This is a genomic window from Pseudomonas sp. AAC (assembly GCF_000725445.1).
GTDB classification, from domain to species: domain Bacteria; phylum Pseudomonadota; class Gammaproteobacteria; order Pseudomonadales; family Pseudomonadaceae; genus Pseudomonas; species Pseudomonas citronellolis.
In genome coordinates this window covers 343,258-399,372 of sequence record NZ_KL647097.1, presented here as the reverse complement: position 1 = coordinate 399,372, position 56,115 = coordinate 343,258, and the positions used below count along the sequence as shown (strand labels likewise).

General features: G+C 68.2%; 47 protein-coding genes (1 of these 47 only partly in view). 22 read left to right on the top strand and 25 right to left on the bottom strand.

The features are described 5' to 3' along the window. Nucleotides 1-354, top strand: partial view of a beta-ketoacyl-ACP synthase II gene (fabF, locus tag FG99_RS15565; RefSeq protein ID WP_043270902.1) — the 3' end only. The gene continues 924 nt to the left of window position 1, outside the view; the window shows 354 of its 1,278 coding nt (coding positions 925-1,278); its start codon lies beyond the left edge, outside the window; the stop codon is at nt 352-354. A gap of 85 nt (nt 355-439) precedes the next feature. Further along, nucleotides 440-2,362, top strand: coding sequence for a DEAD/DEAH box helicase (locus tag FG99_RS15560; protein WP_043270900.1), 1,923 nt, complete (start codon nt 440-442; stop codon nt 2,360-2,362). 216 nt (nt 2,363-2,578) lie between these two features. Here the strand turns inward: FG99_RS15560 and FG99_RS15555 are convergent, their stop codons facing one another. Continuing rightward, nucleotides 2,579-4,990, bottom strand: coding sequence for a DUF3772 domain-containing protein (locus FG99_RS15555; protein WP_043270898.1), 2,412 nt, complete (start codon nt 4,988-4,990; stop codon nt 2,579-2,581). Between the two features lie 223 nt (nt 4,991-5,213). Between FG99_RS15555 and FG99_RS15550 the strand changes: the two genes are divergently transcribed. The 4 genes from FG99_RS15550 to FG99_RS32865 all read left to right on the top strand — a co-directional run bounded on the left by FG99_RS15550 (nt 5,214) and on the right by FG99_RS32865 (nt 8,790). After that, nucleotides 5,214-6,254 (top strand): histone deacetylase family protein, encoded by a 1,041-nt coding sequence (locus tag FG99_RS15550; protein WP_043270896.1) that lies wholly within the window; start codon nt 5,214-5,216, stop codon nt 6,252-6,254. Between the two features lie 26 nt (nt 6,255-6,280). Beyond that, on the top strand, nt 6,281-7,381 hold the full coding sequence (locus FG99_RS15545) for an extracellular solute-binding protein (protein WP_043270894.1): 1,101 nt from the start codon (nt 6,281-6,283) through the stop codon (nt 7,379-7,381). A 189-nt stretch (nt 7,382-7,570) separates the two neighbouring features. Further along, the gene (locus FG99_RS15540) at nt 7,571-8,503 is read left to right on the top strand and encodes a DMT family transporter (RefSeq protein ID WP_043270892.1); all 933 of its coding nucleotides are present in this window, start codon (nt 7,571-7,573) and stop codon (nt 8,501-8,503) included. Nucleotides 8,504-8,658: 155 nt separating this feature from the next. Further along, the gene (locus FG99_RS32865) at nt 8,659-8,790 is read left to right on the top strand and encodes a PA1414 family protein (protein ID WP_009623528.1); all 132 of its coding nucleotides are present in this window, start codon (nt 8,659-8,661) and stop codon (nt 8,788-8,790) included. Between the two features lie 69 nt (nt 8,791-8,859). Here the strand turns inward: FG99_RS32865 and FG99_RS15535 are convergent, their stop codons facing one another. The 6 genes from FG99_RS15535 to speB all read right to left on the bottom strand — a co-directional run bounded on the left by FG99_RS15535 (nt 8,860) and on the right by speB (nt 16,004). Next, a complete protein-coding gene (locus tag FG99_RS15535; protein ID WP_043270890.1) occupies nt 8,860-9,585 on the bottom strand; it encodes an MBL fold metallo-hydrolase in 726 nt (241 codons plus the stop codon). Nucleotides 9,586-9,896: 311 nt separating this feature from the next. After that, nucleotides 9,897-11,498, bottom strand: coding sequence for a 5-guanidino-2-oxopentanoate decarboxylase (locus FG99_RS15530; RefSeq protein ID WP_043270888.1), 1,602 nt, complete (start codon nt 11,496-11,498; stop codon nt 9,897-9,899). Between the two features lie 93 nt (nt 11,499-11,591). Then, the gene (locus FG99_RS15525; RefSeq protein ID WP_043270886.1) at nt 11,592-12,971 is read right to left on the bottom strand and encodes a sodium:solute symporter family protein; all 1,380 of its coding nucleotides are present in this window, start codon (nt 12,969-12,971) and stop codon (nt 11,592-11,594) included. A 118-nt stretch (nt 12,972-13,089) separates the two neighbouring features. Then, complete coding sequence (locus FG99_RS15520; RefSeq protein ID WP_043270884.1) at nt 13,090-14,604, bottom strand: purine-cytosine permease family protein; 1,515 nt, start codon at nt 14,602-14,604, stop codon at nt 13,090-13,092. 25 nt (nt 14,605-14,629) lie between these two features. After that, entirely contained in the window at nt 14,630-15,034 is a 405-nt protein-coding gene (locus FG99_RS15515) for a YybH family protein (protein WP_009623523.1), read from the bottom strand. Nucleotides 15,035-15,044: 10 nt separating this feature from the next. Next, the gene (speB, locus tag FG99_RS15510; protein ID WP_043270882.1) at nt 15,045-16,004 is read right to left on the bottom strand and encodes an agmatinase; all 960 of its coding nucleotides are present in this window, start codon (nt 16,002-16,004) and stop codon (nt 15,045-15,047) included. Nucleotides 16,005-16,290: 286 nt separating this feature from the next. Here speB and FG99_RS15505 point away from each other — a divergent pair, with 286 nt between their 5' ends. After that, nucleotides 16,291-17,187 carry a LysR family transcriptional regulator gene (locus FG99_RS15505; RefSeq protein WP_009623521.1) on the top strand — a complete coding sequence of 299 codons (897 nt, stop codon included), beginning with the start codon at nt 16,291-16,293 and terminating at the stop codon, nt 17,185-17,187. After that, nucleotides 17,184-17,771 (top strand): tRNA-uridine aminocarboxypropyltransferase, encoded by a 588-nt coding sequence (locus tag FG99_RS15500; protein ID WP_043270880.1) that lies wholly within the window; start codon nt 17,184-17,186, stop codon nt 17,769-17,771. The genes FG99_RS15505 and FG99_RS15500 overlap by 4 nt, the downstream gene beginning before the upstream one ends. A 9-nt stretch (nt 17,772-17,780) precedes the next feature. On the opposite strand, the gene FG99_RS15495 is transcribed toward FG99_RS15500, so the two are convergent. From FG99_RS15495 to FG99_RS15465, 6 genes are all read right to left on the bottom strand, one after another. After that, on the bottom strand, nt 17,781-18,701 hold the full coding sequence (locus tag FG99_RS15495; protein ID WP_043270878.1) for a hypothetical protein: 921 nt from the start codon (nt 18,699-18,701) through the stop codon (nt 17,781-17,783). Then, nucleotides 18,698-19,660, bottom strand: coding sequence for a hypothetical protein (locus tag FG99_RS15490; RefSeq protein WP_043270876.1), 963 nt, complete (start codon nt 19,658-19,660; stop codon nt 18,698-18,700). Before FG99_RS15490 ends, FG99_RS15495 begins: the two co-directional genes overlap by 4 nt. Beyond that, nucleotides 19,657-22,878, bottom strand: a complete 3,222-nt coding sequence (locus FG99_RS15480; protein ID WP_051878948.1) for a toxin VasX — start codon at nt 22,876-22,878, stop codon at nt 19,657-19,659. Before FG99_RS15480 ends, FG99_RS15490 begins: the two co-directional genes overlap by 4 nt. Continuing rightward, complete coding sequence (locus FG99_RS15475) at nt 22,875-23,768, bottom strand: DUF4123 domain-containing protein (RefSeq protein ID WP_043270874.1); 894 nt, start codon at nt 23,766-23,768, stop codon at nt 22,875-22,877. Before FG99_RS15475 ends, FG99_RS15480 begins: the two co-directional genes overlap by 4 nt. Continuing rightward, nucleotides 23,765-25,801 (bottom strand): type VI secretion system Vgr family protein, encoded by a 2,037-nt coding sequence (gene tssI, locus FG99_RS15470; RefSeq protein WP_043270871.1) that lies wholly within the window; start codon nt 25,799-25,801, stop codon nt 23,765-23,767. Before tssI ends, FG99_RS15475 begins: the two co-directional genes overlap by 4 nt. Before the next feature lie 408 nt (nt 25,802-26,209). Beyond that, entirely contained in the window at nt 26,210-26,578 is a 369-nt protein-coding gene (locus FG99_RS15465; RefSeq protein ID WP_043270869.1) for an antibiotic biosynthesis monooxygenase family protein, read from the bottom strand. Between the two features lie 73 nt (nt 26,579-26,651). Between FG99_RS15465 and soxR the strand changes: the two genes are divergently transcribed. Beyond that, nucleotides 26,652-27,134, top strand: coding sequence for a redox-sensitive transcriptional activator SoxR (gene soxR / locus FG99_RS15460; RefSeq protein ID WP_009623517.1), 483 nt, complete (start codon nt 26,652-26,654; stop codon nt 27,132-27,134). On the opposite strand, the gene FG99_RS15455 is transcribed toward soxR, so the two are convergent. Continuing rightward, entirely contained in the window at nt 27,107-28,066 is a 960-nt protein-coding gene (locus tag FG99_RS15455; RefSeq protein WP_043270868.1) for a threonine dehydratase, read from the bottom strand. The two genes, soxR and FG99_RS15455, sit on opposite strands and share 28 nt — an antisense overlap. Nucleotides 28,067-28,286: 220 nt before the next feature. Here FG99_RS15455 and FG99_RS15450 point away from each other — a divergent pair, with 220 nt between their 5' ends. Then, nucleotides 28,287-29,249 carry a DMT family transporter gene (locus FG99_RS15450; protein WP_043270866.1) on the top strand — a complete coding sequence of 321 codons (963 nt, stop codon included), beginning with the start codon at nt 28,287-28,289 and terminating at the stop codon, nt 29,247-29,249. A gap of 889 nt (nt 29,250-30,138) precedes the next feature. On the opposite strand, the gene aqpZ is transcribed toward FG99_RS15450, so the two are convergent. The 4 genes from aqpZ to FG99_RS15430 all read right to left on the bottom strand — a co-directional run bounded on the left by aqpZ (nt 30,139) and on the right by FG99_RS15430 (nt 34,096). Next, nucleotides 30,139-30,825 (bottom strand): aquaporin Z, encoded by a 687-nt coding sequence (aqpZ, locus tag FG99_RS15445; RefSeq protein ID WP_009621566.1) that lies wholly within the window; start codon nt 30,823-30,825, stop codon nt 30,139-30,141. Nucleotides 30,826-30,974: 149 nt separating this feature from the next. Further along, entirely contained in the window at nt 30,975-31,598 is a 624-nt protein-coding gene (locus tag FG99_RS15440) for an NAD(P)H-dependent oxidoreductase (RefSeq protein ID WP_009621568.1), read from the bottom strand. Beyond that, on the bottom strand, nt 31,591-32,985 hold the full coding sequence (locus tag FG99_RS15435) for a class II fumarate hydratase (RefSeq protein WP_043270863.1): 1,395 nt from the start codon (nt 32,983-32,985) through the stop codon (nt 31,591-31,593). Before FG99_RS15435 ends, FG99_RS15440 begins: the two co-directional genes overlap by 8 nt. A 97-nt stretch (nt 32,986-33,082) precedes the next feature. Further along, nucleotides 33,083-34,096: a DUF2804 domain-containing protein gene (locus tag FG99_RS15430; RefSeq protein WP_043270862.1), complete on the bottom strand. Its 1,014-nt coding sequence runs from the start codon at nt 34,094-34,096 to the stop codon at nt 33,083-33,085. Nucleotides 34,097-34,248: 152 nt separating this feature from the next. On the opposite strand from FG99_RS15430, the gene FG99_RS15425 reads away from it, so the two are divergent. From FG99_RS15425 to FG99_RS15390, 8 genes are all read left to right on the top strand, one after another. Then, nucleotides 34,249-34,794, top strand: coding sequence for a DUF2059 domain-containing protein (locus FG99_RS15425; RefSeq protein ID WP_141766172.1), 546 nt, complete (start codon nt 34,249-34,251; stop codon nt 34,792-34,794). 13 nt (nt 34,795-34,807) lie between these two features. Next, complete coding sequence (locus tag FG99_RS15420; RefSeq protein ID WP_009621576.1) at nt 34,808-35,116, top strand: BolA family protein; 309 nt, start codon at nt 34,808-34,810, stop codon at nt 35,114-35,116. 110 nt (nt 35,117-35,226) lie between these two features. Then, nucleotides 35,227-36,168 carry an oxygen-dependent tRNA uridine(34) hydroxylase TrhO gene (locus tag FG99_RS15415; protein WP_043270858.1) on the top strand — a complete coding sequence of 314 codons (942 nt, stop codon included), beginning with the start codon at nt 35,227-35,229 and terminating at the stop codon, nt 36,166-36,168. 39 nt (nt 36,169-36,207) lie between these two features. Then, a complete protein-coding gene (locus tag FG99_RS15410; protein WP_168187682.1) occupies nt 36,208-36,810 on the top strand; it encodes a DsbA family protein in 603 nt (200 codons plus the stop codon). A 593-nt stretch (nt 36,811-37,403) separates the two neighbouring features. Then, a complete protein-coding gene (locus FG99_RS15405) occupies nt 37,404-39,860 on the top strand; it encodes an EAL domain-containing protein (RefSeq protein ID WP_051878946.1) in 2,457 nt (818 codons plus the stop codon). Between the two features lie 62 nt (nt 39,861-39,922). Then, the gene (locus tag FG99_RS15400) at nt 39,923-40,708 is read left to right on the top strand and encodes an iron-containing redox enzyme family protein (protein WP_043270856.1); all 786 of its coding nucleotides are present in this window, start codon (nt 39,923-39,925) and stop codon (nt 40,706-40,708) included. A 1,103-nt stretch (nt 40,709-41,811) separates the two neighbouring features. After that, complete coding sequence (locus FG99_RS15395; protein WP_043270854.1) at nt 41,812-43,221, top strand: amino acid permease; 1,410 nt, start codon at nt 41,812-41,814, stop codon at nt 43,219-43,221. Nucleotides 43,222-43,323: 102 nt separating this feature from the next. Further along, the gene (locus FG99_RS15390; protein WP_009621587.1) at nt 43,324-43,701 is read left to right on the top strand and encodes an MliC family protein; all 378 of its coding nucleotides are present in this window, start codon (nt 43,324-43,326) and stop codon (nt 43,699-43,701) included. Between the two features lie 190 nt (nt 43,702-43,891). Here FG99_RS15390 and FG99_RS15385 read toward each other — a convergent pair whose 3' ends face one another. After that, the gene (locus FG99_RS15385; protein ID WP_043270853.1) at nt 43,892-44,815 is read right to left on the bottom strand and encodes a hypothetical protein; all 924 of its coding nucleotides are present in this window, start codon (nt 44,813-44,815) and stop codon (nt 43,892-43,894) included. A 236-nt stretch (nt 44,816-45,051) separates the two neighbouring features. Here FG99_RS15385 and arfB point away from each other — a divergent pair, with 236 nt between their 5' ends. Further along, the gene (gene arfB / locus FG99_RS15380) at nt 45,052-45,465 is read left to right on the top strand and encodes an alternative ribosome rescue aminoacyl-tRNA hydrolase ArfB (protein WP_043270851.1); all 414 of its coding nucleotides are present in this window, start codon (nt 45,052-45,054) and stop codon (nt 45,463-45,465) included. A gap of 78 nt (nt 45,466-45,543) precedes the next feature. Here arfB and FG99_RS15375 read toward each other — a convergent pair whose 3' ends face one another. After that, nucleotides 45,544-46,785 carry a flavin monoamine oxidase family protein gene (locus FG99_RS15375; protein WP_043270849.1) on the bottom strand — a complete coding sequence of 414 codons (1,242 nt, stop codon included), beginning with the start codon at nt 46,783-46,785 and terminating at the stop codon, nt 45,544-45,546. A gap of 74 nt (nt 46,786-46,859) precedes the next feature. Continuing rightward, complete coding sequence (locus tag FG99_RS15370; protein ID WP_009621593.1) at nt 46,860-47,930, bottom strand: AbrB family transcriptional regulator; 1,071 nt, start codon at nt 47,928-47,930, stop codon at nt 46,860-46,862. 108 nt (nt 47,931-48,038) lie between these two features. On the opposite strand from FG99_RS15370, the gene FG99_RS15365 reads away from it, so the two are divergent. Then, nucleotides 48,039-48,941, top strand: coding sequence for a LysR family transcriptional regulator (locus FG99_RS15365; RefSeq protein ID WP_043271538.1), 903 nt, complete (start codon nt 48,039-48,041; stop codon nt 48,939-48,941). 328 nt (nt 48,942-49,269) lie between these two features. On the opposite strand, the gene FG99_RS15360 is transcribed toward FG99_RS15365, so the two are convergent. Next, complete coding sequence (locus FG99_RS15360) at nt 49,270-50,163, bottom strand: TauD/TfdA dioxygenase family protein (protein ID WP_043270847.1); 894 nt, start codon at nt 50,161-50,163, stop codon at nt 49,270-49,272. A gap of 114 nt (nt 50,164-50,277) precedes the next feature. Here FG99_RS15360 and FG99_RS15355 point away from each other — a divergent pair, with 114 nt between their 5' ends. Continuing rightward, complete coding sequence (locus FG99_RS15355; RefSeq protein WP_043270845.1) at nt 50,278-51,309, top strand: AraC family transcriptional regulator; 1,032 nt, start codon at nt 50,278-50,280, stop codon at nt 51,307-51,309. A gap of 55 nt (nt 51,310-51,364) precedes the next feature. Here the strand turns inward: FG99_RS15355 and FG99_RS15350 are convergent, their stop codons facing one another. The 3 genes from FG99_RS15350 to phhA all read right to left on the bottom strand — a co-directional run bounded on the left by FG99_RS15350 (nt 51,365) and on the right by phhA (nt 53,843). Continuing rightward, nucleotides 51,365-52,561, bottom strand: coding sequence for an amino acid aminotransferase (locus FG99_RS15350; RefSeq protein WP_043270844.1), 1,197 nt, complete (start codon nt 52,559-52,561; stop codon nt 51,365-51,367). Next, nucleotides 52,558-52,914, bottom strand: a complete 357-nt coding sequence (locus tag FG99_RS15345) for a 4a-hydroxytetrahydrobiopterin dehydratase (protein ID WP_043270842.1) — start codon at nt 52,912-52,914, stop codon at nt 52,558-52,560. The genes FG99_RS15350 and FG99_RS15345 overlap by 4 nt, the downstream gene beginning before the upstream one ends. 140 nt (nt 52,915-53,054) lie before the next feature. Then, nucleotides 53,055-53,843 carry a phenylalanine 4-monooxygenase gene (phhA, locus tag FG99_RS15340; RefSeq protein ID WP_043270840.1) on the bottom strand — a complete coding sequence of 263 codons (789 nt, stop codon included), beginning with the start codon at nt 53,841-53,843 and terminating at the stop codon, nt 53,055-53,057. 260 nt (nt 53,844-54,103) lie between these two features. On the opposite strand from phhA, the gene FG99_RS15335 reads away from it, so the two are divergent. Next, nucleotides 54,104-55,666, top strand: coding sequence for a sigma-54-dependent phenylalanine hydroxylase transcriptional regulator PhhR (locus tag FG99_RS15335; protein WP_009621602.1), 1,563 nt, complete (start codon nt 54,104-54,106; stop codon nt 55,664-55,666). Nucleotides 55,667-56,115: the final 449 nt, after the last annotated feature.

The window sequence follows — 56,115 nt, the reverse complement described above, 5'->3', positions numbered from 1 at the left end:
GGCCACCTGAACGCCCACGCCACTTCCACGCCGGTGGGCGACAAGGGCGAGCTGGCGGCCATCCGCGCGGTGTTCGGCGACACCGGCTCGGTGGCGGTGAGCGCCACCAAGTCCGCCACCGGCCACCTGCTGGGCGCGGCCGGCGGGCTGGAGGCGATCTTCACCCTGCTGGCCCTGCGCGACCAGTTGGCCCCGGCGACCCTCAACCTCGACGAGCCGGACGAAGCCGCCGCCGGCATTGACCTTGTGCGGGGCGCGCCGCGGGCGCTGCAGACGGAATACGCGCTGTCCAACGGTTTCGGCTTCGGCGGCGTCAACGCCAGCGTGCTGTTGCGCCGCTGGACCGGCGCCTGAGGCGAACGCAAGGCGCCCGGCGCTGTCGGATCGTCACTGAAACCCCTTATCATTCAGCGACATCCTCCAGGGCCGGAGCCTTCCGATGCTGTCTGCCGTAAGGCGCTACAAACTGCTGCTGTCCGAATCCCTGGCGCGGTATTTCCCGCGCACCACCGCCTACCTGCGCGAGCAGAACGAGGCCGCCCAGGCGCCAACGGCGAAGAAACCGCGCGCCACGGCGCGGAAGCAGGACGGCGCCGCGGCCAAGCCCCGCGCGCCGCGCAAACCCAAGGCCGAGGCGGGCGAGAAGCCTGCGGCGGAAGGCTCCGCCGGCATCTATCCGGCGCGCGCCCTGGCGGTGCGCCCGGAACAGGTCGAGGCGATGCGCGAGCGGGTGCGCCAGGCGGTCAGCGCCGGCGTGGTCAGCCCGCCGTCGGACGAGCAGTGGGCGATGATCCTCTGCCGCCAGCCGCTGGCGCGCATCTTCGCCGGCGCCGGCTCGGGCAAGTCCACCACCCTGGTGCTGCGCCTGGTGTTCATGCTCTGCCACCTGGGGATCGAGGCCGACAAGGTCACGGTGATCTCCTTCACCAACGCCTCCTGCGCGCAGCTGCGCGAACAACTGGTGCGCGTGCTCGCCTTCTGGCAGTACCCCTTCGACATGGCCCGCGCCCGCGAATGCGTGCGCACCTTCCACTCGGCCATGGGCGTGCAGGCCCGCGAGCTGCTGGGCAAGCAGCGCTGGTTCGAGCAACTGGAGGAGCGCAACCCCGACGAGCCGGACAACCCCCTCACCGGCGGCCGCCTGCGCCCGGCGCAGCAGCGCCTGCTGCTGGAGGCCTACGAGGAATGCTACGCGGTCAACGGCGCCTTCCGCGCCAAGGTCCACCGCCTGCTGGGCCTGGAGAAGCCGGAGGAAGTGCCGGGCCCGGCGCCGGTCCAGCCGTTCCGCCTGCCCGGCGAGTTCGTCGAGGCGCCGCTGGTGGAAGTCTTCCACACCCAGGCCGGCTTCATGGAAAGCCTCGGCCTGCGCCCGCAGGACCTGAAGGTGGCCGAGCTGGACTGCTCGACCCGCGAGAAGATCTTCCTCGAGGCCCTGGCCATCTACTGGAGCTTCTTCCTGGCCCTGCTCAACCGCCAGCGCCTGACCACCTTCAACGCCGCCTTCCAGCAACTGACCAAGCGCTTTGCCGAGGGCGAGGCGAAGCTCGAAGCGGCCGAGCCGATGACGCACCTGCTGATCGACGAGTTCCAGGACATCTCGCCGCAGATCGTCCTCTGGCTGCAGGCCCTGCACCGTTTCCTGGCCCGCAGCGGCAAGGCGCCGAGCCTGATGGCCATCGGCGACGACTGGCAGTCGATCTACGGCTGGCGCGGCAGCTCGCCGGAGCTGTTCATGGACTTCGACAAGCACTTCCCCAGCAAGGGCCGCAGCCGCCAGAGCACGGTGCTGCTGCTGGAGACCAACTACCGCAGCATCGAGCCGGTGATCCGCGACGCCGAGTCGGTGCTGGCCGAGGTGAACTTCAAGCAGGCCAAGACCTGCCGCGCCTTCAAGCCGATGCAGCCGGGCGACCATGGCGTGCGCGTGGAAACCCGCTTCGACCTGGCTCGCGACCTGCCCAGGCTGGTGGCCGACATCCGCGCCCAGTGCGAGCACGTGGCCCAGCGCGGCAGCCGCGAGAGCACCGCGGTGATGCTGCTGAGCCGGCGCAACGAGCCGCTGCAGCAGATCCAGGCGCAACTCGACGCCAAGCTGCCGGTGAAGGCCATGAGCATCCACCGCGCCAAGGGCCTGCAGGCGGAGGTGGCGATCATCATCGACGACTGCGCGCCGCCGGAGCGCCATCCGTTGCGCAACGTGCTGTATGCGCACAGCGGGTTCTTCCGCAACAGCTATGACCAGGCGATGCAGGATGAGAGCTTGCGCCTGGCCTATGTGGCCGTGACGCGGGGGGTGAGCCGGGTGTTCTGGTACTCGCGCAAGGCGCAGGGGGCGGCGGCGTTGTTGGCGAGGAAGGGCTGAGAGGGTTCTGGCTTTTCGTAGGAGCGAGCTTGCTCGCGAATGGATGTTCGCCGGAGGTTCCGCTGCGTCGTTTGGGTCCGCTCCCTCTCCCTAACCCTCTCCCTGAAGGGAGAGGGGACTGGTTCTGAGCGGCTATATGTCCCGCGTCATCCTGATAGCCAGGTGTTGCCGGCGAGCGCCATCGCTTCACTTCACACCGAACGGCTCCCTCTCCCTTCAGGGAGAGGGCTGGGGAGAGGGGCTCTCAGGCTTTGGCTTTTCACCCGAAGCAGAATCCTCCACCAACCGCAAACTCCTTGGCGCCACCAGGCTGATGCCTTCCTCGCGCAACCTGCCGAAGATGGTGAACAGCAGATCGCTCCGGGTGCCGGACACCCCGCGCGGGCTGCTGACGCTGCCGCTGGCCGTCAGCGTCAGGCCCTGGTCGGTGAGCTGGGTGAAGCTCACCGAGGGCCTGGGGGTTTCCAGGATGGCCGGGTGTTCGGCGTAGGCCGCCAGCAGCAGTTCGCGGACCTTGTACACGTCGGTGTCCAGCGGCAGCGTGAGGCTGATGCCTACGCTGCCTAGGGCGCCGCCCATGGTCACGTTGCGCACGTTCTGGGTGATCAGTTGCGAGTTGGGCACTATCACCGTGGAGTTGTCCGACTGCTGGATTTCCGTGGCGCGCACGTTGATCCGGCGGATGTCGCCCTCCACGCCGCCGAGGCTGACCCAGTCGCCGACCTTCACCGGGCGCTCGGTGAGCAGGATCAGGCCGCTGATGAAGTTCTGCACGATGGCCTGCAGGCCGAAGCCGATGCCCACCGACAGGGCGCTGACCACCCAGGTCAGGCTGGTCAGGTTGATGCGCAGGGCCGAGAGTGTCAGCAGGCCGAGCAGGACGAAGCCGAGGTAGCCGACCAGGGTCACCAGCGAGGCGCGCATGCCGGCGTCCATGCTGGTTTCCGGCAGCAGCCGCTCGGCCAGCCAGCGCTTGAGCAGGCGCAGGGCGAACAGCCCGCCGAGCAGGGTGAGCAGGGCCAGCAGGATGTCCTGCGGGACGATGTTCAGGTTGCCCAGGGCCTGGCCGCCCTGGGCCAGGCGCTCGACGCCGGCGAGCAGTTCGTCGGGGGTGCTGGCGGTGGGCGAGAGCATCACCATCAGCGTCATCAGCACCAGCAGGGTGCGGCCCACCCCGGACAGCAGGGTGGCGGCCTGGGCCTGGTGCTGCGACGACAGGCCGAGGGCGCGGGCGAGGGTCTTGCCGCTGGCCTGGCGCGGTGACAGCAGGGTGTCGCAGAGGTCGCCGAAGAAGGCCGTGATCAGGTAGCCGGTCGCCGCCACGGCGCTGATCCACAGCAGCTTGGTGGCCAGGTAGAAGGCCAGCGACAGGTAGCCGCTGAGCAGCGCCAGGACGATCAGCAGCACCACCAGCAGGGCGATGAGGTGGATCACCCCGGCCAGCGCCGGGCGCGGGTGTTCCTCGTCCTCCTCGTCGCTGCGGCGCAGGCGCAGCAGGGCGATGCCGAAGAGCACGGCGATCAGCAGCGCGGTGAGGCCGTTGACCGCTACGGTCAGCGCCAGGCTGGCGCCGATGGCGCTGTTGATGCGGTCCTGGGCGCCGAGCAGCATGGCCACTAGCGCCAGCAGCCCGGGGAAGTGGGCCACCGCCCTGGCGGCAGTGTCCGGGATCGGCAGCAGGCGCCAGGAGGGCCGGCTGACCATCAGCAGGGCGCGGCCCAGGCCGGTGATGAAGGCGCTGAACACCGCCAGGGTGACCATCTGCCCGGCCAGGCTGGCCAGGCCGTTGTCGAGGCCCTCGTTCCAGTCCAGGCCCTGGTGGACCAGCGCGGCGGCGCCGCCGAAGGTGACCACGCTGGCCAGGGCGATGGCCAGGGCCAGGCTGCTGCGGCGCAGGCGGCCCTCGGGGATGAAGTGGCTGGCCAGGTAGCCGGCGAACCTTTCCAGCAGGCGCCGGCCCGGTATCCACAGCAGCGCGGCGGCGACCAGGCAGGCCAGCAGCGGCAGGCGCGCACCATGCCAGGTGTCTTCCAGGCTGGCGGTGAGCTTGTCGCCCAGGTTGCGCAGGCGCGCCAGGTCGTCCTCGGTGGGACGCGTCAGGGTGGACCAGAAGACGGGGCTGAAGGGCGGCGCGGAGCGGGTGGCGATCTGCGAGTTGAACAGGCTGCGGCGCAGGTTGACGATCTGCGCGGCCAGGTCCTGGGCCGAGCGCAGGATCTGCGCGGCCTGGGTGGCCTGGGCCTGCAGTTCGGCCTTCTGCTGGTTCAGCTCGGTGCGCTGCAGTGCCAGGGCGGCGGCCTCGCCCGCGACCGGCGGGCCGAGCACGTTGAGCTGGTCGGACAGGCGGTCGAGGCGGGCCTGCAGCTCGTCGCCGCGCTCACCCGCCATCCTCTGCACCTCCAGGGTGGCCAGGCGCAGGCGCGCCAGCTCGTCGTCGCCGACCTGCTCGGAGACGCCCTGGCGGATGCTTTCCAGGCGCTCGGCCAGGGTTGGCAGGCCGGCGTCGTCGGCCAGCGTCGGCAACTCGTCGGCGGGCAGGCCCGGGGCCGGCGCGGCCAGGGCCCAGCCGGCGCAGAACAGGTTCAGGATCAACAGGCAACGGAGCAGGATCTTGCGGTCCCCCGACATCTCTTCTTCCTTCCTTCGCCAGGTGCATGCTGTTCGACCGATGGGGCCGGCAGCCATTCCCCAGAGCATAGCGAGCCGGCGTGGATACGCAGGTTCGCTGTAGTAAAGGGCCATAAATGTTGGCCATATCTATCCCCTTTTGGCCGCCGCCACCGTTCAGCCGAGGCCGCCCGAATGGGCAGAATCCCCCCACCAAGAACAACAAAGCCGAGAGGTTTTACTCATGCTGACCGTCTACAGCGACGATCACCGCCTGCATTTCGGCCAGTCCGAACTGGTCGATGGCAAGCTCCAGCCCTGCTTCGAAATGCCCAGCCGCGCCGACACCGTGTTGGCCCGGGTGAAGTCGCAGCAGCTCGGCGAGATCATCGCGCCGAAGGATTTCGGCCTGGATGCCATCCACCGCGTGCACGATCCGAAGTACGTCGCCTTCCTCAAGGACGCCTGGGCCCGCTGGGCCGCCGAGGGCCACAGCGGCGACCTGGTCTCCACCACCTTCCCGGGCCGCCGCCTGCGCCGCGACGGCCCCATCCCCACCGCCCTGATGGGCGAGCTGGGTCACTACAGCTTCGACACCGAGGCGCCGATCACCGCCGGCACCTGGCAGGCCGTGTACAGCTCGGCCCAGGTCGCGCTGACCGCCCAGGATCACATGCGCCAGGGCGCGCGCACCGCCTTCGGCCTGTGCCGCCCGCCGGGCCATCACGCCGGCAGCGACTTCATGGGCGGCTACTGCTTCATCAACAACGCCTCCGTCGTCGCCCAGGCCTTCCTCGACCAGGGCGCCCAGCGCGTGGCCATCCTCGACGTCGACTACCACCACGGCAACGGCACCCAGGAGCTGTTCTACGACCGTGGCGACGTGCTGTTCGCCTCGATCCACGGCGACCCGCTGGTGGAGTACCCGTACTTCCTCGGCCATGCCGACGAGCGCGGCGAAGGGGCGGGCGAGGGCTTCAACCACAACTACCCGCTGGCCCACGGCACCGGCTGGGACGGCTGGTCCGCCGCCCTGGAGGACGCCTGCCGGAAGATCGCCGCCTACGCGCCGGACGCGGTGGTGGTGTCCCTGGGCGTGGACACCTACAAGGACGACCCCATCTCCCAGTTCAAGCTGGACTCCCCGGACTACCTGCGCATGGGCGAACGCATCGCCGCCCTCGGCCTGCCGACACTGTTCATCATGGAAGGCGGCTACGCGGTCGAGGCCATCGGCGTCAATGCGGTCAACGTCCTGCAGGGTTACGAGGGCGCCGCTCTCTAAGGGCGCGCCGTTTCGAGGAGCGAGTCATGCGCGAGAACAACAAGATCATCCGCGGCCTGCTCGGCGCCGCGCTGCTGGCCGCCGCCGGCATCGCCAGCGCCGAACCGGTGGTGCGCATCTACAACTGGTTCGACTACATCGGCCCGGACACCCTCAAGGGCTTCCAGAAGGACAGCGGCATCGCGCCCAAGTACGACGTCTACGACAGCAACGAGGTGCTGGAGGCCAAGCTGCTCTCCGGGCATTCGGGCTACGACCTGGTGGTGCCCAGCGACAGCTTCCTGCCCAACTACCTCAAGGCCGGCGTGTTCCAGAAGCTGGACAAGAGCAAGCTGCCGAACTGGAAGAACCTCAACCCGGCGCTGCTCAAGGTGCTGGAGAGCAAGGACCCGGGCAACCAGTACGCCATGCCGTACATGTGGGGCACCAACGGCGTCGCCTACAACCTCGACAAGGTGAAGGCCATCCTCGGCGCCGACGCGCCGGTGGATTCCTGGGACCTGATCTTCAAGCCGGAGAACCTCGCCAAGCTCAAGCAGTGCGGCGTGGCCTTCCTCGACTCGCCCACCGAGGTGATCCCCGAGGCCCTGCATTACCTGGGGCTGTCGCCGAACAGCCACGACCCCGCGGACTATGCCAAGGCCGAGGCGCTGCTGAGCAGCCTGCGCCCGTACATCACCTACTTCAGCTCCTCGAAGTTCGTCACCGACCTGGCCAATGGCGACGTCTGCGTGGCCATGGCCTGGTCCGGCGGCGCCATGCAGGCGGCCAACCGCGCCAAGGAAGCGAACAACGGCATCCACATCGAATACCGCATTCCCAAGGAAGGCACCGCGGCCTGGTTCGACGTGCTGACCATCCCCAGGGACGCGCAGAACGTCGAGCAGGCCCACGCCTTCCTCAACTACCTGCTGCGCCCGGAGGTGGTGGCGCCGATCTCCGACTACGTGGCCTACGCCAACCCCAACCAGGCGGCGGACAAGCTGATTTCCGCCGACCTGCGCGACAACCCCAACGTCTACCCGCCGGCCGAGGTGCAGGCCAAGCTGTACTCGGTGGAGATGCTGCCGCCGAAGCTGGAGCGCATCCGCACCCGCACCTGGAGCAAGGTCAAGACCGGGCAGTGAGTTGACGCCCTGGCGGCCGGCGGTGTCGGATTTGCGCTGGTGCCGTTCGTCGCTTAACTGGAATAATCGGCGGTATACCCTTGGGGTACCGCCGTTTCCTCGTCTTGGTGCCCGCTCACTGCCGAGCCTTGCCATGAAACTGCCTTGCTGCCGTTGCTCCCTTCCTTCGCCCGGACTGCGGAGGTGCATATGACGCCGCTGCCCCCGCGCAAGGGCGCCGATACCTTCGCCCTGCAGGCGATGTTGCTGCTGTGCCTGATCTGGGGCGTGCAGCAGGTGGCGGTGAAGCTCGCCGCCGGCGACATAGCGCCGATCATGCAGGCCTTCGCCCGCAACCTGCTGGCCGCCACGCTGGTGGGCCTGCTGGTGCTCTGGCGCGGCGACTGGAAGGCCGCGGGCGGCACCCTGGCCGGCGGCGCGCTGGCCGGGCTGCTGTTCGCCATGGAGTTCCTGTTCATCGCCCAGGGCCTGGTGTACACCAGCGCCTCGCACATGGCGGTGTTCATCTACACGGCGCCGATCTTCTCCGCCCTGGGCCTGCACTTCCTGCTGCCCAGCGAGCGCCTGCGGCCGCTGCAGTGGCTGGGCATCGCGGTGTGCTTCGGCGGCATCGCCCTGTGCTTCGGCGGCGGCTTCGACCTGCGGCACATGGACAGCCGCATGCTGCTGGGGGATTTCTTCGGCGTGCTCGCCGGGGCCTCCTGGGGTGCCACCACGGTGGTGGTGCGCAGCACGCGGCTGTCGGAGGCGCCGACCAGCCTGACGCTGTTCTACCAGCTGTTCGCCGCCGCGCTGCTGCTGCCCTTCATCGCCCTGGCCCTGGGCGAGTTCGGCAACGTGCGCTTCACCGCGCTGGGCGTGGGCAGCGTGCTGTTCCAGGGCGTGGTGGTGTCCTTCTTCAGCTATTTCGCCTGGTTCTGGCTGCTGCGCCGCTACCTGGCGTCGAACCTGGCGGTGTTCTCCTTCATGACGCCGCTGTTCGGCATCGCTTTCGGCGTGCTGCTGTTGCACGAGCCGCTGGCCTGGAACTTCGTCGCCGGGGCGGCGCTGGTGCTGGCGGGGATTTCCCTGGTCAGTTGCGAGGCGTGGGTGCGCCGGGCATTGCGCGGCAAGCGTGCCTGAACTTGATCCAGGTCAGCGGATCGCGGCCGGCCGACGCGTAGTCTTTGTTGCAAGGAGTGAGTAGCACGGGCGGAGAGTGGGACGCCGGGCTACTCTACTCTTAGGGCGGCCCGGAAGCGGGCCGCCCGACCCTTCCGCCGCAAAGGAGGCATCCCATGAAACTCTGGCTGCAAACCCTGGCATGGAAACTGGGTGTCACGCTCGGCCTCATCGAGCCTCCGCGCCTGCAACCCATTCCCATTCCAAGCGATGAGCAACGGCGCTACGCACAGCAACGCCGACGCTGACTCCTGAAGCATCTGCTGGACACACCTTCTGCCCGCTCACGCGGGCAGATCGCGTTGGGCCGCGGTATTTCAGCCGTGGGCCGCGAACCACTCGTCGATGATCTGCCGCAGGCGTTCCCCGGAAAAGCTCGGGAAGTGCCCGCCGTGCACGGTGCGCACCGGTAGCTGGCGCAGACGCTCCAGGCTGCGGGCGTAGTCGTCCAGGTTGGAGTGGTAGGCATCCTCGCTCAGCGGGCCGTCGTAGACGATGTCGCCGGAGAACAGCGTCTGCGTCCGCGCTTCCCACAGGCTGATGCCGCCCGGTGAATGGCCGGGGGTATGCAGCACCTCCAGCACGCGGTCGCCCAGGTCGAGCACGTCGCCTTCGTCGATGGTGCGCGTGGCCGGCGCGGCCTTCACCCGGTACTCGGCGTAGCACAGCGGGCAGTCCGGGTGCGCTTCGAACATCTCGTCGCCGACGAAGGCCGTGGCCAGGGTGCGCTCGCCGTCGGGGCTGGCGAGGATGTCGGCCTCGGCCGGGTGGCACAGGCGTTCGGGGAATTCGTGGTGGCCGGCGATGTGGTCGAAGTGGGTATGGCTGGCCACCGCCAGCAGCGGCCGCTCGGTGAGCCAGGGCAATTGCTCGCGCAGGCTGACCAGGCCGGAGCCGCTGTCCACCAGCAGGTCGCGCTCGTGGCCCTGGATGTGCCACATGTTGCAGCGGTAGAAGGGCCGCACCCAGGGCTCGTGGATCAGGCTGACGCCGTCGTAGCAGTGGCGGACTTCGAACCAGCGGTCGCGGGTGACGATTTTCATGGTGGGGCCTGGTGTCTTTGTGTTTTGTGTAGGAGCGCGCCCTGCGCGCGATTTCGCGGGCAGGGCCCGCCTACAGGGTGGCATACCTGTGAGGGTGGTGCTGGGTGGGAGGCCTTTCCCTCTCCCTAACCCTCTCCCTGAAGGGAGAGGGGACCGTTCGGCGTGTGCTGGGGTTTCTGTGTTCGCCGGATGCCTTGGCATGAGTTGGAGCACATGACTTTCAGCGGGCACGGACAGGCTCCCTCTCCCTTCAGGGCGGGGCGCGCAGCCGAGGGCGGGGGGAGAGGGCTGCCGCGCCTCACTCCATCGCCTCAAGGCGCGAACGGCGCCGCCTCCATCACTTCCACGATCAACGGCCGATCGCTCGGCGCGTTACGCAGCAACGCCTGCAGGTGCTCGTAATCCCGCGCCCGCTCCGCTTCGCAGCCGAAGCCGCGGGCGATGGCGAGGAAGTCCGGCGTATAGATATCCACACCCAGCGGAGTGATGTCGCGGCGCTCCATGTAGCGCTTGATCTCGCCGTAGCCATGGTTGTTCCACAGCAGCACGATGATGCCCACCCTGGCCTCCACGGCGCTGGCCAGCTCCGGCAGGGTGAACTGCAGGCCGCCGTCGCCCATCAGGCTGATCACCGGGCGGCCCGGTTCGCCGAGCTTGGCGCCGATGGCCGCCGGCAGGCCGTAGCCGAGGGTGCCGTAGCCGCTGGCGGAGTTGAACCAGCGGCGGCCGCCGTCCAGTTCCACCAGGTGGTTGCCGCTGTACACGGTCTGGGTGGAGTCGCCGACGAAGCGGGCGTCCGGCAGCGCTTCGAGGATCTTGCCGAACAGCGTGCGGTAGTGCGCCCAGCCGCTGAAGTCCTCGGCCAGCTGCGCGCGCACCTTGGCCGCGCGCTGGGCGCCGGGGCTGTCGGCGCTGGCCTCGCGGGCCGGCAGCAGTTCCAGCAGGGCGCGCATGGCGGTGCGGGCGTCGGCCTGGATGGCGATGCTCGGGACCTGGTTGCGCATCAGCTGCTGCGGGTCGATGTCGATGCGGATCAGCTCGCCGCCGATGCGGAAGTTGCTGTCGAACACCACGTCGTAGTCGGTCTCGCCCAGCTCGGTGCCGATGGCCAGGACCACGTCGGCCTCCAGTGCCAGTTCACGCACCGGCACCAGCGACTGGTTGCTGCCGACCAGCAGCGGGTGTTCCGGCTGCAGCAGGCCCTTGGCGTTGACGGTCAGCGCGGTGGGGGCGTCCAGCGCGGTGGCCAGGGCGCGGGCTTCGGCTTGCGCCGCGACGCAACCGCCGCCGAGCAACAGCAGCGGCTTCTGCGCCTTGGCCAGCTTGGCCGCCGCTTCGTGCAGCGGCGAGCGCGCCGGGGCCGGGCGCGCCAGTTGCACGCGCGGGCGCACCTGCATGTGCTCGGCGGGGGCGGTGATGATGTCCAGCGGCAGCTCGATGTGCACCGGGCGCGGGCGCTCGCTGTCGAACACGGCGAAGGCGCGGGCCAGCACCGCCGGCAGTTCCTCGACGCTCATCAGGGTGTGGCTGAAGGCGCTGACGCCGGCGGTCATGGCGCGCTGGTCGGGCAGCTCGTGCAGATAGCCGTTGCCGTGGGCCAGGCGCGAGCGCTCGTTGACGCTGCTGATCACCAGCATCGGGATGGAGTCGGCGTAGGCCTGGCCCATGGCGGTGAGGATGTTGGTCATGCCCGGGCCGGTGATGATGAAGCACACGCCCGGCTTGCCGGTGACGCGCGCGTAGCCGTCGGCCATGAAGCCGGCGCCCTGCTCGTGGCGCGGGGTGACGTGGCGGATGGCGCTGCCCGGCAGGCCGCGGTAGAGCTCGACGGTGTGCACGCCGGGGATGCCGAAGACGGTATCCACGCCCCAGGCTTCGAGTTGCTTGACGAGGAATTCGCCGCAGGTGGTCATGGCAGTTCCTTTTGTTCGTGGGTGAGGAAGTTTCTCAAACGAAGAGGGCGCGGAGATCGACTCGCCGCGCCCTTGTTCATCGCAGCGTACGCGTCAGGCGACGCTGGCGGCCGCCTGCGGGCGGCGCGACAGCAGGCTGACCACGACGAAGCTGACCAGGCCGACGGCCAGGCTGTAGTAGATCGGCGTGTTGGCGTCGAAGCCATCCTTGAGCATGAACGCCAGGGCGGTGACGAAGCCCAGGGTCATGCTGGTGATGGCGCCGGCGGTGGTGGCGCGCTTCCAGTAGATGGCGCCGATCAGCGGGATCAGCATGCCGCCCACCAGCAGGTTGTAGGCCAGGGTCAGGGCGCTGATCACGTCGTTCACCACCAGGGCGATGGCCAGCACCACCAGGCCGGTCAGCGCGGTGAACAGGCGGTTGATGCCCAGGCTGGAGGTCTTGCCGCCGCGCAGCTTCGGCAGCAGGTCCTCGGTCAGGGTGGTGGAGGCGGCCAGCAGGCCGGCGCTGGCGGTGGACATCATCGCGGCCAGGGCGGCGGCGATCACCAGGCCGCGGATGCCGTACGGCAGCGAGGCCTGGACGATGGCGGCGAAGGCGTTGTTGACGTTGTCCAGGTTGGGCAGCAGGACCTTGGCGCACATGCCGATCAGCGCGCCGACCAGGCCGTAGATCACGCAGTACACGCCGGCGGCGGTGCCGGCGTACTTGGCCACGCCCTCGCTGCGCGCGGTGAACACGCGCTGCCAGATGTCCTGGCCGATGAGGATGCCGAAGAAGTAGATCAGGAAGTAGGTGATGATGGTGTCGTAGCCGATGGTGTGGAAGCTGAAGGCGCTGGCCGGCAGCTTGGCCACCAGCTCGTCCCAGCCGCCCACGCGGTACAGGCAGATCGGCAGCAGCAGGAACATCAGGCCGACGGTCTTGATGATGAACTGGACGATGTCGGTGAGGGTCAGCGACCACATGCCGCCGATGGTCGAGTAGACCACCACCACGCCGCCGCCGAGCAGGATCGAGACCCAGAACGGCAGGCCGAACAGCACCTGCATCACGGTGCCGATGGCCAGGGTGGAGACGGTGCCGATCATCAGCGCGTAGGCGAACATGATCACCGCGCTGGCCTGGCGCGCCATGGGGTTGTAGCGGCGCTCCAGGACCTGGGTGACGGTGAAGATGCGCAGCTTCAGCAGCGGCTTGGCCAGGAACAGGTTCAGCGCGATGATGCCGGCGCCCAGCGCGGCGCACAGCCAGAAGCCGGAGATGCCGTGGACGTAGCCAAGGCGCACGGTGCCGACGGTGGAGGCGCCGCCGAGCACGGTGGCGGCCATGGTGCCCATGTAGAACGACGGGCCCAGGTTGCGTCCCGCTACCAGGAAGTCCTCGTGGGTCTTCGCCCGGCGCATGCCGTACCAGCCCAGTACCAGCATGCCGGCGGCATAGATCAGAACGACGATTATATCCAAGGCCATGATCGGCTCCTCACACTCGAATTGTCATTGTTGCCGCCCGCGGCTGGCGGGCGGTAGGCCGGCGGACCGGTGGCAACCGGCCCGTCGGCGTCTCACGGGTACTGCGGGTGTCGCGGGTTCAGGCCGCCGGCTCGTTGATGCCGAGCACCGGGCGGTCGTGGCTGCCGACCCAGCGCGGGCCTTGCGGGCCGTACACCCCGGCGGATTCCGGGAAGGTGCGCAGCAGCGTCAGGTAGAGCAGGGCGGCGAGACCGAGGGTCACCGGCAGGCTGATGTCGATGCCGCCGGCCAGCTCGCCCAGCGGGCCGACGAACTGGCCCGGCAGGTTGACGAAGCACAGGCCGGCCAGCGCGCTGGGGATCCAGGCGCCCATGCCGCGCCAGTTCCAGCCGCGGTGGAACCAGTAGGCGCCGCCTTGCTGGCCACGGGTGAACACCTGCAGGTCGTCGGCGTGGTAGAAGCCGCGGCGCACGATCAGGCCGAGGATCATGATCACCATCCAGGGGCTGGTGCAGGTGATGATCAGCACGGCGAAGGTGGACACGCTCTGCACCAGGTTGGCGGCGAAGCGGCCGATGAAGATGAAGGCGATCGACAGCAGGCCGATGAACAGGGTGGCCTGCACGCGGTTGAGCAGGCGCGGGAACACGCTGGACATGTCCAGGCCGGTGCCGTACAGCGAGGTGGTGCCGGTGGACATGCCGCCGATGGTGGCGATCAGGCACACCGGCAGGAAGAACCAGCTCGGCGAGATGGCCAGCAGGCCGCCGACGTAGTTGTTCGCGGCGATGTAGTCCGGCGCTTTCACGGCGACGATGGTGGCGGTGGCCAGGCCGAAGAAGAACGGGATCAGCGTAGCCAGCTGCGACAGCAGCACCGCCAGCATGATGCGTTTTTTCGAGGTTTCGCGCGGGATGTAGCGGGCCCAGTCGCCGAGGAAGGCGCCGAACGACACCGGGTTGCTCATGGCCAGCAGGGTGGCGCCGATGAAGGCGGCCCAGAAGCCCGCGCCGCCCAGCTGCACGCTGCCGGCGTAGCCGGCGTCGAAGGGGCCGGCGAAGGCGAACACGCCCAGCAGGAACAGCAGGCTGGCGGCCCACACGGCGATCTTGTTGACCAGCAGCATGAAGCGGAAGCCATAGATGCACACCACCAGCACCAGCACCGCGAACAGGCCGTAGGCCAGGCCCAGGGTGAGGTCGGTTTCCGGCAGGCCGAACAGGCGCTTGGCGCCGCCGACCAGGGCGTCGCCCGAGCTCCACACCGACAGCGAGAAGAAGGCGATGGCGGTCAGCAGCGACAGGAAGGAGCCGACGATCCGCCCGTGCACGCCGAAGTGCGCGCCGGAGGAGACCGCGTTGTTGGTGCCGTTGATCGGGCCGAACAGGCCCATGGGCGCGAGGATCAGCGCGCCGACCAGCACGCCCAGGACGATGGCCCAGGCGCCGGCCTGGAACGACAGCCCGAAGAGCACCGGGAAGCTGCCGAGCACGGCGGTGGCGAAGGTGTTTGCGCCGCCGAAGATCATGCGGAACAGGTCGGTGGGCGTGGCGTTGCGCTCGGCGTCGGGAATCTGCTCGACGCCGAATGTCTCGATGGTGGTGATTGCATGTTGGTTGTTCTTGTTATCCATGACTTCCTCCCGGGAAAGTCCCGCCTCATGGCGTAGGCGACAGGTGCTCGTGGACGGCCAGCCAGCGGCCTTGTTGTTGTTCACGGCGGAAGACGATGGTCTCCCGCTCGTGGTTCAGGCTCTCCGTTCCCTGGATGCGCAGCCGCGTGGCGACGTCGTGGCTGAAGATCGCCACGTCCTCGCCCTGCAGGCTGACGAAGGTGTTGCTGGACTGGCAGTCGAGGACCTCGAAGCCGTCGTCACGCAACCAGCTCTCCCACACCTCGCGGTAGGCCGCGCGGGTGCGCAGCGGCTGCGGCCAGTTGTGGAAGATGAAGCTGGCGTCTTCGCTGAAGGCCGCGAAATAGGCCTCGGTGTCGGTGCGCGCGAAGGCTGCCACGAGCGCGCGGGCAGCCTCCAGCACCTGTGCTACGCAGGCGTCGTTATGCATTTATGGTCACTCAGCGGCGCTGTACGCCCGGGAGGATGCAGAGCATTTCGTACAGCAGGTTGGCGCCGAGCAACGAGGTGTTGCCGGTGGTGTCGTAGGGCGGGGAGACCTCGACCAGGTCGCAGCCGATGATGTCCAGGCCCTGGCAGCCGCGCACGATCTCCATCGCCTGGATGGTGGTCAGGCCGCCGATTTCCGGGGTGCCGGTGCCCGGCGCCCAGGCCGGGTCGATGCCGTCGATGTCGAACGACAGGTACACCGGGCCGCCGCCGACCTTCTCGCGCACTTCGGCCATCAGCGGCGCCAGCGACTGGTGCCAGCATTCCTCGGCCTGGACCACGCGGAAGCCCTGCTTGCGGCTCCAGTTGAAGTCCTCGGCGGTGTAGCCCTGGGCGCGCAGGCCGATCTGCACCACCCGGTCGCAATCCAGCAGGCCTTCTTCCACGGCGCGGCGGAAGGTGGTGCCGTGGGCGATCTTCTCGCCGAACATGTGGTCGTTGACGTCGGCGTGGGCGTCGATGTGCACCAGGCCGACCTTGCCGTGCTTCTTGTGGATGGCGCGCAGGATCGGCAGGGTGATGGTGTGGTCGCCGCCGAGGGTCAGCGGGACGATGCCGTGGTCGAGGATCTTGTCGTAGGCCTCCTCGATGATGCGCACGGCCTCCAGCAGGTTGAAGGTGTTGATCGCCACGTCACCGATGTCGGCGATGTTCAGCGAATCGAACGGGGCGGCGCCGGTAGCCATGTTGTACGGGCGGATCATCACCGACTCGGCGCGGATCTCGCGGGGCCCGAAACGGGTGCCGGAGCGCAGGGAGGTGCCGATGTCCAGGGGCACGCCGACGAAAGCGGCATCGAGCTCGTCGAGCTGTTCGGGGGCCTGGATATGCGGCAGGCGCATCATGGTGGCGATGCCGCCGAAGCGCGGCATTTCGTTTCCGCCCAGGGGCTGGTGGAGTTTCTTGTCCATGGGTAGGCCTCACGGGATTCGCTGTTTTCGTGGAAACAGGCTTGTTGATACTGAGGCCGGATTCTGGTCATGCCCGGTAGTGGGAAGAATCGCTGGCTACAAATAATCAGTTCAGAGTTTTCTAAACTTATTTCCACGGCTAGACTGCGTTGCCCTGTCGCAGCCCCCGCGGCGCCGGCCCCGCCGTATGTGCCTTGCAGGCCGGGCGGCGACGGACGATCTGGCCGATTGCCAGTCCAGTGACTGCTGAACTGGAGCCCCTCCACCCCGAATTGCGGAGCCCTTCATGAGCGCCAGCGCCCTGCCCGACGTCAAGCTTCTGCGGATTTTCGCCTGCGTGGTGCGCAACCAGGGCTTCGCCTCGGCGCAGCAGGAGCTGAACCTGTCGACCTCGGCCATCAGCACCTACATGAGCCAGCTGGAGAACCAACTGGGCATCGTGCTCTGCCACCGCGGCCGCGGCGGCTTCGGCCTGACCAGCAAGGGCGAGCTGTTCCACCAGGAAACCCTGCGCATCCTCGGCGAACTGGAAGGCTTCGAGCGCTACGCGGCGACCCTGAAGGGCGAGCTGCGCGGCACCCTCAACCTCGGCGTGCTCGACTCCACGGTGAGCGACCCGGCGCTGCCGCTGGCCGACGTCATCGGCTCGTTCAGCAGCCTGCACCCGGCGGTGCACCTGCACCTGCAGGTACAGAGCCCCTACGAACTGCAACTGGCGGTGCTGGACAACCGCCTGGACCTGGCCATCGGCTCCTTCTTCAGCCGCATGAACGGCCTGGTCTACCAGCCGCTGTACCGCGAGCAGCACTGGCTGTACTGCAGCGACCGCCACCCGCTGTTCGACGGCCGGCGCATCCCCGCCGAGCTGATCACCCAGCAGCGCATGGTCGGCCGCGGCTACTGGAGCCAGGCGGAACTGGCGCGCCACGGCTTCAAGCACAGCGCGGCGACGGTGGAAAGCATGGAGGCGCAGCTGATCCTCATCCTCTCCGGCGGCTACATCGGCTACCTGCCCGAGCACTACGCACATTCCTGGGTGGAGCAGGGCAGGCTGCGCGCGCTGTCGCCGGCCACCTTCGGCTACCAGGCGCCGTTCTCGCTGATCCTGCGCCGCGGCCGCTCCCGCGAGCCGCTGATCCAGAACTTCCGCGACCTGCTGCGCACGCAGCCGGGCAAGCCATGAGCCGCGCCCGCTGCGAACGCTGCCTGCGCCCGGCCGGCCATTGCCTGTGCGCGCTGATCCCGCGCCTGGACAACCGCACCCGGGTGCTCCTGCTGCAACACCCCAGCGAAACCGGCCACGCCCTGAACACCGCGCGCCTGGCGGCCCTCGGCCTGGCCAACGCCGAACTGCGGGTGGGCGAGGACTTCAGCGACCTCGACCTGTCCGCCGAGGACGCCTGGCTGCTGTTCCCCGGCGAAAACGCCATCCCCCTCGCCGAACTGGCCGCCCGCCCGGCCACCCGGCCGCGCCTGCTGGTGGTCCCCGACGGCACCTGGCGCAAGGCGCGCAAGCTGCTGCACCTCAACCCCAACCTGGCGACTCTGCCGCGGGTGGTGCTGCCCGAAGGCCTGACCTCGCGCTACCGCCTGCGCAAGGCACCGGCCGAGGGCGCGCTGTCGACCATCGAGGCGGTGGTGCATGCGTTGAACGCGCTGGATGCACCGCAGTCCTTCGACGCGCTGCTGAGACCGTTCGAGGCGCTGATCGACGGGCAGATCGCAGCGATGGGGGAGGATGTCTTCGTGCGGAACCATCGGAGGTAAGCGACAAGATCAGGTCGCAGCCTCTCCCGCCAGCTCCACCTCACGTTGGAGAATGGCTTCGTCCCACTCGGGAGAGCGCTTGGCCCATTGTTCGGGTGGTATAGGCTTGGACCATTCGACGATATTGGGATCGGTCAAATCGGGAGGAGGCGCCAGCTTCAGGTTCTGGAGTTTCTCGGAAAAATAGGTTCCAAGGCAGATAACGAAGAACAAACCGTGCAGTACATCAAGAATGTCTCCTTTGCGCAGGCTGGTAATAATGGAGCCGATTTGGGTTTCCTCATAAGGCCGATAGCCCAGGCGTGTATCTGGCACCGCCTTGGGACCGATCTCCATATAACTGCGAATGCACTCCCATAGGCACATCGCCGTAGTACCGCCACCACAACTGAACCCCATGCTGCAGTCCCGTTCGCCTTCCTTCGCATTCGGGTCCGGGTTCTTGAAACCCACCACCAGCATGCCTTGGGTGGTCTTGCCATGGCGTCCCACCGAGTCCATGGCAATGGCCTGCGCCACCACGGTTTCCCAGGGCACTATCCAGTAACTACCGTCCTTCTGCGGTACGCAGACTTCGCGGCGTTGGCGGTTGAAGCGGGTGGGAAGTGATACAGGCTTGGCCAGACTGTAGAGGAGCATCAACAGAGGAATACCAATAACGAAAGAGAACAATATGCTGAACATCGAGAAGAGTTCGCCGTCATCTCGTACATTGATGAGTAACCAGATGGCTATTAGTAGCTGCGGCCATAGCATTATTACAAACGAGCCAATGCTGTACTGGCCGATATCGAGAAATACCTCGTTCTTGCGCCAGATGGTATTAAGCACATCCCTTGGGGGCTGGCCGGTGGGAATGGCCGGTGGCGCCAGGTAGTCCTCGCGGGAGAACAGGCCCTGCTTCTGGCTGCCGGCGGGTGGCAAGGTCACGTCGCAGCCTTCCCTGCCAACTCCGCCTCACGTTGTCGAATGGCTTCGTCCCACTCAGGGGAGCGCTTGGCCCATTGCTCGGGTGGCAGGGGGGCGGACCATTCGACTATGGCGGGGTCGGTCAAATCGGGAGGCGGCGCCAGCTTCCAGGTTTGCAGCATAGCTGCCAAGGGGGTCCCGAAGGCGACAATCGTAAATATCAGCCATAGTGCTTTACCGAACTCCTTGGCGAGCAAGTGCTTTTTTATGCCGGCATAGAACATCCAGATACTTCCCCAGATGGCTCCCCGCCCTCCCAATAGTTTTCGTGTGCCTTCCAGGTCATTTTCCAGCGGCACCGCTTCCGGCCCTATTTCCATATAGCTGCGCATGCACTCCCACAGGCGCATTGCTGTTGTGCCGCCGCCACAACTGAACCCCATACTGCAGTCCCGTTCGCCTTCCTTCGCATTCGGGTCCGGGGTCTTGAAACCCACCACCAGCATGCCTTGGGTGGTCTTGCCATGGCGCCCCACCGAGTCCATGGCAATGGCCTGCGCCACCACGGTCTCCCAGGGCACTATCCAGTAACTGCCATCTTTCTGAGGCACACAGACTTCGCGGCGTTGGCGGTTGAAGCGGGTGGGCGGTGGGACCGGCTTAGTTAGGCTGTAGAGCAGCATCAATAGGGGAACTCCCACTACCAAGAAGATTAATAGTGCCGAGCCCCCAAAATAATCTATTGCACCCTCTGTCCAGGAGAAATAGAGATATAAGACGGATATCAGTACTAGTGGCCATAGAATCATCACAAACGAGCCAATGCTGTACTGGCCGATATCGAGAAACACCTCGTTCTTGCGCCAGATGGTATTAAGCACATCCCTTGGGGGCTGGCCGGTGGGGATGGCCGGAGGTGCCAGGTAGTCCTCGCGGGAGAACAGGCCCTGCTTCTGGCTGCCGGCGGGGGGAAGTGTCATCGAGTTTCCTTGGGATGCAGGTGGTTCTCGCCAGTCAGGCGGTAGGTTTGCGCACGGTCCAGTTCCGGGGTGGGTTCGCCAGGGCGTAGGACAATCGGTGCACTTTCCGCCGTCAGGACATAGGCCAGGCCCTGTTCTCCTCCAATGGTCGTGATACCGGCCAGATCCGCCAGCGGGTTGTGGTAGCGCAGGCGTAGCGAGAGGCGCACCTGGGCCTGGCGGAAAGCGCCGCTCAGGCGCAGGCCCTGGCCTTGGTCCGCCGGTATCCAGGTGCATTGGCTGCGCTCCAGCCAGAGATCGCCAATATCCAGGTTGGGCTGGTCGTTGCTGCGGAACATGCGGAAGTGGTCGGGTACGGGACTGCCGATCAGGCCCAACTCCAGTTCGACACTGGACGGCTCGGCACCCGGCAAGTCGATGGTCAGGCGCTGGATGGCTTCCAGGCTGACGGTGTCGCCCAGGGAGCCGGGCACTCGCTGGGACTTGCTGTCCACGCTGACGCGCGGTTGGTAGAGCAATGTCAGCAACTGGTCGAACTCCCGTTGCTGCTGCTCGGCGGGAATGGGATCGGTATTGCCGGCACGAGCCTTGGACCAGCAGCAGTTGGCCAGGTACTGCTGCAGCGGTGTGGATTGTCGCCACCAGGCGTACAGGTACACGCCTCCCAACGCGAGCAGCAGCAGATTGATCGGCCCCATGCCCAGGCGGAAGCGGCGGATGGCTGTCGGGGTATCGATACGGTTGAACAGGCGCATACCGGTCAGCCCCAGCCCCAGCGCAGCCTGAGCAGCATAGGTGCCAATCTGGCCAGCCACCGCCAGCCGGCGGATTTCCACCCAGGGATCCATGCTGCTTTGTGCAGCCTCAATTTGCATGCCTAAGGCTACCGACTCTTCTCGGGCAGCCAGCATGGATAGTAAACCTACTACTCCACCAAACAGCGTCAGAGCTGGAGCAATGAAGGAAGTATTTCCGTAGGGTGTTGCCCTGATTTCCCCGATTCCCTTCCCTACGATCACCCAATTCTGCACCACCGCCACCAATGCCGCTCCCGCATAGAGCGTGGCCGAAATGCTCTCGGCCCGGCGCTGGGTATCCATCCGCTCCAGGGCATGGGCTTGCGCCAGGTAACTCTCGGCATTGAGCGCGTTGACCAGCAGCGCCGCCAGCGGCAGCAAGCCGCCGCTGTTCTGCACCGCGGGGCTTTGCAGGATGCCGGCGGCGCGGCCCTGGCCGATGGCCTGGGCGGTGTTGTTGACCCACTGGCCGAGCTGTTGCGCCTGCTGGCCGAGCAGGCGCCAGGTGGTCACGCCGTTGTTCAGGGTGCGGACCAGCGGGGCGCCGGCGCTCAGGCGGGTGACCAGCAGGGTGCCCAGCCATTGCCCCGGCAGGACGCCCTTCTGCTGCAGCGCCAGCAGCACGGCGCCCAGGCGGGCCACGGTGAGGCTCCAGTAGCCGTCGATGTCGCTGGCCAGGCGCTGCAGCGCCTGCACGGTCGCGGCGCCGAGCAGGTGGGTCAGGGCCTCGTGGGTGGCGCTCAGGTTGTCCTGGGCGAGCGCCGCCTGCAGCTCGCCCAGGCGCGCGGTGTTGTTCACCGCCGCTTCCAGCGATGGGCTCCAGCCCAGGAACAGCAAGCGGAAGACGCCGCCGTCCTTGGCGCGCAGGAAGTCGCTGAACTGCTCGACGCCCTGGCGGCGATGGCACTGGGCGCTGAGGCAGGCGTCGGCCAGTTCGTCCAGCCAGCACTGGTGCTGCGGGTTGTCGTGCTCGACGAACCAACTGCCCAGGTCGTGGCGCGGCAGGAAGGCCTGGCGGTCGGCATAGAGGCTGGCATGGCGGGCCTCGACCTGGCGGAAATGCGCCGGGGCCTGCTCGTCCAGCCAGCGATCCATGCGTTCCAGGTCGATGTATTCGGCGACCTTGGCGCTGGCCCGGCCGCCGGCGAGCTGGCTGGCCTTGTCCTGGCGGTAGTCGCGCACGATGTCCTGTACCTGCTGCTGCAACTCGGCGGGGATGAAGGCGCGCAGCGGCGCCAGGCGTTGTTCGCGACGGCGGGCGATATCCGCGATGCGCTCGTCGGCGGCGGCGTGACCGATGCGCTGGCGCTCGTGGACGTTGACCTGGATCTCTTCGTCCAGCAGGGCCTTGAGGGGCGCCTGGGCGGCGAGCAACTGCTCGCCCTGCTCGGGGGTGAGCTGGATACCGTGTTCGCGGTAACGGTAATTGAGCAGGCTGGCCAGCTCGCCACCGTCCTCGCGGACCAGGCTGCGGATGAAGCCGCCGACGTTCTGGCGCAGGTTGTTGTCGGCCATCCAGGCTTCGTGGCGGGCCTCCAGCTGTTCCTGCTCGTGGTTGAGGTCGCGCAGCACGCCCAGGTCGTCGTCGAGCACGGCGAGCACCGCATGCAGTTCCCCGGCCTCGCTGCGTGCGCTGTCCAGCCACGCCGAGGTGGCGGGCACTTCCCACACCTGGGCGCTCCAGGCGCCCGGCGCCTCCTCCTGCTCGGCCTGGGGGTGGCGCATGACGGCTTGCGAGCCGGCGTTGTACCACTCCATGGCGTGGATATAGGCGCGCACGTTTTCCTGGGTGGGGGCAGCGTTCATCCGCTCGGCCAGTTCCCGGGTCCGTCGTTTGTCCGCCTCGTGGTTCTGCGCATGTTCCTTGGCCAGAACACGTTCACGAACCTCCGGCATCAGTTCGGCCAGCAGCGTTTCACTTGCGTCGAGCGGAGGGCAGTGCGGTGCCTGCAGGCGCAGGGCGACCTCGCCCAGGCCGACGTGGCGCATGCGCCGCTGGCGGATGCCGGCCTCCGCCAGTTGGGCGCAGGCATCTGCGCCGAGGGGGATTTCGCTGTACAGGAGCCAGGCATCGTGGCGCTTGTCCAGGGCGAAGCCGGCCTGGCTGCCGTGCAGCAGGACGCTCTCGTCGGCCGTCAGCGGTTGTGACTGCAGCAGCCCGTCGGCGGCCACGGCATAGCGTTGCAGCGGCCCCTGCCCATGCCAGAGGTAGAGGAAGCCACCGCGCAGGCGACGCAGGGCCATGGGGTGGCTGCTGGCGCGCACGGCCGGTTGCAGGCTGGCGTGGCGGGCGGGGTGCTCGGCCAGGGCGTAGCGCGCCGGGACGACGTACAGCTCGTTCTGGCGCGCCGGGCAACTGGCGATCGGGTTGCGGGCGTCGTCATGGCTCATGCCGTGCAGGCGGTTGGGGTTGCTGATCATGAAGCGCTCCTTGCTTGCAGGACGATGGCGTAGGCGAGGTCCGCGGCAGCCTCCAGGCGCCGGGACGGCGTTTGGCTGGACGTCGCGTCGAGCAGTGCGGCTATCTCCGGGTAGTCCTGCAGCGCTTGCTCCCCCAGCAGACCGAAGAGGTTGGCGTAGCGGGCAATGTCGACTTCGCTATATAGGCCTCTGGCGTGGGCCTGCTCGGCCAACCCGCGCAAATGGGCGCGGCGCGCCGATCTGTCGCAATCCGCGGCGTAGTGCGGGAAGGCCTGCCGCAGGTGCGCATCCAGTTGCTCCACGACGCGCTGCCAGCGCACTTCGCCCAGGCGTTCCAGTTCTTCGTCGTCAAGTCGGTACGGGCCGTCCTGTCGAGCCGGCACAGGCCCCGCGGGGCGACGGTGACATAGCCAGGAGTGGGTTTCGCCATCGAAGGCGAGGATGCTTTCGAATGGGCCGAACAGGCAGGTATCGCCATTGGCCACGGCCCGCCCCAGCAGCGCATTGGCTACCGCCGGATCGGCCAGGCGCAGGAGCATTTCTTCGCCCTGGGGATGACGTGCGTTGAGCAGCCAGCGCAGATGGGCGAGCCGTTCATGCCAGGGGGCCTGGCCGAACAGCAGGTAGCCCCAATCCCCCTGGCCCTGAGCCAGAAAGGCGTCGAGCAACGCATCGTCCGGCCCGTTCAGTTGGACGAGGCAGGGGGAGATATCGACCAGCTCGTCCCATCGCGTCTGGGCGTAGAGGGGCTGGAAGGTCGCAGTCCCGCTCCATTGCCGTAGCCATTGGGGGAGCTCTGCGAGGCTGGCGCCATCCAGCAGCAAGCTGGCCCCTTCGGTCCATGGCAAGCCGGCTGGCAGCGGCGGCAGGTAGCGAACCTCGGCGTTCATGCTTGCGCTCCCGCTGCCTGGGCGCAGATGGCGCACACCGGCGACTTGCGCAGCAGGGCCTGGCGCTGCGCGGCGATCAGCAAGGCTCCGGGCTTGTCCTGGTCCGCCTGTTGCAACGGCCCGGGCAGCAGGGGCGCGGCCGCCGTGCCGACACCGGGGCTGCCGCCACTGTTGAGCTTGACGTCGGCGCCGCTGAGGGTGACGCCGCCGGGGTCGAGCTTGACGAAGCTGCCGCCGGCCTTGAGCGTCAGTTCCTGGCCCGCGTCGATCGTCACCTTCTCGCCGGCGTAGTAGTGGATTTCGTTGCCGGCCTCGATGAACTGGCCACTGCCGAGCTTCAGGTGCTGGTCGTTGCCCACCGTCAGGTGGTCGTCGGCGCGTACCTCGACCTTGCGGTCGCCATGGGTGGTGCGGTGTTCCTCGGCCTTGAACTCGCTGTAGGCGTTGGCTTCCACGGTGTCGTGGCGTTCGTGGCCGACGCGGATCTTCTGGTCGTGCTCGATGTTCTCGTCCCAGTCGCGCTGGGCATGCAGGTAGATCTGTTCCTGGCCCTTGCGGTCCTCGATGCGCAGTTCGTTGTAGCCACCGCCGCCGGGGCTGGAGAGCGTCTTGAACAGGCTGCGGGTCTTGTTCGCCGGCAGCTCGTAGGCCGGCAGGTGCTCGGCGTGGTACAGGCAGCCGCTGATCAGCGGCTGGTCCGGGTCGCCTTCGAGGAAGGTCACCAGCACTTCCATGCCGATGCGCGGGATGGCGATAGCGCCGTACTGCTTGCCGGCCCAGCTGGAGGCCACGCGCAGCCAGCAGCTGGTCTTGTCGTCGGCCTGGCCCTCGCGGTCCCAGTGGAACTGCACCTTGACCCTGCCGTAGCGGTCGCAGTGGATTTCCTCGCCCTTTGGCCCCGTCACCACGGCGGTCTGGCTGCCCAGCACGCGCGGCTTGGGATGCGCCAGCGGCGGGCGGTAGGGCACGTCCCAGGGCGTGGCGAGGAAGCGGTTGCGGTAGCCCTGCTGGAAGTCGTCCTTGCCGTCGCGGGCGTCGCTGGTGACCGACTCTTCCAGCACCTGCGGCTGCTTGCCTTCGTGCCGTACTTCGGTGAGCAGCCAGAGGTCGTTCCACTCGCCGCGCGGGTGCTCGCGCAGGGGCAGGAAATGGCCGCTGCGCAGGCTCGGCTGGTCGCTGCGGCCTTCGGCCTGGCGGTAGTCGGCGCGGTGCCTTTCCAGGCTGCGCTGGCTCAGCAGCTTGCCGCGCTCGCGGTCGGTGAAGCGACCGGGGTAATCGTAGTCCTCGAGGTCCGGGCGGCTGTCGCTGCGCGCCGTGCTTTCCAGTTGCAGCCTGGGCTTCTCGAAGTCGTAGTCGCGGCGGCTGACGCGGGCGGTACGGGTATCCAGACGCTGGCCGAAGCGCTTGATCACCGGCAGGTCGGCGACCAGGCCGGAGTCCTGCTGGTAGGCCACCGGCGCCAGCTTGGGGAAGGCGGTCTGGTCGTCGCCGAACACCAGCAGGTGCCCGTCGGGGCTGTGCTCGAAGTGGTAGTGGAGACCTTCCTCTTCGCACAGGCGCTGGACGAAGTGCAGGTCGCTCTCGTCGTACTGGGTGCAGTAGTCGCGCGGCGGGTAGACGGTGGGGCCGAGCTGGAAGCGGTAGGCGTCGGCGAGGATGCCGTGTTCCTCCAGCACCCGGGTGATGATCTGCGGCACCGTCAGCTGCTGGAAAATGCGCTGGTTATGCCGATGCGCGAGGTAGGCCAGGCGCGGCACCAGGCTCACCTGGTAGCGGGTCAGGCGCTTGCCGGATTCGCCCTGGGCCACCCGGTGCAACTGGCCATGGATGCCATGGCCCTGCCCCAGGTCCAGGTAGGCGCCCTTGTGCAGCAGGCTTTCCAGGTCCAGGTCGGGACGTTCGCTGACCAGTTCGATGTCGAAGCGGTAGGGCTGGTTCAGGGCTTCGCGGCCATGGAATTCGAGCACCTGCAGGTCGCTGTCGAGGCCGTCGATATTCAGGCTGAACTGCGTTTGGTTGGCTGGGGCGAACATGACGTGGCTCCAATTCTTTGCGAGCCACGCATCAGAACAACCAAGGAGCGTGGAGAAATATCGGCTGCTTCCTCAATGGATGAAGGAATTCCCCTCTCAAGTCTCAGTCATGATGTAGAGCTCTTGTCATCGATGACGAGGAACGGCCGCACCGAGACTGACGAACAAGGCCGGCTGTTCCCGCTGCTGCACATGAGCCTGTAGAGAGAAGCCAGCCTGGCGGCCGGATCGCGGACGGAGTCCACCTCCGCTCCCACCTGTAGGAGCGCGCCCTGCGCGCGATTCGTGGTCATGGGCCGCGGAAATTCCAGCGTAGGATGTGTTGAGCGAAGCGATACCCATCACCGCAACCGCATGGGTTTCGCCAAGGCTCAACCCATCCTACGAAGAGCGCCTCGACGACGGCCCTCAGGCCAGCCGCTCCGCCACCAGGAAACTGTCGAAATGAATGCTCCTGGCCCCCAGCCGCAGCAGGCTGTCGCTGAACAGCTCGCTGCGCGTGGCGCCGCAGTCCCAGGTGGTTTCCCAGTCCTCGCGGCTGCGCCAGTGCACGCAGCCGAGCAGGTGGCGGCCGTCTTCGCTGGCGCGCAGTTCCGCGCCCAGGTAGCCCGGGGCCTGGTGGAACAGCTCGCGCAGTTGTTCCAGGTAGCGGCCCAGGCGCTCGGCGATGTCGGGCTGTTGCGCCGGCGCCACCTCGATATCGATCAGCAGGGCGAAATGCGTCGGGGTCTCGGGCTGGTCGGCGTCGGTGCTGCAGTAGGCGCTGGGAATGATCATGGGTGGGCTCCTGGGCTTGAAGGCAGACGCTGGCGAGGGTAAAACCTCAACTTAACTTGAGGTCAAGCCCGCCATGCCGAAAAAACACCAGGCCCTGCACGTACCCCATGAACTGAGCGTCGGCGAACTCGCCAGGCGCGCCGGCGTGGCTGTGTCCGCGCTGCATTTCTACGAGGCCAAGGGGCTGATCCACAGCACCCGCAATGCCGGCAACCAGCGCCGTTACCCGCGCGACGTGCTGCGCCGGGTGGCGGTGATCAAGGTGGCGCAGCGCGTCGGTATTCCGCTGAACGAGATCGCCGAGGCCCTGGCCAGCCTGCCCAGCGGGCGCTCGCCCATGGCCGCCGACTGGGCGCGGCTGTCAGCGCGCTGGCGTGACGATCTGGACGAGCGCATCGCCAAGCTGGTGCTGCTGCGCGACCAGCTCAACGGCTGCATCGGCTGCGGCTGCCTGTCGCTGGAGACCTGCCCGCTACGCAACCCCGGCGACAGGCTGGCGGAGCAGGGGCCGGGCGCGCACTGGGACGGTCAGCCGCCGGACAGCTCGCGGGCGTAGACCTCGCGGTCGACGTTGCCGCCGCTGAGCACCAGGCCCACCTTCAGCCCGCGCAGCGCCTCGCGCTCCTGCAGGGCGGCGGCCAGCGCCGCGGCGCCGGCGCCCTCGGCGACGTTGTGGGTGGCGGTGAACAGCAGGCGCATGGCCGCGCCGATTTCCGCATCGCTGACCTGGACGAAATGGTCGGCGCCGGCGCGGATCATCGCCACCGCATTCGGCTCCGGGGTGGTGCAGGCCATGCCGTCGGCCAGTTGCGTGCTGGTGGCATGGAACACCGGCTCGCCGGCGGCGAAGGACAGCGCATAGGCCGGCGCATGGCTGGAGACCACGCCGACGATACGCGTCTTCAGGCCCAGGGCGTCGCGCGCGGCGATCATCCCGCAGATGCCCGAGCCCATGCCCACCGGCACGTAGCACACGTCCAGGCCGGGCAGGGCGCGCAGCAGCTCCAGGCTGTAGCTGGCCACGCCGGCCACCAGCCAGGGGTGGAAGGAGGGAATCAGGTGCAGGCCGTCGCGCTCGGCCAGTGCGGTGGCGTATTCGCGGGAGGCCTGGAAGTCTTCGCCGTGCTCGATCAGGTTGGCGCCCAGGGCGCGCATGGCGGCGTTCTTCTCGCGGCTGTTGCCGTGGGGCACGACTATGGTCGCCGGCATGCCCAGGCGCGCCGCGGCGAAGGCGATGGACTGGCCGTGGTTGCCGCGGGTGGCGCTGATCACCCCGGCCGGGCAGGGCGCCTGGGCCGCCAGGTGGTGGAAGTAGACCAGCCCGCCGCGCAGCTTGAAGGCGCCCACCGACGAGTGGTTCTCGTGCTTGACCCAGGTTTCGCAGCCCAGGGCCTCCACCAGCAGGGGCCAGCGGATCTGCGGGGTGGGCGGCAGGCTGCGGTGGACGATGGCGGCAGCGGCTTCGAGGGCGGGCAGGCTGAGCGGCATGGAGGTTCTCCTATGGGGAACGGGCAGTCTAGGACGCTGCGCCGGGAATGCGACAGGTACAGCTGGGAAGAGGATTTTCGTAGGTCTCCAGTAGCGCTTCCGGCCGCCTGCGCCCGAGTGTGCCGCCGGACCGGTACAGTTGTATCGCCGAACTGTTCCTGTCGAGCGCCACCGACGCTGGCTTAGCATGGCTGACCGCACACGCGAAGGGCTGTCCTCCATGCACGTTTCCTCCGGCCGCTGGCAATTCGGCCTGTTCCTCTCCCTGGTCACCGCCGTGCTCTGGGGCATCCTGCCGATCAAGCTGAAGGAGGTCCTGAAGGTGATGGACCCGGTGACCGTCACTTGGTTTCGCCTGGTGGTGGCCGGTGGCGTGCTGTTCGTCTGGCTGGCGCTGCGCGGCCAGCTGCCGCGCTTCCGCCCGCTGGGCCGGCGCGGCGGCGGCCTGGTGCTGCTGGCGGTGCTGGGGCTGACCGGCAACTACGTGTTCTACCTGGTCGGCCTGCGCATGCTCACCCCGGGCACCACCCAGCTGGTGATCCAGATCGCGCCCATCCTGCTGCTGCTCGGCAGCCTGTTCGTCTTCAAGGAGAGCTTCAGCCTTGGCCAGGGGCTGGGCCTGCTGGTGCTGCTGGGCGGCTTCGCGCTGTTCTTCAACCAGCGTCTCGGGGAACTGTTCGGCTCGCTGGGCGACTACACCCTGGGCGTGCTCATCGTCCTGCTGGCGGCTTTCGTCTGGACCTTCTACGGCCTGGCGCAGAAGCAGTTGCTCACGCAGTGGAACTCGCTGCAGGTGATGATGGTGATCTATCTGGGCTGCGCGCTGCTGCTCAGCCCCTGGGCGCATCCGCAGCAGGTGCTGCTGCTCGATGGCGTGCAGGCCTGGCTGCTGCTGGCCTGCTGCCTGAACACCCTGGTGGCCTACGGCGCCTTCGCCGAGGCCCTGGCCCACTGGGAAGCCTCGCGGGTCAGCGCGACCCTGGCGCTGACGCCCCTGGTGACCATCGCCTCGGTGGCCGTGGCGGCCAGCCTGTGGCCCGGGCACCTGCAGCCGGAAAGCCTCGATGGCCTGGCCTACCTGGGGGCGCTGCTGGTGGTGTGCGGTTCGGCGCTGACCGCGCTGGCGCCGTCGCTGCTGCGCAGCTACCGGGCGCGGCGGGCGAGGGCGGCGCTGTCGTCCTGAACCGTCCCTTTAATTTCGCGAATGATAGGCGCGGATGAAGCCGGTGCGGGGACGTTATCGTGAATGCGGGAAGGGCGATCGGCGGGGCCGTGGATCAGGGCACCCTCCTCTCCCTGAAGGGAGAGGGGACCGTTCGGTGTGCGCGGGTGTTTCGGCGTTAGCCGGCAACTGCGGGATCCCCAACTGACTCCATCTCCCTTCTCGGCACGGGCTAGCCCCCTCTCCCTCCGGGAGAGGGCTGGGGTGAGGGGAAAGCCCGAGCACCGATGTCATTCCCTGTAGGAGCGCGCCCTGCGCGCGAATCGCGGGCAGGGCCCGCTCCTACAAGTGCATGGCTTCATGGAGCGTGTGGGGAAACGGAATCGAGCGAGCAGGCCTGCGGCCCCCTCACCCTAACCCTCTCCCGGAGGGAGAGGGGACCGTTCGGAGTGCGTTGGTGCTTCGGCGTTAGCCGGCTGGCACAGGGATCGCCGGCTGAAGCCAGGCCTTCTCTCGGCACGGGCCAGCCCCCTCTCCCTCCGGGAGAGGGCTGGGGTGAGGGGAAAGCCCGAGCGCCGATGTCATTCCCTGTAGGAGCGCGCCCTGCGCGCGAATCGCGGGCAGGGCCCGCTCCTACAAGTGCATGGCTTCATGGCGCGTGTGGGGGAGCGGAATCGAGCGAGCAGGCCTGCGGCCCCCTCACCCTAACCCTCTCCCGGAGGGAGAGAGGACCGTTCGGAGTGCGTTGGTGTTTCGGCATTAGCCGGCTAGCACAGGGATTGCCGGCTGAAACCAGGCCTCCTCTCGGCACGGACTAGCTCCCTCTCCCTCCGGGAGAGGGCTGGGGTGAGGGGAAAGCCCGCGCGCCGACGTCATTCCCCTGAACGAGCGGACCCCATCCGCGAATCACTCAACGCCCGCGAATCACCCGCCAGGCCAGGGCACCGAGCACCCCGCCGGCCAGCGGCGCGACCCAGAATGCCCACAGCTGCTGCAGCGCCCAGGGATCGGTGAAGGGCGCTACGCCCAGGCTGCGCGCCGGGTTCACCGAGGTGTTGCTGACCGGGATGCTGACCAGGTGGATCAGCGCCAGGGCCAGGCCGATGGCCAGCGGCGCGAAGCCGGCGGGGGCGTCGCGGTCGGTGGCGCCCATGATGATGAACAGGAAGACCGCGCTCATCAGTACTTCGCACAGCAGCACCGCCTGCAGGCTGTAGCCGCCCGGCGAGTGCTCGGCGTAGCCGTTGGCGGCGAAGCCCTTCGACGGGTCGAAGCCGGCGGCGCCGCTGGCGATGCAGTAGAGCGCGGCGCCGGCGAGCAGGCCGCCGGCCACCTGGGCCAGCACGTAGGGCAGCAAGTGCTGGGCGGGGAAGCGCCCGCCGACGCACAGGCCCAGGCTCACCGCCGGGTTGAAGTGGCCGCCGGAGATCGGCCCCACGGCGTAGGCCATGGTCACCACGGTCAGGCCGAAGGCCAGCGACACGCCGAGCAGGCCGATGCCGACATTGCCGAATTGCGCGGCCAGCACGGCGCTGCCGCAGCCGCCGAAGACCAGCCAGAAGGTGCCGACGAGTTCGGCACCGAGTTTGCGAAACATGTTTCCCTCCCAGGAACCCAAGGGCCGCCGGAATGGCGGCAAGGGCCGGGATGCTAGGCGAGGAGGGCGGGAGGGGGCTTTAGGGAACGTCTGGAAAGCCCCGGTTCCCGGAGATGGGATGCTGGGCGGGCCGTCGGCCCGCCCGGTGCTCACACCTGCGTGCCCAACTGCTCGGCGCGCTTGAGCCAGGCCTGGCGCTGTTCCTCGCTGGCGCCGCGCATGGGGCTGAACTCCTCCAGGTGGCGGGTGGCGATGCCGCACGGGCCGAGGATGCATCGCACCATCTGGCGGTGCGCCGGGGCGCCCTGGCGCAGGCGGTAGCGCCAGTGCGTCTGGTCGTGGGTCACCAGCAGGTCGGCGCTGCGCCCGCCCAGCAGCGGTTCCCACTCGCGGTCCTGCGGGGTGCGGTAGCGGAAGGCGAAGCCGGGCAGGAACACCCGGTCGAAGAAGCCCTGCAGCAGCGCCGGCAGGCCGCCCCACCAGATCGGGTAGACAAACGCCAGGTGCTGCGCCCAGTGCACCTGGCGCTGGGCTTCGAGCAGGTCCGGCTCCAGGTCCTGGCTGCGTTCGTAGCCGCCGCGCAGCACCGGGTCGAAGCGCAGTTCGCCGAGCTTCAGGGTGCGCACCACGTGGTCCCGGCTGCGCGCGCCGTGCTGGTAGGCGTCGGCCAGGGCGTGGCAGAAGCCGTCGGCCTTGGGTGTGCCGAGGATCACCAGGATGCGCTTGCCGTCGCCCTCCAGGGGCGTGGCGCCGGATTTGCCGGATTCAACCATGCTGCCCGGCCTCCAGCATGTCTTGCGGGCGGACCCATTCGTCGAACTGCGCATCGGTCAGGTAGCCCAGCTCCAGCGCCGCCTCGCGCAGCGAGGTGCCTTCCTTGTAGGCCTTCTTGGCGATTTCCGCGGCCTTGTCGTAGCCGATGTGGGTGTTCAGCGCGGTGACCAGCATCAGGCCGCGCTCCAGGTGCTCGGCCATGCGCTCGGCGTCCGGCTGCAGGCCGGCGATGCAGTGGCTGTTGAAGTTGCGGCAGCCGTCGGCCAGCAGGCGGATGGATTCCAGCAGGTTGTGGATGATCACCGGCTTGAACACGTTCAACTGCAGGTGGCCCTGGCTTGCGGCGAAGCTCAGGGCGGCGTCGTTGCCCATGACCTGGCAGGCCAGCATCGACAGCGCTTCGCACTGCGTCGGGTTGACCTTGCCGGGCATGATCGAGCTGCCCGGCTCGTTGGCCGGCAGGCGCACCTCGGCGATGCCGGCGCGGGGGCCGGAGCCGAGCAGGCGCAGGTCGTTGGCGATCTTCATCAGCGCCACGGCGAGGGTCTTCAGGGCGCCGGAGAGCGTCACCAGCGGCTCGTGGCCGGCGAGGGCGGCGAACTTGTTCGGCGCCGAGACGAAAGGCAGGCCGGTGAGGCCGGCCAGCTCGGCGGCGATGTCCTCGGCGAAGCCCGCCGGGGCGTTCAGCCCGGTGCCCACCGCGGTGCCGCCCTGGGCCAGCTCGTAGACCGCCGGCAGCGCGGCGCGGATGGCGCGCTCGGCGTAGTCGAGCTGGGCGACGAAGGCCGACAGTTCCTGGCCGAAGGTGATGGGCGTGGCGTCCATCAGGTGGGTGCGCCCGGTCTTCACCAGGTCGGCGTGGCGCGCCGACTGCGCGGCTATGCCGCCGACCAGCTCGGCGATGGCCGGCAGCAGCTCCTGGTGCACGGCCCGGGCGGCGGCCAGGTGCATGGCGGTGGGGAAGCTGTCGTTGGAACTCTGCGCGCGGTTGACGTGGTCGTTGGGGTGCACCGGCGCCTTGCCGCCGCGGGCGTTGCCGGCCAGTTCGTTGGCGCGGCCGGCGATCACCTCGTTGACGTTCATGTTGCTCTGGGTGCCGCTGCCGGTCTGCCAGACCACCAGCGGGAACTGGTCGTCGTGCTGGCCGGCGAGGATTTCGTCGGCGGCCTGCTCGATCAGCTGGCCGATCTCCGCCGGCAGTTCGCCCAGGCGCACGTTGATGCGCGCGGCGGCCTTCTTGACCAGCGTCAGGCCGTAGACCACGGCCAGCGGCATGCGCTGCCCGCCGATGGCGAAGTTCTCCAGCGAGCGCTGCGTCTGCGCGCCCCAGTAGGCCTGCTCGTCGACCTCGATGGGCCCCAGGCTGTCGGTTTCGGTCCGTTTCATGAAGGCGTCCTCCCGGAATGATCTGAGGGAGTTTAGGCCTTGTGCCGGCTTTCGGGTTCCGCGCTGCGTCAATGGCGCCTATGGCTTGCCGGCGGGCCTACCAGCGGGCGTGGGTGGCGCCTATCCAGCCCAGGGCGCGCTTGACCGGCACCTGCTCGCCGGCGGCGCTGCGCAGGAAGCCGTCGTAGTGGCCGAACCACTGGCTGGTGTGGGCGTAGAGCAGGCCCAGGCGCGGCGAGGCCTCGTGCAGCTTGAGCGGGGTGAAGGCGAGGTCGACGCGCTGGTCGGCGGTGCTCAGGCGCCAGGGGGCGAGCGGGTCGTTGGGCTCCTGGCGGATGTCCACCTCGCCGCGCAGGCGCTGCAGTTCGCCGCCGAACCACAGGGCGTTTTCCTTGTGTTCGCTGTGGTCGGTCCAGCCCGAGCCGAAGTTGCCGGCGATGCCGCCGGGCGCGGCGAAGGCGGCGCGCGTCCAGAAGCTGCGGAAGGGCCACACGCCACGGCCGAAGTCCAGCGCGGCGAAGCTCTGCCCGGCCTGGGCCTGGTAGGTTTCCTCGCCCAGTTGCAGGACGCCGGTGAAGGGCAGGCCCATCTGCCGGCTGCAGGCGTGGAAATGGTTGCCGCCCATGGGCACCACCAGGTTGACCGAGTCCAGGTGCGCCGGGCGCTGCACGTCCAGCGCCAGGGACAGCGGCAGGCCGCCCAGGTCGCCGGCGTCGGCGTGGATGCGCAGGCGCGTGGCCTGGTCGTCGAAGCCCAGGTTGAGGCGCTCGTGGCGGAAGGCGTGGCTCTGGTTGGGGTGGTCGGGCAACTCGCAGCGCAGGCCCAGCGGGCAGATCTGGGTGCGGGAATAGGCCTTGCCGGTGTTCAGGTCGAGGAAGTAGAGGGCGCCGTAGCCGAGGTAGTCGAGGTCGGCGATGGTCAGCGAGAGCATCCAGCCCGGGCTGATCAGGCACCAGTGGTTCCAGCGCTTGCGCCGGCCGCGCTGGCCGGGCAGGGCGCAATCCAGCAGCGGCCGCGACGACCAGCCGATGGCGCCCGGGTCCAGGTGGCCTCGTGCATCGCACAACATCGGTAGGGCAGGAGGCAGCGAGAGGCGGGCCTGGGAGGTCATCGAACACATCCATGTGACAATCTGACCCAGCATGCCGATTCGCCGCTGGCAGAACAAGGGTAGGCAGCAACTTTCAGTCATTTCTGCCACTGGGCTGGCATAAACGCCGTTGCTCGGCTCCCGCTTGAGGGCTTTCAGAACTTAGGCGCAGAATGGCGGGTCCCAAGGGACACACCAGACAGACTCAAGGACTGCCCATGACCGCCCTTCGCAAGATTTGCACCGTTGCACTCCTCGTTGGTTTCAGCTCCATGGCCCTGGCCGATTCCGCCGCCGAGGCCGAGAAATTCCTCAAGCAGGTCCACGCCGACAAGCTCACGGTGCCGGTCTACGCCCAGGTGCAGCAGATGTTCGCCCAGCACTTCGCCCAGGCGAAGGCGCCGGACAGCAAGAAGGCGGTGCTCGACCGCTACCAGGCCAAGGCCAACGCCGAGCTGGACCGCGCGGTAGGCTGGGAGAAGATCAAGCCAGAGCTGGTCAAGCTCTATTCGGACAACTTCACCGAGTCCGAGCTCAAGCAGCTGAACGACTTCTACGCCTCGCCCCTGGGCCAGAAAGTGCTGCAGAAGATGCCGCGCCTGACCGCGCAGTCCGCCCAGCTGACCCAGGCCAAGCTGCAGACCGCGGTCGACCCGGTGAACAAGCTGCTGGCCGACATGGACAAGGAACTGGGCGTGAAGGCCCCGGCGAAGAAGTGACGGAAACAGCGACATGAGCATGCAGGAACGTATCCAGTCCGCCCTGGCAGCCGGCCTCGAACCGCAGCACCTGCAGGTGCTGGACGAGAGCCACATGCACAGCCGCGGCCAGGAAACGCACTACAAGGCCGTGATCGTCAGCCCGGTGTTCGCCGGGCTGAATTCGGTCAAGCGGCACCAGAAGGTCTACGCCACCCTCGGCGAGCTGATGGGCCAGTTCCACGCCCTCGCGCTGCACACCTACACCCCCGAGGAGTGGGCCGGGCAGGGCGCCGCGCCCGACTCGCCGACCTGCCGCGGCGGCAGCAAGCACGACCACTGACGCTGCCCGGTCGTTGCGGTAGAATGCGCCAACGCCGGCAACCGATGCCGGCGTTGTCTTTTCTGACCCGGTCCGCCCTTTACGCGGGCGACCACTGGAGGATGTACCCCATGACCCGCTCCATCGTCGTGGCGGCGCTGTACAAGTTCGTTTCCCTGCCGGACTACGTCGCGCTGCGCGAACCCCTGCTGCAGACCCTGCTGGACAACGGCATCAAGGGCACCCTGCTGCTTGCCGAGGAAGGCATCAACGGCACCGTGTCCGGCACCCGCGAGAGCATCGACGCGTTGCTCGCCTGGCTGCGCCGGGACCCGCGCCTGGCCGACGTCGACCACAAGGAATCCTACTGCGACGAGCAGCCGTTCTACCGCACCAAGGTCAAGCTGAAGAAAGAGATCGTCACCCTGGGCGTGCCCGGCGTCGATCCCAACCGCCGCGTCGGCACCTACGTCGAGCCGCAGGACTGGAACGCGCTGATCAGCGACCCCGAGGTGCTGCTGATCGACACCCGCAACGATTACGAAGTGGCCATCGGCACCTTCGAAGGCGCCGTCGATCCCAGGACCAAGTCGTTCCGCGAGTTCCCCGAATACGTCAAGGCCCACTACGACCCGGCCAAACACAAGAAGGTCGCCATGTTCTGCACCGGCGGCATCCGCTGCGAGAAGGCCTCCAGCTACATGCTCGGCGAGGGCTTCGAAGAGGTCTTCCACCTCAAGGGCGGCATCCTCAAGTACCTGGAGGAAGTGCCCGAGGAACAGAGCCTGTGGCGCGGCGACTGCTTCGTGTTCGACAACCGGGTGACGGTGCGCCATGACCTCTCCGAGGGCGACTACGACCAGTGCCACGCCTGCCGCAACCCGATCTCCGTCGAGGACCGCGCCAGCGAGCACTACGCCCCGGGCATCAGCTGCCCGCACTGCTGGGACACGCTGAGCGAGAAGACCCGCGCCAGCGCCCGCGAGCGGCAGAAGCAGATCGAACTGGCGAAGCTGCGCAACCAGCCCCACCCCATCGGCCGCGACCCGCGGCAGGCCGTCCTGGAGGACTGATCCTTGGCCAACGCCCGCCTGCTCTACGTGATGGACCCCATGTGCTCCTGGTGCTGGGGTTTCGCCCCGGTGGCCCAGGCGCTGATCGAGCAGGCGGGCGCCGCCGGCGTACCGCTGGCGCTGGTCATGGGCGGGCTGCGCACCGGCCACGGCGCGGCGCTGGAGCCGACCACCCGGCGCTACATCCTCGAACACTGGCAGGCGGTGCAGCAGGCCACCGGCCAGCCGTTTCGCTTCGAGGGCGCGCTGCCCGAAGGCTTCGTCTACGACACCGAGCCGGCCTGCCGCTCGGTGGTCGCCGCCCGGCGCCTGGACGAGGAGGCCGCCTGGGCGCTGGTCAAGGCCATCCAGCAGGCCTTCTACGTCGAGGGACGCGACGTCACCGAGGCCGCGACCCTGGCGCAGCTGGCCGAAAGCGTCGGCCTGCCGCGCATCGAGTTCGCCGAGCTGTTCGACAGCCAGGAAAACCACCTGGCGACCCAGGCCGACTTCTCCTGGGCCCGCGACCTGGGCATCGCCGGCTTCCCCACCCTGCTGGCCGAGCGCAATGGCCAGCTGGCCCTGCTGACCAATGGCTACCAGCCGCTGGAAGAGCTGGCGCCGATGCTTGAACGCTGGCTGGAGCGCGGCCGCCAGGGCTGATTCCTGTTGCGTTGTTGGTGGTGGTGATGGGTATCGCTTCGCTCAACACCATCCTACGTCGGTGTTCCTCCTGTCATGCCGACGCCACTGTCTTGCCGCCCGCGCCGAGGCGCTTTTCGTAGGATGGGTTGAGCTTGCGAAACCCATCGCCATGGCGATGGGTATCGCTTCGTGTCAACCCACCCTACGGGCATGGTGTTTGCCGGCGGATGTAGGAGCGAGCTTGCTCGCGAACGGCGCTCCCCGGCGGCCGGCGTGGCCTGATCGCTCGACGTCATCCTGAATCCGCATCGCTGCGCTTCGCGTTCGCGAACGGAATTGCCCTGCGGCACCGACACGTCCACCACCGACGAAGTGCGCCACTGTCGCCCATCGGCTGACCGGAGGCCCTGGCGCAGGGGTTGGCAGCGGCGCAGGCGACGGCCGGCGGCATATTGTCGGACAATTTTGAGATTTTCCTCGGCTCAGGCCCTGTACCCCCGCCTTGTGGAATGGCTACCATGCGCTAAGAGTAAGGAGGGGCCGTTGCGCTCCAGTCCGGCTACGGCGGGCTGCCGCAGCGGTAAGGACACGAAAGGAATCCGACAATATCCATGGGTGCTACTGGGCAGAGCCGTATTCGCCATGATTCCCGGCTGTGGAAGCTGGTATGGCCGTTCATCGCCGTGGTCCTGCTGCAGGGATTGCTTGGCGTAGGCAGCCTTTACCTGATTTCGGGAGTGCGCGCCTACGTCGGCGGCGAGAGCCTCTGGTCCAAGGGCCAGAAGGACGCCATCCACTACCTGCAGCGCTACGGCGAGACGCGCGACGCCGACGACTACCGGCGCTACCAGGAAGCCATCGCCATCCCCCTCGGCGACCGCCTGCTGCGCACCGCCCTGGACAGCCCGCAGCCGGACTACGAACTGGCGCGCAAAGGCATCCTCGCCGGCGGCAACCATCCCGACGACGTCGGCGCCATCATCACCCTCTACCGCTATTTCCACGACTTCAGCTACTTCAACGAGGCGGTGCGCTACTGGAAGGAGGGCGACCGCTACCTCGACCAGCTCCAGGCCATCGCCGAAGAGATGCACCAGCGCATCCAGGCCGGCCAGGTCGGCCCCGGCGACATCAGCTACTGGGACCAGCGCATCCAGGCCATCAACGAAGGCGTGACCCCCGCCTCCATGGCCTTCAGCGCCGCGCTCGCCCAGGGTTCGCGCTCGGTGATGCGCCTGCTGCTGGCGGCCAACGTCGTCAGCGGCCTGGCCCTGATCCTCCTGGCGGCCTGGCGCACGCGCAACCTGCTGCTGGCCCAGCGCGCCTTCCAGAGCGCCCTGGACAGCGAGCGCGAGAAGGCCCAGACGACCCTGGCGGCGATCGGCGACGCGGTCATCACCATCGACGAGAACGCCCACATCGCCTACCTTAACCCGGCCGCCGAACGCATGATCGGCTGGGACAGCGAGATGGCCGTGGGGCTGCCGCTGAAGTCGCTGCTGCGCATGCTCGACGAGACCTCCGAGGAAGAGGACCTGGCCCTGGTCGGGCAGGTCCTGCGCGGCGAGGTGGAGGCCGGCAGCGAGATCAGCAAGCTGCTGCAGCGCCTGGACGGCAGCGGCGTGGTGGTGACCCTGGTGGGCACGCCGATCCGCGTCGGCGGGCGCATCGTCGGCGCGGCGCTGGTGCTGCACGACATGACCCGCGAGCGGCAGTACATGGAAAGCCTGTCCTGGCAGGCCACCCACGATTCCCTGACCGGCCTGAGCAACCGCCGCGAGTTCGAGTACCGCCTGGAGCAGGCGCTGGAGCGCTCGGCGCAGCGCAACGACCGCCACAGCCTGATGTACCTCGACCTGGACCAGTTCAAGCTGGTCAACGACACCTGCGGGCACGCCGCCGGCGACGAGTTGCTGCGCCAGGCCTGCAGCGTCCTCGAAAGCTGCCTGCGCGAGGGCGACACCCTGGCGCGCCTGGGCGGCGACGAGTTCGGCGTGCTGCTGGAGAACTGCCCGCCGGAGGTCGCCGAACAGATCGCCGAGAACCTCCGCCAGGGCGTCGAGAACCTGCACTTCGTCTGGGACCGGCGGCCCTTCAACATCACCGTCAGCATCGGCGTGGTGCACGTCACGGCCATGCTGGTGTCGGTGGAGGAGGCCCTGCGCTGCGCCGACATGGCCTGCTACCTGGCCAAGGAGAAGGGCCGCAACCGCGCCCAGGTGTTCAGCCCGGACGACAGCGAGCTGTCCATGCGCTTCGGCGAGATGGCCTGGGTCCAGCGCATCCGCCAGGCCCTGGACGAGGACCGCTTCCGCCTGTTCGCCCAGCGCATCCGCGCGGTCGACCCGCAGGCCGAGGAGGGCCTGCACGTCGAGCTGCTGCTGCGCGTGCTGGACGAGAACGGCCGCCTGGTGCCGCCCAACGACTTCATCCCGGCCGCCGAGCGCTACGGCCTGATGCCGCTGATCGACCGCTGGGTGGCCAACCGCGCCTTCGAGATCCTCGCCGAACGCCGCGAGGCCGGCTGCGAGCCGATCGCCACCTGCGCCATCAACCTGTCCGGGGCGACCATCGGCGACGCCAGCTTCATCCAGATGCTCCGCGAACTGCAGCCGGCCTACGGCCTGGCGCCGGAGAACATCTGCTTCGAGGTCACCGAGACCAGCGCCATCGCCAACCTGGTCAGCGCCACCCAGTTCATCCATGAACTCAAGGCCATGGGCTACCGCTTCTCCCTCGACGACTTCTGCGCCGGCATGTCGTCCTTCGTCTACCTCAAGCACCTGCCGGTGGACTACCTGAAGATCGACGGCAGCTTCATCAAGGACATGCTCGACGACCCCATCGACCGCGCCATGGTCCAGGTGATCAACCAGATCGGCCACGTCATGGGCAAGCGCACGGTGGCGGAGTTCGTCGAGTCGGAGGAAATCCTCGAGGCGCTGCGGGAAATCGGTATCGATTATGCCCAGGGTTACGCCGTGGGCCGCCCGCTGCCGTTCAACCGTCACTATTCCGGGCAGGCGGAGCCGGCCCTGGTGGAGCCGGACACCACCTCCGGACGGTGACAGCCGGCGGCCCGTCATCTAGTCTGGCGGTCGATTTCGTCGACGCACAAGGATGGGCCAGCATGAACGAAGCATTTCTCCGCGTCGGGTCGCTGAAGGACCTGACCAGCTACCCGCAGTGGGCACAGGACCTGGTGGCCGCCTGCGAAGGCGCCCGCCGCGCGGTCTCCGGGCACGAGTTCTACCGCCGCCTGCGCGACGGCCAGATTGGCGCCGCGACCATGCGCACCTACCTCATCGGCGGTTGGCCGGTGGTCGAGCAGTTCCCCCTCTATATGTCGCAGAACCTGCTGAAGACGCGCTTCGGCCGTTCCCCCGGCGAGGACATGGCGCGGCGCTGGCTGATGCGCAACATCCGCGTCGAACTGAACCACGCCGACCACTGGCTGCGCTGGGCCGAGGCCTATGGCGTGGGCCTGGCGGCGCTGCGTGCGCAGGAGGTGCCCGAGGCGCTGCACGCCCTCGGCCACTGGTGCTGGCACAGCAGCGCCTCGGACGACCTGGCGGTGGCCATGGCGGCCACCAACTACGCGGTGGAGGGCGTGACCGGCGACTGGTCGGCGCTGGTCTGCTCCAGCGACGCCTACGAGCAGACGCTGCCGGCGGAACTGCGCAAGAGCGCGATGAAGTGGCTGCGCCTGCATGCCCATTACGACGACGACCACCCTTGGGAAGCCCTGGAGATCATCTGCACCCTGTGCGGCCAGGAAATCGCCCCCGGGCGCTGGGACGAACTGCGCGCGGCCATCTGCAAGAGCTTCCGCTACATGGAACTGTTCCTCGACCACTGCCTGGCCCGGGAACTGGCCGGCACCACGCGCCGCCCGCAGGTGCGCGTGGCCGGCTGAGACCCCGCCTCGGGGGCGTTTGGCGGGGTAGAGGCAGGCGTAGAGGCTGGCGGATTGCGCCGCCCATGGGAATGGTGCGGGTGGGGCGGCGTAGGAGTGGATCTCATCCGCGAATCGCGCCGGAGGTTCCGGCCATCGCGGACAAGGTCCGCTCCTTGGGGAAGAGTGCCACGCCTCACGGCGACCTGTAGGAGCGGGCCCTGCCCGCGATTCGCGCGCAGGGCGCGCTCCTACATGGGAATGGTGCGGGTGGGGCAGCGTAGGATCTCATCCGCGAATCGCGCCGGTACCTCCGGCTATCGCGGACAAGGTCCGCTCCTACGGGGGAGGAATACCGTGCCCCCGGCGACCTGTAGCGGGCCCTGCCCGCGATTCGCGCGCAGGGCGCGCTCCTACATGGGAATGGTGCGGGTGGGGCAGCGTAGGAGCGGATCTCATCCGCGAATCGCGCCGGAACCTCCGGCTATCGCGGACAAGGTCCGCTCCTACGGGGGAGGAATACCGTGCCCCCGGCGACCTGTAGGAGCGGGCCCTGCCCGCGATTTCGCGCGCAGGGCGCGCTCCTACATGGGAATGGTGCGGGTGGGGCAGCGTAGGAGCGGGATCTTATCCGCGAATCGCGCCGATACCCCCGGCTATCGCGGACAAGGTCCGCTCCGTTGCAGGCGAGCATGGCTTCTCGTAGGAGCGAGCTTGCTCGCGAACACTCTCCACTGTGGGGCTCCTTCGCAAGCAAGAACATGGCTCTCGGGTTCGATGGCGGATAACCGCGAACGGTTATCCGCCCTACGCCTCCACCGCACAGCGGTGTAGCGCCGTGCATCTACCCTGGAAACCTGACGAACCGCTGTGTAACGAAGGCTTTACGCGGCCGCCGACGCACTGCGCAACCCGCCATGGCTGTAACGAAAAGCTGCCGCCCGCGACGCTGGCCGGGCGCTTTCCCACAAGGGTTGCGGACTTGTTCGCAGCGACCGCAGCCGCTGATATGGCGCCTGCCCCGCGCCCGGCGGCAATTCGTCGCGGCGCGATGCGCCTTGCATGCCGCGCGGCCACGAACCGCGGGGCCCGATCCGTCACAGATAACAACAAAAGGTGACGCAATGACGCGTGATACCCAGCACGCAGGCCAGTTGCAGCGCGGCCTGAAGAATCGCCACATCCAGCTGATCGCCCTCGGCGGCGCCATCGGCACCGGCCTGTTCCTCGGCTCGGCCGGGGTGCTCAAGTCGGCCGGGCCGTCCATGCTGCTCGGCTACGCCATCGCCGGGGTGATCGCCTTCCTGATCATGCGCCAGCTCGGCGAGATGATCGTCGAGGAGCCGGTGGCCGGCTCCTTCAGCCACTTCGCCCACAAGTACTGGAGCGGTTTCGCCGGCTTCCTCTCCGGCTGGAACTGCTGGGTGCTGTACATCCTGGTCGGCATGTCCGAACTCACCGCGGTGGGCAAGTACGTGCACTACTGGTGGCCGGACGTGCCCACCTGGGCCAGCGCCGCGGTGTTCTTCGTGCTGGTCAACCTCATCAACCTGGCCAACGTCAAGCTGTTCGGCGAGGCCGAGTTCTGGTTCGCGATGATCAAGGTCAGCGCCGTGGTCGGCATGATCCTGCTCGGCTGCTGGCTGCTGTTCTCCGGCCACGGCGGCGAGCAGGCGAGCGTGAGCAACCTGTGGAGCCACGGCGGCTTCTTCCCCAACGGCGCCAGCGGGCTGGTGATGGCCATGGCCTTCATCATGTTCTCCTTCGGCGGCCTGGAGATGCTCGGCTTCACCGCCGCCGAGGCCGACCAGCCGAAGACGGTGATCCCCAAGGCGATCAACCAGGTGCTCTGGCGCATCCTGATCTTCTACGTCGGCGCCCTGGCCGTGCTGCTCGCGCTCACCCCCTGGGACAGCCTGCTGCAGAGCATCAGCGCGGCCGGCGACGACTACAGCGGCAGCCCCTTCGTGAAAGTGTTCTCGCTGCTGGGCAGCGACACCGCCGCGCACATCCTCAACTTCGTGGTGCTCACCGCGGCGCTGTCGGTCTACAACAGCGGCACCTACTGCAACGGGCGCATGCTGGTCGGCCTGGCCGAGCAGGGCGACGCGCCCCGCGCCCTGGCGAAGGTGGACAAGCGCGGCGTGCCGGTGCGTGCGCTGCTGGTGTCGGCGCTGGTGACCTTCCTCGCGGTGGTGGTCAACTACGTGATCCCGCACCAGGCGCTGGAGCTGCTGATGTCGCTGGTGGTGGCGGCGCTGGTGATCAACTGGGCGATGATCAGCTACGCGCACCTGAAGTTCCGCCAGCGCATGGACCGCGACAGCGTGCGCACCGCCTTCCGCGCCATCTTCTACCCCTGCGGCAACTGGCTGTGCCTGGCCTTCGTGGTGTTCATCCTCGGGGTGATGGCGATGATCCCGGGCATCCAGGTCTCGGTGTACGTGATCCCGCTGTGGCTGCTGGTGATGTTCGCCTGCTATCGCCTCAAGCGCTCGCGCGCCGCGCAGCCGGCCTTGGCATTGGCCGAATGAGGGCGAGCCGCGCGCCCGACTTTTCGCCGGGGCGCGCGGCGTTGCCGCCGGCGGCGAACCTTGGCTAGAGTGTCCTGGCCATTTTTCGTCAGAGGGACACCCATGAAAAAAGCATTCTGGCTGCTGGCCGCCGCCGTTCCCGTGCTGCTGGTCGCCTGTGGCGGCGAGGAGAAGAAGGCTCCGCCGGTGGACGCGCTGGTCCTGCCCGGCGACGCCAAGCTGGATTCTCGCAGCGTCGACTACAAGTGCGACGACGGCCGCAAGTTCAGCGTCCAGTACCTGAACAAGGGCGACAACCACCTGGCGGTGGTGCCGGTGAGCGACAGCGCCAGCCTGGTGTTCGCCAACGTCATCTCGGCCTCAGGCGCCAAGTACGCCGCCGGCCAGTACATCTGGTGGACCAAGGGCGAGGAAGCCACCCTGTACAAGGACTGGAAGGGCGGCGAGCCCGCCGACGGGGTTTCCTGCAAGGAGCGCTGAGTTCGTCGCGATGAAGAAAGCCCGGCCTGCGCCGGGCTTTTTCATTGGTGAGGGCTGCGCCGAGGTGCTTTCGTAGGATGGGTTGAGCCTGCGAAACCCATGCGGGCATTGGTGATGGGTATCGCTTCGCTCAACCCATCCTACGGGGCTCGCTCCTACGAGAAGCCGTACCCGTACCGAGCCCCGAACCTCAGAAACTGAACTCCAGGTTCACCGTCGGCGTCGAGGTGCGGCTGCCGGTGCCGCCGTCCACGCCGAACTTGTTGTGCCAGTACTCGTAGCCCACGCCGAGCCAGAGGTTCGGCTGGCGCTTGGCGCCGGGCAGGGCCGCCACCATCAGCGAGGTGCGCACCAGCGTCTCGGCGGCGGTGTCCTTGTCGTTGTAGTCCTCGCCCTTCTCGCCGACGTGGTTGAGGAAACCCTGGAACTTGGCCATGCGCTCGCCGAGCTGGAAGGGCTTCAGCCAGGTCAGGTTGAGCATGTAGGTGCCGTCGAAGCTGTGGTCCGGGTGCTTTGCGCCGGGCACGCCGAAGTGGTTCTTCTCGCGGTAGTACAGCAGGCTCAGGTCGAGCACGCCGGCGCCGTTGAACTTCACCGTGGGGCCTATCACCAGGGCGCGCTTCTTCGCCGAGGCCAGGTTGTTGTTGCGGCTGGCGTCGAAGCCGAAGGTCAGCGCGTGATCCTTCACCAGGCCCTTGCCCAGCGGTACGTCGAACACCCGCGAGGCGTACAACTGGTGGCGGTACACCGCGTAGACCTCGCTGCCGCCGTGGTCGGTGCCCTTGCGCGGGTCGCGGCTATCGGAGAGGAACACGTCCAGGTGGAAGAAGTTGCTGCCGTAGCGATAGCCGTCGGCGTGGCTGAAGCTGTAGATGCGCTTGGCAAACTTGTCCGGGTTGTTCGGGTTGGTGAACTGCTGGCCGTAGCGAAAGCCCAGCGTGTTGCTGGTCCACTCGAAGAAGCGGTCGTCGTCGGCAAAGGCCGCGTCCAGGGGGAGGCCGGCCAACAGGGCGGCGCTCAGGGCGATACGGCTACCGGTGCTCAGGCGGCGGGACGTATGCGGGTGTTGGCGGACGGCGCTGGGCGCCGGCACGGAGGATACCGGGCGGAACATGCTGCACCTCGATCTTGTTGTTGTTATGGGGCCGGTTGCCGCGTGACTGCCCGCGGCCGGACAGGGACGGTTCTAAAGGTCTGTTGGATTCATTGCAAGAGGTTTTTGTATACATAAGTGTATTCAAAAATTGATCCGCGAGTCAGGAATCGGCCTTGCGCCGCGCCGGGCCGCGTTCTGTGCCTGCCGGCGATTGCGCGTTATGCTGTGCTTTCCCTCCGTCCGAATTCCCCGCCATGCTCGTCATCTCCAACGCCGTGCAGATCCCCGACGCCGAAATCGAGCTGAGCGCCATCCGCGCCCAGGGCGCCGGCGGGCAGAACGTCAACAAGGTGTCCAGCGCGGTGCACCTGCGCTTCGACATCCGCGCCTCGTCGCTGCCGGATTTCTACAAGGAGCGCCTGCTGGCGCTGAGCGACCAGCGCATCAGCGGCGACGGCGTGGTGGTGATCAAGGCCCAGCAGTACCGCACCCAGGAGCAGAACCGCGAGGACGCGCTGGCGCGCCTGGCCGAGCTGATCCGCTCGGTGGCCAAGGTGCAGAAGAAGCGCAAGCCGACGCGGCCGACCCTCGGCTCCAAGACCCGCCGCCTGGAGGGCAAGAGCAAGCGCGGGGCGATCAAGGCCGGGCGCGGCAAGGTGGATTACTGAAAGGGGCTGCCGGCTCTGCGCAGGAGGGGACGAGCGAAGCGACTCCCATCGATGGGTATCGCTGCGCTCAACGCCATCCTACGGAGCCTGGGATATCTGGCGTGAACCTTCCACCGCGGCGGCCCAGGCCTGCAGGGCATCGCGGGCGGCGAGGGCGATCTGCTCGTCGCTGCGCCCGGCGAACTGGCGTTCCACGGCGTCGGCGGCGATCAGCCCGGCCACCGTCGGCACGCCCACCGCATCGGTGAGGTCCAGCCATTCGCCCCAACTGGCCGGGCTGTCGTACCAGCGCAGGTAGCCCGAGGGCGAGCGCGGCCACCAGCGTTGCTCGAACTGCAGCACCACCTTCTCCAGGCGGCCCATGCCCAGATGGGCCAGGGCATCCTGCTGCGCCGCCGGCAGCGCCGGGGTGAAGCGCAGCGTCTTGAGCACGCCCAGCGGCACGCTGCAGATGCAGAAGTCGCCGCGCTCGTCGTTCACCCGCACCTGCTCGCCCGACCAGTCGATGTGCCTCACCTTCTGGCCCAGGCGGATGTCCAGGCCTTGCGCCAGGCGCGCGATCAACTGGCCGTAGCCGCCGGGGAGGAAACGGTCGCCGTTGCCGACGCCTTCCTCGTCCAGGGCGTCCGACGAGAGCTGCGCCAGCGGCAGGCAGGCTTCGAGGACGAGGTTGGCGTCGATGGCGAAACCTGTGGCGCGGGCCTGCGCGGCGTCCAGGTCGGCCAGGTAGCGCTCGACCGCCTCGGCTAGCGGCAACTGCCGGTCCAGCCCGTTGCGCAGGGCCTGCCAGGCCGCGTCTATGTCCGGCAGCGGGCCGTCGCTGGCGGCGGCCAGCGGTTGGCCGAAGTCGGTTTCCACCAGCGCCAGGCCCAGCGCCTGTGCCTCGCGGGCCAGGGCATTATCGGCGAACTGCTGCAGCCAGGCGGCGCCGACGTCCACGCTGGCATCACCCAGGCGGATGCTGTGGGTGCGCCCGCCGACGCGTTCGCGGGCCTCCAGCACCACGCAGTCGACGCCTTGTTCGCGCAGGCGCCGCGCGGCGGCCAGGCCGGCGCACCCGGCGCCGATGACGATCACCCGGCGGGCGCCCGCGCGCAGGGCCAGTTCGGCGGCGCGCAGGCCGTCGTCCCAGGCGCCGTGGGTCATGGCCGGCGCCCGCGGGTTGCAGGCTTCGCCGGCGAGCACCAGGCGGCCGTCCAGGCAGGCGCCGAGGGCGGCGCGGTGCACGGGCGTGCCGCCGGGCAGCAGGGCACTGTAGGCGCCGAGGCTGAAGGGGTCGTCGCTCCAGTGGGTGACGTGCCAGGCGGTGGGGCTGTGCATGGGGGCTGTCCTTGGCCGAGTCGAAGGGCTTCCGATCTTGGACGCCCCCGGCCGCGCGCACAAGGCGCCGCGCTTCAGGCGTGGCTCAGGCGGATCACCAGGCGGGCGATGGACACGCCGCTGAACAGCACCACGAACAGCCGCAGGGTCTGCATGGCCAGCACCAGGCCGACGTCGGAGTGGGTGTCCACCGCGATGATCGCCATGGCGTCCAGGCCGCCGGGGCTGGTGGCCAGGTAGAGGGACAGGAAGTCCATGCCGGTGACGGCCGCCAGGGCCCAGGCGAAGAGCGCGCAGCTGAGGATCAGGCCGAGGGCGCTGACCAGCATGGCCGGCAGGTGGCGGCCGACGTAGGCCAGGCTGGCGCGGTCGAAGCGCAGGCCGATGTAGCAGCCGATCACCCCGTAGGCCAGCACCAGCAGCCAGTGCGGCAGGGCGATCTGCAACAGCCCACCCAGTTGCAGCGCGGCGCCGGCCACCAGCGGCACCAGCAGCGGGCCGGCCGGCAGGCGCGCGCCCAGGCTGACGCCGACGAAGATCAGCAGCAGGCAGTTGACCAGGTCGGGCAGGTGGCCGGCGTCGTTCAGCGGCGTGCTGTGGGCCGCCGAGCCGCCGCCTTCCAGGCCCAGCAGGCGGCCGACCAGGGCGCCGGCCATGACCACGCAGACCACCCGCACGTACTGCATGGTCGCCACCACCCGCGGATCGGCGCCGTGGGACTCGGCCATCGCCACCATGGCCGCCGCGCCGCCGGGCGCGGTGCCCCAGGCGGCGGTGCTGCCGGGGATGCCGCCGAAGCGCACCATGGCGTAGCTGACCAGGGCGCTGAGCAGCAGGGTGAGCAGGGTGGCGCAGAGCATCAGCGGCCAGGATGCGGCCATGGCCTGCAGCACCGACCAGTTGATGGCGTGGGCCACCAGCAGGCCGATGCAGCCCTGGCTGAGGCGGAAGGCCTGGCGCGGCAGGCGGATGCCGGCGCCGCCGACGCCGAAGGCGATGGCCACCAGCATGGGGCCGAGGAACAGCGCGGCGGGGATGCCCAGCCAGGCGAGCAGCTGCCCGGCGCCGCCGGCCGCCAGGATCAGGGCCGGCCACTGCAGGCTGGCGGGGATACGGCTGAGGCTCTGGGCTGGAGGGCTGGACACGCGAAGGCTCCCGACTGCGGACAACGGGGAAAATTATCGATAGCGCAATCCATCAAGTCCATTTTCTAATAGTCATGAATTCATTCCTGAAATCTATCGGTGGCCGCCATGGACCTGCGCGATCTCGCCTATTTCGAAACCATCGCCGAGCTCGGCCACCTGGGCCGCGCGGCGGACCGCCTGGGGCGCAGCCAGCCGGCGCTGACCAAGAGCATCCAGCGCCTGGAGCAGTCCCTGGGCACCAGCCTGTTCCAGCGCGAGGGCCGGCGCATCCGCCTGACCCCGGCCGGCGAACTGATGCTGCAGCGCGCCCGCCAGCTGCGCCAGGACATCGAGGAGACGCGCCGCGAGGTGCGCGACTTCGCCAGTGGCCTGGTGGGCAACATCCGCCTGGGCTGCGCCGCGACCATGGCCGAGTACCTGCTGCCGCCGCTGGTGGAGGAACTGTTGCGGCGTGCCCCGGAGGTGACCATCAGCCTGTCCCTGGGCCAGGACGACGTATTGCGCGAGGCCCTGCGCGGCGGACGCCTGGACATGGCGATCTGCTCGCGCATCCTCGACGACGCGCACCTGGTCAGCGAGCCGCTGCTGCAGGACCAGGTGGTGGTGGTGGCCAGCCGCGAGCACCCGCTGTTCGACGGCCCGGTGGCCATCGCCGACCTGTGCCGCTACCGCTGGGTGCTGCCGGCGCCCGGGGTGTCGTCGCGGCGCTGGATGGACGCCACCTTCCAGGCCCATGGCCTGCCGCCGCCGCGGGTGCAGATCGAGACCAACGCCATTCCCATGCTGCCCAACCTGATCGCCCGCACCCGGCTGCTCAGCTTCGTTGCCCGCGAAACGCTGGACGGCGGGCTGCATGGGATGAACCAGCTGCGCGAGGTGAGGCTGGCGGAAACCACCTTGACGCGGACCATGGGCCTGGCGGTGCGGGAGGGGGCCTATCTGTCGCCGGCGGCGCAGTTGTTGCGGGGGATGTTGCGGGAGCATGCGCAGAGGTTTGTGGGGGAGTGAGCTGGGCTTTTCGTAGGAGCGAGCTTGCTCGCGAACAGGCTCCCCGGTGACTCCGCTGCCGGGCCCACCTCTGTTCCCTCTCCCTAACCCTCTCCCTGAAGGGAGAGGGGACCGTTGGGCAGAAACGGAGACCATGGCGTTAGCCGGAAACGAAGTTGCAGGTTGAAGCCATTCCTATCCCCAGGCACGGACAAGCCCCCTCTCCCTTCAGGGAGAGGGCTGGGGAGAGGGAGCGGAGTCAATCTGAAACACAGTTGCCGCCGGTAAACGCTGTTCGCGAGCAAGCTCGCTCCTACGAAAAGCAGAAAAGCAGCAAAGCAGCCGTCTCTCACCGACTCGGCACCTCCCCCACCACCGTAGTCCGATACATCTCACGCCGCATCCCGTGGTAGTCCGACACCGGGTAGTGCCAGGTGCTGCGGTTGTCCCAGATCGCCAGGGTGCCCTGGCTCCAGCGCATGCGGCAGGTGAAGGCCGGCTGGGTGGCGATGCCGTAGAGGTAGTCCAGCAGCGGCTGCGCCTCGGCCGGGCGCATGCCCTTGATGCCGCTGGTGTAGGCCGGGTTGACGAAGAGTATCTTCTTGCCGGTCTCCGGGTGGCGCGTCACCAGCGGGTGCGAGCGGGTCTCGCCGTCGGCGTTGCCGTAGCGCACCGCCATGTTCTCCATCAGGTCGTTGTGCTTGGCCTCGGCGCCGTAGGCGCGTTCCGGGCTGTGGATGGCGTCCAGGCTCTCCAGTTGCGCGCGCAGCTTGGGCGACAGCCATTCGTAGGCCAGCGCCAGGTTGGCGTAGAGGGTGTCGCCGCCGAACGGCGGGATGTCGTGGCCGTAGAGCAGGGTGAAGGCCGGCGGGCGTTCCTGGAACGACCAGTCGCTGTGCCAGGCGCCGCCGAACACCACCGGCGTCTTCTCGTCGGCCTCCTTGACCACCCGTACCACGTGGGGATGGTCGGGCAGGCCCTGCACGTAGGGCTCGCGGCCGAATTCGCCGAGGCGCAGGGTGACCGCCTCCAGGTCCTCGACGCCCAGCGACTGCCCGCGGATGAACAGCACCTTGTGCGCCAGCAGCGCCTGGCGCAGTTCGGCGAAGCCTTCCTCGCCCAGGCTGCGCAGGTCGACGCCGCTGACGTCCGCGCCTATGGCGCCGGTGGCCGGGACGATCTGGAAGTGACGGTAGCTGGCGGCGCGGTTCTGGCTCGGCAAGGCGTAGAAGAACTCGAACATGGGGTGCCCTCTTGTTGGTGTTGTCGGCCTGTTGAGGATGGTCGCCGCGACGCACTTGCGCCATGATGATCGGCGCCAGAAATTGATGATTCCCGCCACCAGCAGGAGGGCCCCATGGACTGGCGACAGACCCGTGACATCACCGGCGTGCGCCACCTGCTCGACTGCGCCCGCAGCGAGGGCCTGGCCGCGGAGGCCTGCCTGGTGGGCAGCGCCATCGAGCCGCGCGAACTCAGCGGACGCCATGCGCAGATCCAGGCCTGGCAGGAGCTGGCGGTGATCCGCAACCTGCTGCAACAGGGCGCCCGCCCCGGCCTGGGCTTCGCCGCCGGGCGCCGCTACCACCTCACCTCACTGGGGCTGCTGGGCTTCACCATGCTCGCCTGCCGCAGCCTGCGGGAAGCCTTCGAGACCTTCGGCCGCTACCAGAGCCTGGCCCTGACGCTGTGCCCGGTGAGCCGCGAGGCCGAGCCGCGCGGGCACTGGATGATCTTCGACGACCAGGTGCTGCCGTTGGACGCCCGCGCCTTCGTGGTGGAGCGCGGCATCGCCGGTTGCCTGCAACTGGCCGGCGAACTGCTGCAGCGCCCGGTGCAGCCGCTGGCGCTGGAGCTGCGCGCCGAGGCGCCGGCCGACCTCGATGCCTACGCCCGCGCCTGGCCGTACCCGGTGCGCTTCGGCGCCCCGCGCAATGCCCTGCTGTTCGCCCGCGCCGACCTGGAGGCCAGCCTGCCGCAGGCCAACCCGGACAGCCGCAGCAGCGGCGAGCAACTGTGCGAGAAGCTCTGCGAAGAACTGGCGCTGCCCCTGGCCGCCACGCCTACCGCGCGGGCGGTGCAGCGCCTGCTGGTGCGCGATGCCGCGAGCCTGCCGGGCTGCCGCGAGGTAGCGCAGCGCCTGGGACTTTCCGAACGCACCCTGCAGCGCCGCCTGGCCGCCGAAGGGCAGCGCTTCCAGCCGCTGAGCGACGGCATCCGCCTGCGCCTGGCCGAGCGCCTGCTGCTGGAGTCGCGCATGGACCTGAATGGCGTCGCCCAGTGCCTGGGTTATGCCGAGGCGGCCAGCTTCTGCCGGGCCTTCCAGCGCTGGACCGGGACCACCCCGGGGCGCTGGAAGCGCCAGGCTGGGCCATTCTCGCCACTCTGAGCGCGGGCAAAAAAAGACCGGCCAGCGGCCGGTCGAGCGAGGGTGGAAATAGTTTTCAGGCGCAGACCGCGGCGATGGCCCTGGCCAGGTCGTCCAGGCGGCTGGCGTCCAGCCCGGCGACGTTGGCGCGGCCGCTGCCGACCAGGTACACGCTGTGTTCCTCGCGCAGGCGGCGCACCTGGTCCGGGCTCAGGCCGGTGTAGGAGAACATGCCGCGCTGGATGGCGATGTGCGCGAAGCGCTCGGCCAGGCCGTGGGGCTGCAGCGCCTCGACCAGGCCCAGGCGCAGCCCGGCGATGCGCGTGCGCATGGCGGTGACTTCCTCCAGCCAGACCTGCTTCAGCTCGGGATCGCCGAGGATGGTCGCCACCACCTCGGCGCCGTGGGCCGGCGGCGTGGACCAGAGGTTGCGCGCCAGGCTGGCCAGCTGGCTGCGCACGTTGCCCAGTTGCTCGGCGTTGGCGGCGCAGACGATCAGCGCGCCGACGCGGTCGCGGTAGAGCCCGAAGTTCTTCGAGCAGGAGCTGGTCACCAGCAGCTCCGGCAGGCTCTCGGCGAACAGCCGCACGGCGCGGGCGTCTTCCTCCAGGCCGTCGCCGAAGCCCTGGTAGGCGAAGTCGATCAGCGGCAGCAGCTCGCGGCGGCGCACCACTTCCAGCACCTTCTGCCAGTCGTTGTAGGCCAGGTCGAAGCCGCTGGGGTTGTGGCAGCAGGCGTGCAGCAGCACCACGTCGCCGTGGGGCACCTTTTCCAGGGTGGCGAGCATGCCTTCCACGTCGAGGTGGTTGTCGGCGCCGACGTAGGGGTAGTGGTGCACCTTCAAGCCGGCGGCGGCGAACAGCGTCTCGTGGATCGGCCAGGTCGGGTCGCTCACCCAGATGCCGCGGCCGGGCAGGCAGCGGGCGATGAAGTCCGCGGCCAGGCGCAGGGCGCCGGTGCCGCCGGGCGTCTGGCTGGCGTCGGCGCGCTGGCTGGCCAGCAGCGGCGAATCGCTGCCCAGCACCAGTTCGCACAGGCGTGCGGCGAACAGCGCATCGCCGTGGCCGCCGACGTAGCTCTTGGTGGTCTCGTGCTCCACCAGGCGCTGCTCGGCCAGCTTCACTGCGCGGGGGATCGGCGTCAGCCCCTGGGCGTCCTTGTAGACACCGACGCCCAGGTCCAGCTTGGCCGGGTTGGGGTCGGCGCGGTAGGCGTCGAGCAGGCCGAGGATGGGGTCGCCCGGCACGCGCGGGATGGGGGCGAAGTGGTTCATTTGCGGCCTTCGGCGAGCTTGGCCAGCTCGTCGGTGCGCGCGGCCATGATGAAGTCGTTGCGATGCAGGCCCTTGAGCTCGTGGCTCCACCAGGTGACGGTGACCTTGCCCCACTGGGTGAGCAGGTCCGGGTGGTGGCCTTCCTCCTCGGCGATGGCGCCGACGGCGTTGGTGAAGGCCAGGGCGTGGCGGAAGTTCTTGAACAGGTACACGCGCTCCAGCTCCATGTGGCCGTCGCGGACCTCGATGTTCCAGTCCGGAATCTGCTTGATCAGGGTCGCCAGTTCTTCGTCGGAGACGTGGGGCGCGTCGGCGCGGCAGGCTTCGCAATGGGCTTGGTTGAGGGCGGTCATGGGGTTCTCCTTGTAGGGGGCGTCACGCAAGACATTGATCTTAGGACTGTAGAGGCGAGCTTGCTTGCGAACCGCATGGCACTGCGTTTGTTCGCGAGCAAGCTCGCTCCTACGAAAAGATGTCGGGCAGGCGGTAGGGTTCAGGCCGCCTGCTTCGGCGGGAACTTGGGCGCGTGCAGGCCCAGCTGCATGGCCTGGCGGACCAGCGCCATGATGTCCTGGTGGGCCAGTTCGAACAGGCGCTTGAGTTCCGGCAGCACGAAGTACAGCGGCTGCAGGATGTCGATGCGGTAGGGCGTGCGCATGGCTTCCACGGGGTCGAAGGCCTGGTGCTCGGGCTCGCCGGAGAGGCTGTAGACGGTCTCCTTCGGCGAGGAGAGGATGCCGCCGCCGTAGATGCGCCGGCCCTGCGGGGTGTCGAGCAGGCCGAACTCGATGGTCATCCAGTACAGCCGCGCCAGGTACACGCGTTCTTCCTTGCTGGCGGCCAGGCCGAGCTTGCCGTAGGTGTGGGTGAATTCGGCGAACCAGGGGTTGGTCAGCAGCGGGCAGTGGCCGAAGATTTCGTGGAAGATGTCCGGCTCCTGCAGGTAGTCCAGCTCCTCCGGGGTGCGGATGAAGGTGGCCACCGGGAACTGCTGGCTGGCCAGCAATTCGAAGAAGGTCTGGAAGGGAATCAGCGCCGGGACGCGGGCCACGCGCCAGCCGGTGGCGGCCTGGAGCACCTTGTTGATCTCGCCCAGTTGCGGGATGCGCTCGTGGGGCAGGGCGAGCTGCTCGATGCCGTCCAGGTATTCCTGGCAGGCGCGGCCTTCGATCACCTTGAGCTGGCGGGTGATCAGGGTGTTCCACACCTGGTGCTCGGTTTCGGGGTAGTGGATGAAACCGTCTTCGTCAGGTTGGCGGGCCACGTACTGCGTTGTCTTCATGGGTCCTCCGGCTTCGAGGCCTTTGTTGTTTTGATGCCTCATCAATAGCCGCGTCGGCGTGCCCATGCAGCCCCCGTGGACCTTGGGCGAGCGCTGCAAGTCCCCTTCGCCCGTAAAGAAAAGATTACGAAACGCGCCGAATCGCGAGTCATCGGCTTGCTGCTGGCGTCTGCTGTCACATATTCTTGACGGAAATTTCCGCCTCGCCGGCGAAATCCGGCCGGGCGCCGCCCCGCACAACGACAATCTCCGGGCTCGCCATGCGTATCAAAGTCCACTGCCAGAACCGCGTCGGCATCCTGCGCGACATCCTCAACCTGCTGGTCGACTACGGCATCAACGTCAACCGCGGCGAGGTCGGCGGCGAGCAGGGCAACGCCATCTACCTGCTCTGCCCGAACCTGATCAACCTGCAGTTCCAGTCGCTCAAGCCCAAGCTGGAGGTCATTCCCGGGGTGTTCGGCGTCAAGCGCGTCGGCCTGATGCCCAGCGAGCGCCGCCACCTGGAGCTCAACGCATTGCTGGCGGCGCTGGACTTCCCGGTGCTGTCCATCGACATGGCCGGGCAGATAGTCGCCGGCAACCGCGCCGCCGCGCAGCTGCTCGGGGTGCGCGTCGATGAGGTGCCGGGCATTCCCCTGGCGCGCTACGCCGAGGACCTCGACCTACCGGAACTGGTGCGCGCCAACAAGGCGCGGATCAACGGCCTGCGGGTGAAGATCAAGGGCGACGTGTTCCTCGCCGACATCGCCCCGCTGCAATCCGAACACGACGAAAGCGAGGCCCTGGCCGGCGCCGTGCTCACCCTGCACCGCGCCGACCGCGTGGGCGAGCGCATCTACAACGTGCGCAAGCACGAGCTGCGCGGTTTCGACAGCATCTTCCAGAGCTCGCGGGTGATGGCCGCGGTGGTGCGCGAGGCCAGGCGCATGGCGCCGCTGGACGCGCCGCTGCTGATCGAGGGCGAGACCGGCACCGGCAAGGAACTGCTGGCCCGCGCCTGCCACCTGGCCAGCCCGCGCGGCCAGGCGCCGTTCATGGCGCTGAACTGCGCCGGGCTGCCGGAATCCATGGCCGAGACCGAGCTGTTCGGCTACGGCCCCGGCGCCTTCGAGGGCGCGCGCCCGGAAGGCAAGCTCGGCCTGCTGGAGCTGACCGCCGGCGGCACCCTGTTCCTCGATGGCGTCGGCGAGATGAGCCCGCGCCTGCAGGCCAAGCTGCTGCGCTTTCTGCAGGACGGCTGCTTCCGCCGGGTGGGCAGCGACGAGGAGGTGTACCTGGACGTGCGGGTGATCTGCGCCACCCAGGTCGACCTGTCCGAGCTGTGCGCCAAGGGCGAGTTCCGCCAGGACCTGTACCACCGCCTCAACGTGCTGTCGCTGCACATTCCGCCGCTGCGCGAATGCCTAGACGGCCTGACGCCGCTGGTGGAGCACTTCCTCGACCAGGCCAGCCGGCAGATCGGCTGCCCGCTGCCGCAGCTGGCGCCCCAGGCCATGGACCGCCTGGGCCGCTACCACTGGCCGGGCAACGTGCGCCAGCTGGAGAACGTGCTGTTCCAGGCGGTGTCGCTGTGCGAGGGCGGCACCATCAAGGTCGAGCACATCCGCCTGCCGGACTACGGCGCGCCGCACCCGCTGGGCGACTTCTCCCTGGAAGGCGGCCTCGACGCCATCGTCGGCCGCTTCGAACGCGCGGTGCTGGAGCGCCTCTACCGCGAGCACCCCAGCAGCCGCCTGCTGGGCAAGCGCCTGGGCGTGTCGCACACCACCATCGCCAACAAGCTGCGCCAGCATGGGTTGGGGCAGGGCGGGGAGTCCTGACATCGGGGCTCCGCGCCTGGTCCGGGCTCCGCCCCTGTAGGAGCGAGCTTGCTCGCGAACCCGGATTCCCGGCCGACTCCAGACTATCCGCCCACACCGGACAGCCCTCTCCCGCTTGCGGGAGAGGGCTGGGGAGAGGGCGATCGCAGATGAATCCGCTCCTACGGTTCCAGGAAGCACGGCTTTTCGTAGGATGGCGTTGAGCGAAGCGATACCCATCAGCGCAACTTCGACGTCATGGTGTCGCGGGCCATGTCCGCGATCGCGGATGAATCCGCTCCTACACCCGTGCCCGACCGTAGGGCGGATAACCGTTCGCGGTTATCCGCCGTTGGCCGTGAGGTCGGTCAAACGGCGGATAACGCCGTAGGCGTTGTGCGCCCTACGGGTTGTCCCGTGCCGCCGTAGGATGGTGTTGAGCGAAGCGATACCCATCGCCACAACCGCAT

What these genes read in the sequence shown, in the direction of transcription:
- FG99_RS15560 (WP_043270900.1), top strand. Translation starts at nt 440, where the DNA reads ATGCTGTCTGCCGTAAGGCGCTACAAACTGCTGCTGTCCGAATCCCTG.
- FG99_RS15555 (WP_043270898.1), bottom strand. Translation starts at nt 4,990, where the DNA reads ATGTCGGGGGACCGCAAGATCCTGCTCCGTTGCCTGTTGATCCTGAAC.
- FG99_RS15550 (WP_043270896.1), top strand. Translation starts at nt 5,214, where the DNA reads ATGCTGACCGTCTACAGCGACGATCACCGCCTGCATTTCGGCCAGTCC.
- FG99_RS15545 (WP_043270894.1), top strand. Translation starts at nt 6,281, where the DNA reads ATGCGCGAGAACAACAAGATCATCCGCGGCCTGCTCGGCGCCGCGCTG.
- FG99_RS15540 (WP_043270892.1), top strand. Translation starts at nt 7,571, where the DNA reads ATGACGCCGCTGCCCCCGCGCAAGGGCGCCGATACCTTCGCCCTGCAG.
- FG99_RS32865 (WP_009623528.1), top strand. Translation starts at nt 8,659, where the DNA reads ATGAAACTCTGGCTGCAAACCCTGGCATGGAAACTGGGTGTCACGCTC.
- FG99_RS15535 (WP_043270890.1), bottom strand. Translation starts at nt 9,585, where the DNA reads ATGAAAATCGTCACCCGCGACCGCTGGTTCGAAGTCCGCCACTGCTAC.
- FG99_RS15530 (WP_043270888.1), bottom strand. Translation starts at nt 11,498, where the DNA reads ATGACCACCTGCGGCGAATTCCTCGTCAAGCAACTCGAAGCCTGGGGC.
- FG99_RS15525 (WP_043270886.1), bottom strand. Translation starts at nt 12,971, where the DNA reads ATGGCCTTGGATATAATCGTCGTTCTGATCTATGCCGCCGGCATGCTG.
- FG99_RS15520 (WP_043270884.1), bottom strand. Translation starts at nt 14,604, where the DNA reads ATGGATAACAAGAACAACCAACATGCAATCACCACCATCGAGACATTC.
- FG99_RS15515 (WP_009623523.1), bottom strand. Translation starts at nt 15,034, where the DNA reads ATGCATAACGACGCCTGCGTAGCACAGGTGCTGGAGGCTGCCCGCGCG.
- speB (WP_043270882.1), bottom strand. Translation starts at nt 16,004, where the DNA reads ATGGACAAGAAACTCCACCAGCCCCTGGGCGGAAACGAAATGCCGCGC.
- FG99_RS15505 (WP_009623521.1), top strand. Translation starts at nt 16,291, where the DNA reads ATGAGCGCCAGCGCCCTGCCCGACGTCAAGCTTCTGCGGATTTTCGCC.
- FG99_RS15500 (WP_043270880.1), top strand. Translation starts at nt 17,184, where the DNA reads ATGAGCCGCGCCCGCTGCGAACGCTGCCTGCGCCCGGCCGGCCATTGC.
- FG99_RS15490 (WP_043270876.1), bottom strand. Translation starts at nt 19,660, where the DNA reads ATGACACTTCCCCCCGCCGGCAGCCAGAAGCAGGGCCTGTTCTCCCGC.
- FG99_RS15480 (WP_051878948.1), bottom strand. Translation starts at nt 22,878, where the DNA reads ATGATCAGCAACCCCAACCGCCTGCACGGCATGAGCCATGACGACGCC.
- FG99_RS15475 (WP_043270874.1), bottom strand. Translation starts at nt 23,768, where the DNA reads ATGAACGCCGAGGTTCGCTACCTGCCGCCGCTGCCAGCCGGCTTGCCA.
- tssI (WP_043270871.1), bottom strand. Translation starts at nt 25,801, where the DNA reads ATGTTCGCCCCAGCCAACCAAACGCAGTTCAGCCTGAATATCGACGGC.
- FG99_RS15465 (WP_043270869.1), bottom strand. Translation starts at nt 26,578, where the DNA reads ATGATCATTCCCAGCGCCTACTGCAGCACCGACGCCGACCAGCCCGAG.
- soxR (WP_009623517.1), top strand. Translation starts at nt 26,652, where the DNA reads ATGCCGAAAAAACACCAGGCCCTGCACGTACCCCATGAACTGAGCGTC.
- FG99_RS15455 (WP_043270868.1), bottom strand. Translation starts at nt 28,066, where the DNA reads ATGCCGCTCAGCCTGCCCGCCCTCGAAGCCGCTGCCGCCATCGTCCAC.
- FG99_RS15450 (WP_043270866.1), top strand. Translation starts at nt 28,287, where the DNA reads ATGCACGTTTCCTCCGGCCGCTGGCAATTCGGCCTGTTCCTCTCCCTG.
- aqpZ (WP_009621566.1), bottom strand. Translation starts at nt 30,825, where the DNA reads ATGTTTCGCAAACTCGGTGCCGAACTCGTCGGCACCTTCTGGCTGGTC.
- FG99_RS15440 (WP_009621568.1), bottom strand. Translation starts at nt 31,598, where the DNA reads ATGGTTGAATCCGGCAAATCCGGCGCCACGCCCCTGGAGGGCGACGGC.
- FG99_RS15435 (WP_043270863.1), bottom strand. Translation starts at nt 32,985, where the DNA reads ATGAAACGGACCGAAACCGACAGCCTGGGGCCCATCGAGGTCGACGAG.
- FG99_RS15430 (WP_043270862.1), bottom strand. Translation starts at nt 34,096, where the DNA reads ATGACCTCCCAGGCCCGCCTCTCGCTGCCTCCTGCCCTACCGATGTTG.
- FG99_RS15425 (WP_141766172.1), top strand. Translation starts at nt 34,249, where the DNA reads ATGGCGGGTCCCAAGGGACACACCAGACAGACTCAAGGACTGCCCATG.
- FG99_RS15420 (WP_009621576.1), top strand. Translation starts at nt 34,808, where the DNA reads ATGAGCATGCAGGAACGTATCCAGTCCGCCCTGGCAGCCGGCCTCGAA.
- FG99_RS15415 (WP_043270858.1), top strand. Translation starts at nt 35,227, where the DNA reads ATGACCCGCTCCATCGTCGTGGCGGCGCTGTACAAGTTCGTTTCCCTG.
- FG99_RS15410 (WP_168187682.1), top strand. Translation starts at nt 36,208, where the DNA reads ATGTGCTCCTGGTGCTGGGGTTTCGCCCCGGTGGCCCAGGCGCTGATC.
- FG99_RS15405 (WP_051878946.1), top strand. Translation starts at nt 37,404, where the DNA reads ATGGGTGCTACTGGGCAGAGCCGTATTCGCCATGATTCCCGGCTGTGG.
- FG99_RS15400 (WP_043270856.1), top strand. Translation starts at nt 39,923, where the DNA reads ATGAACGAAGCATTTCTCCGCGTCGGGTCGCTGAAGGACCTGACCAGC.
- FG99_RS15395 (WP_043270854.1), top strand. Translation starts at nt 41,812, where the DNA reads ATGACGCGTGATACCCAGCACGCAGGCCAGTTGCAGCGCGGCCTGAAG.
- FG99_RS15390 (WP_009621587.1), top strand. Translation starts at nt 43,324, where the DNA reads ATGAAAAAAGCATTCTGGCTGCTGGCCGCCGCCGTTCCCGTGCTGCTG.
- FG99_RS15385 (WP_043270853.1), bottom strand. Translation starts at nt 44,815, where the DNA reads ATGTTCCGCCCGGTATCCTCCGTGCCGGCGCCCAGCGCCGTCCGCCAA.
- arfB (WP_043270851.1), top strand. Translation starts at nt 45,052, where the DNA reads ATGCTCGTCATCTCCAACGCCGTGCAGATCCCCGACGCCGAAATCGAG.
- FG99_RS15375 (WP_043270849.1), bottom strand. Translation starts at nt 46,785, where the DNA reads ATGCACAGCCCCACCGCCTGGCACGTCACCCACTGGAGCGACGACCCC.
- FG99_RS15365 (WP_043271538.1), top strand. Translation starts at nt 48,039, where the DNA reads ATGGACCTGCGCGATCTCGCCTATTTCGAAACCATCGCCGAGCTCGGC.
- FG99_RS15360 (WP_043270847.1), bottom strand. Translation starts at nt 50,163, where the DNA reads ATGTTCGAGTTCTTCTACGCCTTGCCGAGCCAGAACCGCGCCGCCAGC.
- FG99_RS15355 (WP_043270845.1), top strand. Translation starts at nt 50,278, where the DNA reads ATGGACTGGCGACAGACCCGTGACATCACCGGCGTGCGCCACCTGCTC.
- FG99_RS15350 (WP_043270844.1), bottom strand. Translation starts at nt 52,561, where the DNA reads ATGAACCACTTCGCCCCCATCCCGCGCGTGCCGGGCGACCCCATCCTC.
- FG99_RS15345 (WP_043270842.1), bottom strand. Translation starts at nt 52,914, where the DNA reads ATGACCGCCCTCAACCAAGCCCATTGCGAAGCCTGCCGCGCCGACGCG.
- phhA (WP_043270840.1), bottom strand. Translation starts at nt 53,843, where the DNA reads ATGAAGACAACGCAGTACGTGGCCCGCCAACCTGACGAAGACGGTTTC.
- FG99_RS15335 (WP_009621602.1), top strand. Translation starts at nt 54,104, where the DNA reads ATGCGTATCAAAGTCCACTGCCAGAACCGCGTCGGCATCCTGCGCGAC.